Here is a 51,112-nt window from a genome sequence, read left to right as displayed (position 1 = left end):
CCAAAGTGCGCAGCGGTCTGGCGCAGTGAAAACCGATGCTCGAGCATGTAGCTGAGCACTTGCTGCTTGAAATCACTGGTATAACGCCGCCCAGGCGAGCCTGAGCAGATATCCCTACCGACCTGATAACTGGCAACCCAGCGCCGGAGCAGGCTGAAGTCGATACCGAAATGTCGAGCCACCTTTCGGAAACCGTTGTTGCCATCCAGGTAAGCTGTGATCACTGTGAGCTTGAATTGCTCGGTGTACTTTTCCATAGATCCCCCAAGGGTTGGATTGGTGTCCAACTTTTGGGGGGGCAGTCCATACTTGTGGGAGCGGGTTCACCCGCGAATCAGGCGACGCGGTTTGACGTCAATTTTTTGTTTTGCCGCTTTTGCCGCCCGGCAATTGCCGCTTTCCCTTCCCCAGGCGGAAGCACTTTGCCGCTTTTCTGGCATCGCGCCATCAGCCATCTCCCTTGCAGCCCAGCATTTCCGGGCTTTCGATAACCTGGCACAGCCCTTGCTATAGCTTGCTCAACGACATTCCGGCCAACCTTCGAAGGTTTCCCCGACATGAGCATCAGTTTCGACAAGGCGCTTGGCATCCACGAAAAGGCCCTGGGCTTCCGCGCCCAGCGCGCGGAGGTGCTGGCCAACAACATCGCCAACGCCGACACGCCCAACTACAAGGCGCGCGACATGGACTTCTCGTCGGTGCTCGCCGCCGAGAGCCAGAAGCAGCAGAGCGGCCGCTTCGCCATGGATCGCACCAACAGCCGTCATATCGAGGCCGAAGGCCTGGCGATGAACGACGAGGCCCTGCAGTACCGGGTGCCGACCCAGCCGTCGATCGACCAGAACACCGTGGACGCGCAGATCGAGCAATCGAACTACACCGAAAACGCGATGAACTTCCAGGCCAGCTTCACCCTGCTCAACAGCAAATTCAAAGGGCTGGTTTCGGCCCTGCGCGGAGAGTAATCCATGTCCCTTTCCAGTGTTTTCAACATCGCCGGCAGCGGCATGAGCGCGCAGAACACCCGCCTCAATACCGTCGCCTCGAACATCGCCAACGCCGAGACCGTCTCGTCGAGCATCGACCAGACCTACCGTGCCCGTCACCCGGTGTTCGCCACCACCTTCCAGAACGCGCAGAACGGCGTCAGCCAGTCGCTGTTCGAGGACCAGGGCGAGGCGGGGCAGGGCGTGCAGGTCAAGGGCATCGTCGAGGACCAGAGCAACCTCGAGGCGCGCTACGAGCCCAACCACCCGGCGGCGAACAAGGACGGCTACGTCTACTACCCGAACGTCAACGTGGTCGAGGAGATGGCTGACATGATCTCCGCCAGCCGGTCGTTCCAGACCAACGCCGAGCTGATGAACACCGCCAAGAACATGATGCAGAAAGTCCTGACCCTGGGTCAGTGATAAGGAATCCCGACTATGGCCATCGATACTTCGTCTACCGGCGTCAACCTCAATGACGTACTGGCGGCATCCGGTGTCAGCAGCACCACCAAGAAAAGCACCGTCGACACCGCTTCGCAGACCGGCAACAGCACCCTGGGCAAGGACGCGTTCCTGCAGTTGCTGGTGACCCAGATGCAGCACCAGAACCCGCTCGATCCGCAGGATAACGGCGAGTTCGTGGCCCAGCTGGCGCAGTTCAGCAGCCTCGAGGGCATCACCTCGCTGAACGAGTCGGTCACCAACATCACCAGTGCCATGGCTTCGTCCCAGGCCCTGCAGGCCTCGTCGCTGGTCGGCCGTTCGGTGATCGTGCAGAACGACAAGGCCGTGGTCGACACCGCCGAGAGCTTCAATGCCCAGATCGTCGTGCCGCAGGCCATCGACGGCGCGACCGTCACGGTCAAGGACAAGGACGGCAACACCGTCAAGACCATCGAAGTGGGCGAGCAGAAAGCCGGTTATGTCGACTTCATCTGGGACGGCACCAACTCGAGCGGCACCAAGGTCGACCCGGGCACCTATACCTTCACCGCCACCACCACCGTGGATGGCCAGTCGGTGCAGATGAACACCCTGCTGCCGGCCAAGGTCACCAGCGTCAGCTTCAACACCACGGGCGAAATGGTGCTCAACCTCGCCGGGGTAGGGAAGGTTTCCCTGTCCGACGTACAAACCATCGGTATCTAAGGCCGGAACGGCACAAGGAGCTACAACATGTCTTTCAATATCGGCCTTAGCGGTCTGTACGCAGCCAACAAGCAGCTGGACGTCACCGGCAACAACATCGCCAACGTCAACACCACCGGCTTCAAGTCGTCGCGCGCCGAGTTCGCCGACGTCTACGCCGGCGCCAACCGCCTGGGCGTGGGCAAGAACCAGGTCGGCAACGGTGTGCGCCTGGCTGCAGTCTCCCAGCAGTTCAGCCAAGGTGACATCAACAACACCGGCAACGTGCTGGACATGGGTATCCAGGGTCAGGGCTACTTCGTTCTGTCCGACAACGGCTCCCACGTGTACACCCGTGCCGGTGCCTTCCAGACCAGCAAGGACAACTACGTCGTCACCTCCGATGGCCTGCGCCTGCAGGGCTATGCCGCCGATGCCAATGGCGTCATCAAGAAGGGCGTGCTGACCGACCTGCAGATCGACACGTCGGCGCTGCAGCCCAAGGCCACCACCCTGATCGACCAGGGCATCAACCTGAACTCCTCGTCCAAGGACATCCCGCTGCCGTCGACCCCGCCAGTGGCCGGCGACATCGTCTTCGACCCGAGCGACGAGAACTCGTACAACAAGTCGTTCTCGACCAAGGTGTACGACAGCCAGGGCAACGAACACACCATGGAGCAGTTCTATCGCAAGACCGATACGAACGAGTGGACCATGTACACCCTGATCGACGGTCGCAACCCGATGGACCCGAGCAGCACCGACCCGCTGAGCGGCACCATCAGCTTCAACAGCGACGGCAGCGTGGCCTCCATGACCACCGACACCACCGGCCTGCCGGCCGATACCGAGTGGAGCGTGGTCAACAACACCTTCACCCTCAAGGGCTGGATCCCGGCGTCGCAGGACGCTGCGGGCAACTGGGCGGCCAACGGTTCCGTCGAAAGCGCCAGCGGCATGCGCCTGGCGATGACCAGCACCACCTCGTACAACACCGACACCGCGCGCTCGTCGCAATCCCAGGATGGCTACGCCACCGGTGTCCTGTCGAGCCTGAGCATCGACTCCACCGGCGTGCTGTTCGCCAGCTTCAGCAACCAGCAGTCGCGTGCCATCGGCCAGGTGGCCCTGGCCAGCTTCGCCAACGACCAAGGCCTGCAGCAGATCGGCGGCACCCGCTGGACCGAGACCTACTCCTCGGGCATCCCGGGCATCGATGCGCCGAAGACCGGCACCCTGGGCAGCGTCGAGTCCAACTCGCTGGAAGGCTCCAACGTCAACCTGACCCAGGAGCTGGTCGAGCTGATCAAGGCGCAGAGCAACTACCAGGCCAACGCCAAGACCATCTCCACCGAAAGCACCATCATGCAGACCATCATCCAGATGACCTGATGGTCGCTGGCTGAGTGTGTGTGGGCGAACCCCTTTCCCGTGAAGGGGTTCGTCGTCTTTGCAGGAGGGGTCATGAAAAGGCTGGTTGTCGTATTGATTGGCGCTTTTTGCCTGTACCAGGCCCAGGCCGGCACCGCGCCCTGGTGGCGCTGGGAAAGCCAGGTGGACGGGCGGCTGGTGTGCTCGCAGTGGCCACCGGGGGAGGGCTGGAAGAAGTTCGCCGGGCCCTTCACCAATGGTGGCTGTCGCGAGCCTTGACTGGCATCTATGTCAGCCACTTCGCGGGCAAGCCCGCTCCCACAGGGATCGCACCATCCTGAGGGTCTGTGCAAATCCTGTGGGAGCGGGTTCACCCGCGATAGGGCCGGTACAGGTTTGCCGCTTACGGCAACCCGGCGCCGGATAACCGGCGGCCCGCCAATCGCAAAGCCCCGAAAAAGCCCGTATTCACGGGCTTTTTCATGTTTTTGAAAAGTTGGTTCGGAACTTGCTTTAGAGCCTGCACAGCAACGGCGAGCGGCAAACGATCGCCAGTGCAGCGGAGGATGACTGTGGACAAGATGCTTTACGTGGCCATGACCGGCGCCAGCCAGAACGCGCTGGCGCAGAAGGCCCATGCCAACAACCTGGCGAACGTTTCCACCAATGGCTTCCAGCGTGACCTGGAACAGGCGCGCTCGATGCCGGTGTTCGGCGACAGCTTTCCGTCGCGCGCCTTTGCCATGACCGAGCGTCCGGCCACCGACTTCAGCGAAGGGCCGATGGTCGAGACCGGGCGCGACCTGGACGTGGCGGTGAGCGGCAAGGGTTTCATCGCCGTGCAGGCCCCGGACGGCAGCGAAGCCTACGTGCGCACCGGCAGCCTGAACATCGATGCCCTCGGCGTGTTGCGCGCCGGCAACGGCATGCCGGTGATGGGCAATGGTGGCCCGATCGCCATCCCGCCGCAGCAGAAGGTTGAGGTGGGTGCCGATGGCACCATCAGCATTCGTTCCATGGGTGAAGACCCGCGGGTGATGGCCGAGGTCGACCGCATCAAGCTGGTCAACCCGGACATCAAGGGCATGACCAAGGGCCTGGACGGGCTGATCCACACCCAGGACGGCCAGCCGGCCGCCGCCGACGTCAATGTGCGGGTGGTGTCGGGCTTCCTGGAAGGCAGCAACGTCAACGCGGTCGAGGAAATGACCTCGGTGCTGGCGCTGTCCCGCCAGTTCGAGCTGCACGTGAAAATGATGAACGCGGCCAAGGAAGGCGATGAAGCCATGGCGCGTGTCTTGCAAATCGGCTAACCAACTTTGAACGGGTGCCGTAAAACAGGCGCACGAGGAGAACACTGATGCTTCCAGCTCTTTGGGTCGCGAAAACCGGCCTGTCCGCCCAGGACACCAACCTGACCGTCATTTCCAACAACCTGGCCAACGTCTCGACCACCGGCTTCAAGCGTGATCGTGCCGAGTTCCAGGACTTGCTCTACCAGATCAAGCGCCAGCCAGGCGCGCAGTCCACCCAGGACAGCGAGCTGCCGTCGGGCCTGCAGGTCGGTACCGGTGTGCGCATCGTCGGCACCCAGAAGAACTTCCAGACCGGCAGCCTGCAGACCACCGAAAACCCGCTGGACATCGCGGTCAACGGTCGTGGCTTCTTCCAGGTGCTGCAGCCGGATGGCACCGTCTCGTACACCCGTGACGGCACCTTCCACCTGAACTCCGACGGCCAGGTCGTCACCTCCCAGGGCTTTGCCCTGGAGCCGGCCATCGTGGTGCCGAACAACGCCCAGACCTTCACCGTCGGCCAGGACGGCACCGTGTCGATCACCACCGCCGGCACCGCCGCCGCCCAGGTCATCGGCAACCTGCAGACCGCCGACTTCATCAATCCGGCCGGCCTGCAGGCCATCGGCGACAACCTGTTCCTGGAAACCGCCGCCAGCGGCGCGCCACAGGTCGGCACCCCGGGCCTGAACGGTTTCGGCACCACCCTGCAGCAGACCCTGGAGAACTCCAACGTCAGCACCGTGGAAGAGCTGGTCAACATGATCACCACCCAGCGTGCCTACGAGATGAACTCCAAGGTCATCTCCACCGCCGACTCGATGCTGTCGTTCGTCACCCAGCAGCTCTAAGCCCTGGTACAGGTTCCACTCCCGTTACACCGTGAGGTAAGTGTCATGAAGCGTCTGTTGTCCGTGTTCGCCCTGGGGGGGGCGGTTGTATTGGCAGGTTGCGTCGCGCCGACGCCAAAGCCGAACGACCCGTACTACGCGCCGGTTCTGCCGCGCACCCCGCTGCCGGCGGCGGCCAACAACGGTTCGATCTACCAGGCCGGTTTCGACCAGAACCTGTACACCGACCGCAAGGCGTTCCGCGTGGGTGACATCATCACCATCACCCTCAACGAGCGCACTTCGGCAAGCAAGAACGCAGGGTCGCAGATCGCCAAGACCAGCAAGGCCGACATCGGCCTGACCTCGCTGTTCGGTGCGTCGCCCAACACCAACAACCCGTTCGGCGGCGGTGACCTGTCGCTGGAAGCCGGCTACAGCGGCGACCGTGCCACCAAGGGCGACAGCAAGGCCACCCAGGGCAACACCCTGACCGGCTCGATCACCGTCACCGTGGCCGAGGTGCTGCCCAACGGCATCATCGCCGTGCGCGGCGAGAAGTGGATGACCCTGAACACCGGTGAAGAGCTGGTACGCATCGCCGGCCTGGTGCGTGCCGACGACATCGCCACCGACAACACCGTGCCGTCGACCCGTGTAGCCGATGCGCGCATCACCTATTCGGGCACCGGCTCGTTCGCCGATGCCAGCCAGCCCGGTTGGCTGGACCGCTTCTTCATGAGCCCGCTTTGGCCCTTCTGAGTACGGATGAACATGTTCAACGTAAGGCAGCTGATTGCCACGACCCTGCTCCTGTCCTGCGCCTTCGGCGCCCATGCCGAGCGGCTGAAGGACATCGCCAGTATTTCTGGCGTGCGTTCCAACCAGTTGATCGGCTATGGCCTGGTGGTGGGGTTGAACGGCACGGGTGACCAGACCACCCAGACCCCGTTCACCCTGCAGACCTTCAACAACATGCTGTCGCAGTTCGGCATCAAGGTGCCGGCCGGGTCTGGCAACGTGCAGCTGAAGAACGTCGCCGCGGTGTCGGTGCATGCCGACCTGCCGGCGTTCGCCAAGCCGGGCCAGGTGGTGGACATCACCGTCTCGTCGATCGGCAACTCCAAGAGCCTGCGCGGCGGCAGCCTGCTGATGACCCCGCTCAAGGGTATCGACGGCAACGTCTACGCCATCGCCCAGGGCAACCTGGTGGTCGGCGGCTTCGACGCCGAAGGCCGCGACGGCTCGAAGATCACCGTCAACGTTCCGTCGGCCGGTCGCATCCCTGGCGGTGCTTCGGTCGAGCGGGCGGTGCCGAGCGGCTTCAACCAGGGCAACACCCTGACCCTGAACCTCAATCGCCCGGACTTCACCACCGCCAAGCGCATCGTCGACAAGGTCAACGAGCTGCTCGGCCCGGGCGTGGCCCAGGCCGTGGACGGTGGTTCGGTGCGGGTCAGTGCGCCGATGGATCCGAGCCAGCGCGTGGACTACCTGTCGATCCTGGAAAACCTCGAGGTCGACCCAGGCCAGGCCGTGGCCAAGGTCATCATCAACTCGCGTACCGGTACCATCGTCATCGGCCAGAACGTCAAGGTCTCGCCGGCGGCGGTGACCCACGGCAGCCTGACCGTGACCATCACCGAAGACCCGATCGTCAGCCAGCCGGGGCCGTTCTCCAATGGCCAGACCGCCGTGGTCCCGCGTTCGAAGATCAACGCGCAACAGGAAGCCAAGCCGATGTTCAAGTTCGGCCCGGGCACCACGCTGGACGAGATCGTCCGCGCGGTGAACCAGGTCGGCGCGGCACCGGGCGACCTGATGGCGATTCTCGAAGCGCTCAAGCAGGCCGGCGCCTTGCAAGCCGACCTGATCGTGATCTGAGGAGGCCACGGATGAATTCGAAAAGCCTCGTCTCCGGCCACGCCGACAGCGGCGCCTATACCGACCTCAACCGCCTGAGCTCGCTCAAGGTCGGCGACCGCGACAGCGATGCCAACGTGCGCAAGGTGGCCCAGGAGTTCGAGTCGCTGTTCATCAGCGAAATGCTCAAGGCCTCGCGCAAGGCCAGCGACGTGCTGGCCGACGACAATCCGATGAACAGCGAGACGGTCAAGCAGTACCGCGACATGTACGACCAGCAGCTGGCCGTGAGCATGTCCCGCGAGGGCGGCGGCATCGGCTTGCAGGACGTGCTGGTGCGCCAGCTGTCGAAGAACAAGAGCGTGCCGGCCAACACCAGCCCGTTCCCGCGCATCGAAGGCAACGCGCCGGCGCTGTGGGGCAACAAGGTGGCCGAACCGGTGCGGGCCCAGGCCAGCGCCACGCGCAACGACGTCGCGGCGCTGAACTCGCGGCGCCTGGCTCTGCCGAGCCGGCTCACCGACCGCCTGCTGGCGGGTATCGTGCCATCGGCCACCGAGGCCGCCACCAATACCGCTGCCGTGCCGGCCCGTGACGGGCAGCAGGTGGCCAAGGCGGTCGCCATTCCCGACAACGGCCTGCGCATCACCGGCCGCGCCGTGGCGCAGCCGCCGCTGGCACCTAAAAAGGCCTTCGAAGGCAGTGACGAATTCGTCGCCACCATGCTGCCGATGGCCGAGCAGGCCGCCAAGCGCATCGGCATCGACCCGCGCTACCTGGTGGCCCAGGCCGCCCTGGAAACCGGTTGGGGCAAGTCGGTCATGCGCAACAGCGATGGCAGCAGCAGCCACAACCTGTTCGGCATCAAGGCCAGCGGCAACTGGCAAGGCGATTCGGCGCGGGCGATCACCAGCGAGTTCCGCGACGGCCAGTTCGTCAAGGAAACGGCGGCGTTCCGTTCCTACGATTCGTACCAGGACAGCTTCCACGACCTGGTCAGCCTGCTGCAGAACAATTCGCGCTATCAAGATGCGGTGAAGTCGGCCGATAACCCAGAACAATTCGTGCGAGAACTGCAAAAGGCCGGGTACGCCACCGACCCGAGCTACGCCAGCAAGATCTCGCAGATCGCAAGACAGATGAAGTCGTACGAGAGCTACGCAACGCTCGGTACCACAACGAAACTTTAAGGGTATGGAACCATGGCGAGTCTGATCAATATTGGCATGTCGGGGCTGGGCGCCGCGCAATCGGGGATGTACACCCTCGGTAACAACATCGCCAACGCCGATGTCGAGAGCTACTCGCGCCAGCAGAACGTGCAGAAGACCAAGGGCGGCCAGCAGACCGGCCAGGTCTTCATCGGCAGCGGTACCACCCTGGCCGACGTGCGCCGGGTGTACAACGCGTTCCTCGAGAACCAGCTGCGCACCACCACTTCGCTGAGCAGCGACGCCACTTCGTACCTGAACCAGATCACCCCGCTGGACACCGCCCTGTCGAGTTCCGATACCGGTATCACGGCAGCGCTGCAGAGCTTTTTCACTGCCCTGCAGGACGCCTCGGCCAAGCCGACCGAAGACGCCTCGCGCCAGTTGCTGCTGACCAGTGCCCAGTCCCTGGCCAAGCGCTTCAACACCTTGTCGTCGCAGCTGAACACGCAGAACAGCAACATCAACGCGAACATGGCGTCGATCGCCGACCAGGTCAACAACCTGACCAAGACCATCGCCGACCTCAACGAGCAGATTTCCCGCGTCAGCGCGATTTCCGGCCAGCCCAACGACCTGCTCGACCAGCGCGACGGCGCCGTGCGCGAGCTGTCGGCGCTGGTGGGCACCGACGTGGTCGAGCGTGACGGCAACTACGACGTCTACCTCAAGAGTGGCCAGGCGCTGGTGCTGGGCAAGACCACCCAGACCCTCGGCGTGCAGCCAAGCGCGACCGACCCGACCCGCATGAGCCTGATCCTCAACCGCGGCTCGACCAAGATGGACATCACCAACAGCACCACCGGCGGCGAGCTCGGTGGCCTGATCCGCTACCGCAAGGAAACCCTCGACCCGGCGCTCAACGAGCTCGGTCGCGTGGCCCTGGTGGTCGCCGATGCCATCAACAGCCAGCTGGCCCAGGGCATCGACAAGAACGGTGAGTTCGGCAGCAGCCTGTTCGCCGATATCAACAGCGCCGCCGTCATCAGCCAGCGCAGCATCGCCAAGAGCGGCAACAGCGCAGGTTCCGGCAACCTCGACGTGACCATCAAGGACACCGGCAAGCTGACCACCAGCGACTACCAGGTGACCTTCACCAGCGACAAGCAGTACACCGTGCGCAAGCTGCCCGACGGCACCGACATGGGCTCCTACAGCCTCGACGATGACCCGGCCCCGGTGATCGATGGCTTCACCCTGTCGCTCAACGGTGGTGCCCTGAGCGCCGGTGACAGCTTCAAGATCACCCCGACCCGCAACGCGGCGGCCAACATCGAAGCGACCCTGACCGATCCCAAGCGCCTGGCCATGGCCGCGCCGCTGACCGGCACCAGTGGTTCGGGCAACAAGGGCACCGGCAGCATCACCCAGCCGAGCCTGACCAGCGAGCTGGACATCTACGACGCTGCCCAGCGCGCCGACCTGCAGACCGGCATCAAGTATTCGACGCCGGTCAAGCTGGTGTTCGGTGACGACACCACCTCGCCCCAGGCGTACACCCTGTACGACTCCCAGGGCAACAACATCGGCAGCGGTACCATCATCCCCGGCCAGGACAACAAGCTGCAGCTGTCGGTGCCGATGGTCGATGCCAGCGGCAACCCGATCATGGACGGCGCCACGCAGAAGACCTTCAGCTTCGAGATGACCGTCTCCGGCGCGCCGAAGAGCGGTGACAGCTTCACCGTGGCGATGACGGCCTCCGGCTCCGCCGACAACCGCAATGCCCAGTCGGTGCTGGACCTGCAGACCAAGGGCACCGTCGAAGTCGGCGCCGACGGCAAGGGCATCAGCTTCACCGATGCCTACGCCAAGCTGGTGTCCAACGTTGGCGGCCAGGCCGGCCAGGCACAGATGGACAGCGACGCCACCAGCGCGCTGCACACCTCGGCCCTGGAAGGGCGTAATGCCCTGTCGGGCGTGTCGATCGACGAAGAGACCGGCAACCTGATCAAGTTCCAGCAGTACTACACCGCGTCGTCGCAGATCATCAAGGCGGCCCAGGAAACTTTCGCCACCCTGATCAACAGTCTTTAAGGAGCCGTAGATCGTGAGCGTACGCATCTCTACTTCGCAGTTCTACAACACCACCCAGGCCAACTATCAGAAGAACTTCGCCAACGCGGCGAAGAGCCAGCAGGACGCCAGCGACAACATTCGCGTGCGTTCGGCCAAGGACGACCCGGTGGGTGCCGCGCGCCTGTTGCAGCTCGAGCAGCAGCAGAACCTGCTCGACCAGTACAACGGCAACACCACCAGCGTGCGCAACGCCCTGGGCACCGCCGAAAGCACCCTGAACTCGATCGGCAGCATCTTGCAGCGGGTCAATGAACTGGCGGTGAGCTCCGGCAACGGCGCTTTTACCGACGCTGATCGCAAGGCCAATGCTGCAGAGCTCGACTCGCTTGAGCAGCAATTGTTCACGCTGATGAACAGCAAGGACGAGAATGGCAAGTACATCTTCTCTGGCTCCAAGGGCGATACCCAGCCGTACGTGCGCAACTCCGACGGTACCTACACTTATCAAGGCGACCAGTCGCAGCTCAAGCTGCAAGTTGGCGACATGCTCAGCCTGGCGGCCAACGAGACCGGCTACGATGCCTTCGAGCAGGCCCTGAACACCAGCCGCAGTGAGACCCGTCTGACAGTACCGGCCACCGATGATGGTCGCGTCAGCTTGTCCAATGGTCAGGTTTCTGGCAGCGCGACTTACAACGATCGTTTTCGCAGCGGTGAGCCCTACAGTATTGAATTCACCAGCAGCACCGAATTCAAGATCACCGATGCCAGCGGCAACGACGTGACTCTGGAGGCGACCCAGGGTGGCAAGTTCAACCCGAGCAATGAGAATAACCAGATCAGCTTCCGGGGCGTCGACCTGCGCTTGGATATCAGTTTCAAGTCTGGTGACGAAGCCGACCCGGATGCCGCAATCGCTGGTCACACCTTCAGCCTGACCTCCAAGTCCGATCAGATCAGCGGTACTCGCAGCCCGGGCAACGCTTCGTCGGCCCAGGTCACCGGCGCGACGGTGGTCGATCAAGCCGCCTACAAGGCCGCCTTCCCGGAAGGCGCGGTGCTCAAGTTCACCAGCGCCACCGATTATGAGTTGTACACCGCGCCAGTCAGCGCCGACAGCCGGCCAATCTCCACTGGTACCCTGAGCGGTACCACTGGCACGGCGATGGGCGTGCAGTTCGATCTGTCGGGCGCGCCAAGTGCCGGTGACTCGTTCGCGATCAAGGTTGATACCCATCAGACCCAGAACGTTCTCGACACGATCAGCCAACTGCGCGCTGCACTGAACACCCCTATCGACGGTGATCCGGCAGCGGCGCAGACTTTCAAAGCGGCGCTGGACTCGGCCATCGGCAACATCAGCAGCGCCACCAATCAGGTGAGCTCGTCGATCGCTTCTATTGGTGGCCGTGGACAGGCGCTGGACGTGCAGGCCGAAACCAACTCGGCACTGAGTGCCGAAAACACCAAGACCCAGAGTTCGATCCGCGAAAGCGACCCGGCCGAGGTGATGATCCGCCTGACCATGCAGACCAATATGCTGCAGGCCTCGCTACAGGCCTATGCCAAGGTCGCCGGTCTGTCGCTGGTCAACTACATCTGATAGTGCGCAATTCTGCTTCAGAGCATGTGCGCCCCTCCCATCAGGTCGGGCGCACAGTTTTTACCTCAGGTTTGCACTCGTGAACGAACAGCCCCTAGTCACCATTGCCATTCCGGCATTCAACCCTGATTTCTTTCGCGAAGCGTTGCACAGCGCCCTGATTCAGGATTATCCACAACTTGAAATCCTGGTATGCGATGACAGTCATGACGACCGCATCAGGCTCATTGTCGATGAGCTTGTTGCTGAGACTGAGCGGCCTGTAAGTTACCTGCGCAATACGCACAGGTTAGGTTTTTCCTGCAACCTGCAAGTCTGTGTCGAGCGTTCGACAGGCAGTCTGATCAAACTGCTTTGCGATGACGACTACCTGACTGCGCAGTGTATTTCGCTGCAAGTCGATGCAATGAATGGGCGACCCTCCATCGGGTTTTGCACCTACCAGCGCTTTCTCTGTGACGCTGATGGCAACTTGCTGCCTTCGCGAATGGCCAACGCTGCGGTGTCGCAGGACAATGTCGAGCTTAAAGGCAGTGACTTGCTGGAGGTGATCGAGCCTGGTGTCTACAACCTGGTCGGCGGAATCAGTCACTGCCTTTTCCGTCGTGACCTTGTGCTCGAGTTCTTGCCCTTGCTGGTCCAGGGCGGAAAGGGTTTTCAGGCAAGGCTTGATCTTGCCTTGTATGTCTGCCTTCTGCGTCGCAGCAACCTTGCCAGTCTCAAACGTGTGCTGGGCGTTGAGAGGTTGCATGCCGGGCAATGGAGCCATCAGTCAGTAACCGTCATCGCCTATGAAAAGGAAACCGAGTGGCTGCGGGAAATGCTCCAGGCGCGTCCCGACGAACCGGCCCCCGCCACAGGGTGGGCGAGGTATCGGGCTCTCGGAGGGGAGGCTGGTGAGTGGCGGGAATATGACCTCAACCACCTTAACGGGCGACAGTTGGCCAGGACTCGGCACCGGCTTGGTACTGACTGCATTACATTTGAAGACGTCTATCAGCAGTGGTTGGATTACCGTCAGTTGTCCAGTGCGCAACTCGATCAGTTATCCAGGCGTGTGTCGCGTTGGCCACGGCGCCCACGAATCGTTCCCGTTGTGTGGGTTCAGCAGGGTGAGGAACGAGCGTTACAAATCACGCTCGACAGTCTCAAGGCCCAAGCGTACGGCAGCGGTCCAGTCCTGATCCTTGCGCCTTGGGGGATTAGTCTGTCCCAGAAGGTGGATGCTGAAGTGCTGCCGGTGCACGGCCAGGGTCTGGAGCAGCTGAACCAACGTCTGGATGCGGCACGCGAAGGCGAATGGGTGTTCCTGTTGCGCGCCGGTGATCGATTGCAGCCCCATGCACTGGCGGTCATGGCCGAACGCATGGCCCTGCGAGCGGAGTGCGTTTGCCTGTACATGGATGAGGGGCGCCACGACGGGCTGCGGTCGTCAGCGCCCGTGTTCAAGCCTGACTTCAACCTTGACCTGATGCGCAGTATCCCGTTTGTCGGGCGGGCGCTGGCTTTCGATTGCGCTGCGCTCAGGCAGTCAGGTGGTTTTGATGTCAGCTTCGATGTGCTGGCCCCGCATGACGCACTGTGGCGGATGGTAGAGACCCGCGGCGTTCAGGTGATCGAGCATGTCGATGAGCTGCTGCTGGAGTGCGAGTATCACCTCGAGCAATGGCTGACCGATTCCCGCTGCGTGTCGCAAGCCCCGCGAGTTGTCGCCGCGCATCTCCAGCGTCTGGGGATCGAGGCCGAGATCATCGGGCGTGAGGACCGTGCCCAATGCAGAGTACGCTATTGCTCGGATTTAACGGCGGGCGTATCCATTCTGTTGTCTGCGGGTGATGATCTGGTCAGTCTGGTGCGCTGTGTCGAAGCTCTGTTCGAGTCTACTGCTCATGCCCGCTTCGAGCTGCTGCTGCTGGCTGATGTTTCGACACCTGTGCCAGTAAGGCAGTGGATGCAGGCAATGTCAGAGGTAGGTGGCGAGCAGTTGCGTGTCATCGAGGTGGACGCTTGCGCCGATAGGTACAACCAGGGTGCCCAGCACGCTCGTATGTCATATGTAATGCTCTTCGACATCGCTTGCCTGGTCTTCGATCAGCAGTGGCTGGCTGAGTTGCTCAGCCAGGCGCAGCGCCCCGAAGTCGGAATTGTCGGTCCGAAGCTCAGTGCGGCGAATGGCAAGATCGTTGCGGCAGGTAAAGTACTTGGCCTGGATGGAGTGGTTGGTACCCCCTTCAAGGGAAGTCCCGGATATACCAGTGGATATCAGAATCGGCTCGAAGTCGTGCAGAACTGGAGCGTGCTCCCGTCTGCCGGAATGCTGATCCGTCGTGAGCTTTTCTCTGCGCTCGAAGGGCTGGACGCCGATATGGTATTGGCGGGGCTGGACAGCGCGGATCTCTGCCTCAAGGTGCGAGAGCAGGGCTACCTCGTGGTGTGGACACCCTACTCTCAGCTTGGGTATCTGGGTGAAAGTGAGCCAGTTAGGGGGGGCACACAAGCCATCAAGCATGCCAGGCTGGAATTTTATCAGCGCTGGCTGTCAGTCGCAGCGCGGGATCCCGCATACAACCGCAATCTTGCACTCGCGTCGCCAGCCTTCCGGCTCGAGCCGGGAAGTAAAGGCGGATGGGATCCTTTCATCAGCCGTATCGTACCTGCGGTGCTGGCGATGCCGGCCAATGCGACAGCGGTGGGAACCTATCGGGTGATTCAGCCCTTGAGCGCACTCGAAGAGGCCGGCTGGATCCAGGGGCAGTTGCACCATGGCGCAATCGATCCCATGGAGTTGGAGCGGATCAACCCCGACATCATCATTTTCCAATGCCGCTATTCTCAGGCTGCACTGGATGAAATGGTCTGGACACGTTCGCTTTCGCAGGCGCGGCACATTTACGAGATTGACGATTACGTACTCGAGGTTCCTGACAAAAACGATCACGGACGGGGCATGCCAGGCAACATGCGCGAGCTGGTCCGTGACTGCATTGCGCAGTGCGATCGAGTAATCGTCAGTACGGCACCGCTGGCTGAAGCGCTGTCGAACCTGCATCACGATATTCGCGTCGTGCCCAACATGCTCGCCCCGGAGCGTTGGGTGGGGCTTTCCAGTAGGCGTCAGACCAGTGCCAAGCCTCGCGTGGGTTGGGCGGGCGGCACAAGTCACCGTGGTGACCTGGAGATGCTGGAGCAAGTAGTCAAGCTGCTTGCTGATCGTGTCGACTGGGTGTTCATGGGGATGTGTCCGCCGTCTCTGCGCCCTTACGTCAAAGAATTTCACAGAAGCGTGCCGCTTGCGCAGTATCCGCGCAAACTGGCCGCGCTGAATCTGGACCTGGCATTGGCGCCGCTGGAGCAGCACCTGTTCAACGACTGCAAGAGCAATCTGCGTCTACTGGAGTACGGCGCTTGTGGATTCCCGGTGATCTGCTCCGACAGTAAAGCTTACGCCGGCTATCTGCCTTGCACTCGGGTCCGGGAAAACACTACTGAGCAATGGCTAGAGGCGATTCTCATGCACCTGGCCGATCCTCAAGCCAGCTATCGCCAAGGGGATGCCCTGCGCGAAGCAGTAATGCGTGATTACGTGCTCATGCCTCACAACCTGCAGCAATGGGCAAACGCCTGGCTGGCCAACTAATTCATCACCGGCCGTGTGCCGGGCGGGCAGGAGAACAGGTGCCTTATGGCTATGAATGCAACGCGAGCATTGAATGATGTCACTGTATTGCTCCTAGGGGATGTCGAGGCTGGGCATCGTCAGCGGGCTATCGAGCACTACGGGCGACTTGGGCTACGTTGCCAGGTGCTGGAGCCTTCCGATGGTTTGGTCGCGAAGCTGACCGAGCGCGTGAGCCAGGTGCTGCGGCACGTCGAAACGCCGTATGTAGTGATGACGCTGGATGCTGACTTTGTCCTGGCACCAGCGGTGGCACAGGCAGTCGTTGCGCTTGACCAGCAAAGTGATTGCATCGCAGCACAAGGCTTCTCCTTGGGCTACAGTGCAGCTGACAGTGTCGTGAAATACTACAAGATGGGGTCGGGGTCGCCTGCGGTCATGGGGCGGGATGCTGCAGCACGAATCGAGCATCATGCCGCGGCAGAGCGACAGGCCTGGCGGGCAGTCGTGCGTCGCTCGGAGCTGGAAACCTCGCTCAAGGGGCTGCCAGTCGATCTGGACTTCACCGGTTGGCAGTTGGCACTTTCTTACCAATTGCTTGCGCAAGGGCGGTTCGTCGACCTGATGCAAGTCGATGTCGTCTGCGAGTACCTTGACCACTCCGGTTCGACTGCGCTATCGGATAGGTCGCGTAGTCTGGCCATGCAGACACTGCGGGCGCATGACGAGTGCCAGTTGCGGTTGGGTGGCTCTGATGCGGGCTATGAGTTGCTCAACCGCTTTGTTGTCGGTACTGCAGGCGCGATTTGCGCGCCTTTATTGTTCACATCGCGCTGGACTAGCGTAATCGATGATCCAGTCCGCGAATTTGAGCCTCGTCAGTATGTCGAGTTACCCTATTACAATGCAGAGCTGTTTGCTCAACTCAGCGCTCTGGAGCTGATGCTGCATGTCTGGCCGACCGGCAAACCTCACCGTTTTGCTCTGGAGGGCACTTGGGTACGTCAGAGAGACCTGCTCATTGAGCATCCGAATGACACTCCTGAAAGCCTGAAGGAACGTTATTGGCAGGCGCAAGCGCTCAATTTGTTCAACGTGGAAGTTAATAGACGGCTGCTGTCGACCCTGACGGCGGAAGACGAGCGTGTGCATGCCCGTGAGCTTGGGGGTTGGCTATCCCGTCTTGAACAGTACCAAGGTGCCGGCCAGGCGGCTTCGCTGCATGACAGCGAGTCGGGGAGATTGCTTGAGGCGCTTGCGCGGGCTGTCCCTGCGGCGCCTGAACGCGAACGCCTGTTGGTCGAACTGAAGTCGCGCGCGCTGCCGCAGCTGGGCTTTATCATTCTGGACCTGGATGATGATTCTACTGCCTTGCAGGCTACCTTTGACAGTTTCGTTGCCAGTGGCCTGCGCAATATCAAACTGGTGGTGTTGAAGGCCGGGAAAAGCCCGGCGATAACGACCTCCAGTGACACCTTGCACTTCGTCGAGGTGAGCGAAGCCAACTGGATTTCCTACCTTAATCACACCGTACGTCAGCTCCCGAGCGAGTGGATGATGCTGCTGCGGGCTGGAGACGTTTTGACACTTGGCGGCGCCTTGCGTTTGTTCCAGGAGTTGGCCGATGGGCCGGATTGTGTGGCTATCTGCGCCAATGAGATTCAGCGCGACCAGGAAGGGCGTCTAGTGGAGGTGGCGCGTCCCGGCTGCGATCTGGACGCGTTGCGCAATCGTCCAGATCTCATGGCTGCCCATTGGCTTATCCGTCGCAATGTGGTGGTCGGGCTGGGAGGTTACAGTGAAACGCACCGCCATGCGTTTGAACTGGATCTGTTGCTGCGTCTGGCTGAGCAGCAGGGCCTTTGCGGGCTGGCGCACATGGACGAGTTCCTCGTCATTGGTCAAGCGCCTTCGCCGCTGATGCTCGGTGATGCCGTTGGCACACTTGAGCGACATCTGGCGGTACTGGGTTATCAGGGGCGGGTTAGCGTTCAGCCGGAAGGGCATCTGCTGATTGATTTTCGCCATGGTGCCTCGCCGATGGTCAGTATCGTGCTCGTGGCGGGTTCAGATGCGCAGCAACTGCGCGATTGCTTGATCAGCATTATTCAGCGAACGCGCTACAACCGATACGAAATTGTCTTGGCCTGTTCTCAGGATAACCAACAGGTAGTAGCCGCCGCGGTACCCGGATTGGGCGCGCGCGTGCGGTTCGTCATTGGGCAGGCCGGCTCGGCGGCTGATGATCTTCTGAACTTGGCTGTTGGTCAGGCTCAGGGTGAGCATCTGGTGGTGTTGTCTCAGCGTTGCAAGGTTGAAGCGCCGGGGTGGATCGAGGCACTGCTAAATCAGGCACTGCGACCAGAAGTCGGCGTAGTGGGTGCATGCTTGCTAGATGCTGCCGGGCTGCTGTTGCATGCTGGGTACGACATGTCCATCAGTGGTCAGCTGGGCAATCACTGGCTGGGGATGACCGCTGATGAAAGGGCCAAGACCCTGTGGCCTGGCATTGTTCGGGGTGTAAGGGCGGTTTCCGCGGATTGCCTGATGATCCGCAAGGCCCTGTTCGAGCAACTGGATGGGTTGGCCCCGGATCAAGGTGGGGACATTGGCCTGGGATCGCGTGTGGCGGCAAGCGGTCTTTTGGTGGTTTGGACGCCAGAGGCACAGTTGACGGCGAGCGTCTGACGAGCAGCGGCGCGCCGGATCATTCGGCGCGACCTATTGCAGCTTGGTTTGGCAGGGCTGTCATCCAGCAAGCCAGGCTGCACTCCAGGACTGAAGGTGAGCGCCTTCAAGTAGCCAGTCCCGGCGCACGCTTGCTTGCAATTCACGGCCTGATAATTGGCTGGCGGCAGGATCGGCAAGATGCATGCCGATGGCGTCCAGCCATCCGGCAAGGTGATGACCGACTCGTGTTGCCGGCAGCAAGCCCTCGCTTAGGCCTCGTATGTCAGTACATATCACTGGATAGCCGCAGGCGCCTATCTCGAGCAATGACAAGTTACCGCCGTGGTTGTTCGGCTCGGTAGCGGCCAAAGGCAAGAGGGCGAGGTCCAGTTGCAGGCGGGCTAACGTTATCGGATAAGCTTCAATGGCTCCAGTAGGCTGAATGTCACGTGCGTAGTGTCTCAATTCTCTCGGGCAATCACCGACGAATACCCAGTCGACTTTGTTGGCCAGTGCCGGAATTAGCTCACTCAGCAGTAACTGGTCGTGGTTGCAGTGTTTGTTGAAGATGATTCCCACGCGTGGGGTGCCGCCGTCACGTTGCTCGCATTGCAAGTCTTTCCAGGTGTCTGCGCATAGTCTGTTTTGCACGATGCGGATATCCCTGTGCGCCCCATCGAACAGTTCGGCGAGCGACTCAGTGGCAACAACAAGCCGATCAACCTGATCCAAGGTGGGGCGGAGTAGTTTCAGGAGCGCCTCGCGCGCCAGCTCCCCCGGGACCTGTTGTGCCAGGGCCGGGAGGTGGCGATCCAGGTCGAGCACCTTGAAGGCGCGGGAATATCGCTTCAGTTGCGTGACATCTGCCAGCCACTGCGTGTCCGGGCGCTGCTGGAGAACGATACTGTCTGGGGCCAGGCGCTGAAGATCTGGCAGGTTGGGCAGCGCATTGCAGCAGACGCCATCGATCAGTCCCACCTGATGCAATTCGGAAATTGGCTGCGCAATACGGTGATAGGCGCTGTTTCGGGCGGGCGATGGGTGTGCCAGCACCACAGGTAATGGTCGCCACGAGGCGAGGGGTCTCCATGAGAGGTCTTTCGGTGCGAGGACAAAACCCGTCTGGCTGCGGGTAAAGCCTGGGTTGAGAGTTTGGTCGTGAGCCAGCGCTGTCAGCCAGCGTTGATACAGTCGGTCGCGCTCCTCGGTCGTCGGTTCGCTGATCTCGGTGCTGCTCAGCATGAGTTTGGCATTGGCTGCCCATACAGTGAGAAATCCGGCTTGGCCCGCACGCAGACAAAGATCGATATCGAGGAAATGCTCTGCAAGGTCCGGAGCAAGGCCGGCCAGAGACTGCCAGAGGTCTCGGGCGATCATCAGGCAATCTTTGCTGACGGCATGGTAGTTCTGATCGACTCGCAGCCTTTGCATGTAGCCCGCTGCATCCATAGGCTCATCCGCAAAGGCCGATGCGGCAACTCCGTGAAGGCCCAATACCAGACCGGAATGAGCCAGGGTGCCATCTGGTCGTGCCAGGCATGCGCCTACAATCCCTACTTCCGGGCGTTGGGCATGGTTGAGCAGTTGCTCCAGCCAGTCAGCCGAGATTATTGCGCTCTGCGCTGAGAGCAGCAGCAGGTAGCTGCCCGTGGCTTGAAGGGCGGCAAGATTTAGTGCTTGCGCTTGTGAGGCTGGGCCTGCCTGGATGATGCGTAGCTGATTCAGTCCGAGTTCGGCCAGCGAAAATAGCCATGCGCGGATATCCGGTGGGCAGATGTCCTGCGCCACGAGCAGTAGTTCAAAATCGCCGTGGCGGGTATTTTCCAGCAGGCTTTCGATGCAGCGTTGCAGGTGAGCGAGTCGGGTGCCCGCGCAAATCAAGATGGATACTCGCGGCCGTTGGGTATGGTGGTACTGCAAGTGATAGTGGCCCGGCGGGCTGGAGAGTACCTCGGCCTGCTCGTATCCCCTGGCCCTGAGGTGATCGAGAATGGCACGCTTCTCATCTTCGATATCACAAAGCAGGGGGGGCTGGCAGATCAGTAGGGGTTCGGCAACATGTCCCAGCCCATCCAGGCCGCCATCAATGATCAGGCGTAATACCAGCTCCAGCTCGGCGGCACCCTGGAACTCGGAATTGAAACTGCCTGCCTGTTGGAGTGCCGCGCGACTGAACAACCAGTGGCGACCCAGTCCGGCAGGCATGCTGAGCATGTAGTCGAGGTTGAAGTCCGGGCGCAGGGCAGGGGCGAGAGTGCCGTCTTCCAGGCGATACAGTTCGTCGCAATAAAGGGCGCGGCATTCGGGAGCATCGAGCAGTTGCAAAGCGACCATCAGTAGTCCATTGGGTGTCAGCAGGTCGCCTGCACGTATCAGGCAAAGCCAGTCAGCCTCCATGTGCAAGGCCCACTGGTTGGCGTCAGCAAGCCAGTCGCCCGGCGAGACCTCAAGCCGTGTGCAGGACAGATGGACGGTATCATTTACGGTCAATACCACTGGCTGTATGTTGGGATATTGGTCGCGTGCTCTTTCCAGGCTGTTCAGGGTTGATGCCAGTGCTGCCGGTTCGTCATCCAGATCCAGAACCAGTATTGCGAATGACGGCTTGTGTCGGCACGCTTCGAGTCGCGCGTCGACCAGCTTGCGTTGTGCGGGCTGCAGCGTGCGAGCCTGTAGCCAATTAACGACATCACCGGCGTGAATTGCTTCGATACGGTCGAGAATCTTCTGTTGCTCATTGCGCACCACTTCCGAGTTTAGGTCGCCATGGCGTGCATAGAGTTCTTTGTAGAGCACCGGGAGCAATGAGGATGCCTGCTCGGAGCGACGGTGCGGATCTACGCGCGCTGGGCGTACCCGGACCTCGACAGTTTCCTTGTGTATATGGTGCAGGTCGGCGCGTGCCGCCAGGCTCAGCAGCAGGTCCCAGTCTTCCAGTCCCTTCAGTTGCTCGTCAAAGCCGCCTGCTTCATGGATGAGTGCGGCTGGGCAGGCGAAGGTGTTGACCGGGATGTAGTTGGCAATGTGCATGCGTTCGCGGCAAAAGTCACCGTGGACATAGGGGTGCTTCCGAGCTAGTTCGATGCGCTGATCGTTATCAAGCTTCTCGATGATCAGCACCGAGTCGGTATAGACGATAGCTTCTGGTGCCGTCCCAATGGCATCGGCGAGGGTATGAAGGTGGTCCGGCAAATAGCGGTCGTCGTCATCGAGATAGGTGATGTAGTGGCCTTTGGCAATTCGGATGGCAGCATTGCGCGCCGCTGCCGGCCCCTGGTTGCGGCCTTGGCGCAGGTAGGTGATTGGCAAAGGGAAATCGACGAGCAGGCTCTCGACAGGGGCGCCGTGGTCGTTGACAAGAATGACTTCGAATGCCTGGAATGTCTGGGACGTCAGGCTGGCAAGGGCATCTCGTAGAAGCGCGGGTCGATTGAATGTGGTTACGATCACTGAAAAGAGCGGTCGTTCTTGTGAGGTTTCATTACCCGCCCGGTTCTGCTGGCGCTGCTGCCAATCCGCTTCGGTCATGTCTTTTTTTCCAATCTGGCCTGCACAGCCTTTACGGTACGGAGTCTGATTGAGGCCATAAGAGTGCTCATCGGACTTCCGTCGTTTGATGATGATGGTCAGTTGCACAGCAAAAACCATGCCGTTTCAATTTCCCTCTGTGCTCGCGGGGCTTATACGGATACGCAGCGGTGGAGGTGGAGCTATTTGATGTATCTTTGACGAGGCCGTGACTTGGCAGTCGAAACGCGCATCTCTAATCTATTGAGTCAGCGGGCTACTACGTCCAGGCAGCTGTGAGGCCTGCCCGCTCGTGAACATTCGCCCTATCTATCGGGAAGCCACAATGATTGGCATTAAAAGCATCGCCAGTTACGTACCTGTCGAAGGCGTCGACAATTACGCCCAGGGTGCGAAATTCGGCAAAGACCAAGATTTCATTTTCGGCAAAATCGGCTCGACTTTTTTGCCGCGCAAGGGTGAAGGTCAGGAAACCTCCGATTTGTGTGTCGAGGCCGCGAGGAACCTGTTTGCCAGCAATCCTTCGCTTGATCCGGCATCCATCGATGCCCTTATCGTCGTTACCCAAAACGGAGACGCGGAGGGGCTGCCGCACACTGCGGCTATCGTGCAGCACAAACTCGGCCTGGCGACTGCGATCGCCGCATTCGATATTTCCCTTGGCTGTTCGGGATATGTCTACGGGTTGTACGCAATGAAAGGCTTCATGGAAGCCGCAGGCCTGAAGAACGGCCTGCTGATCACTGCCGACCCGTATTCGAAGATCGTCGACCCGGAAGACCGCAACACCACCATGCTGTTCGGCGATGCCGCCACCGCCACCTGGATGGGTGAGGGTGCCACCTGGCAACTGGGCAAATCGCTGTTCGGCAGCGACGGTGCCGGTGCCGAGCACCTGCGCACCACCGATGGCAAGTTCTTCATGAACGGCCGCCAGGTCTACAACTTCGCCCTGGTCAAGGTGCCGGCGCACCTGCAGCAACTGCTCGAAGCCAGCGAGCTGCAAGCCAGCGACATCGACCTGTACTGCCTGCACCAGGGTAGCGCGGCGATCGTCGATGCGGTGTCGGCGCGCTTCAATGAAGGCGAGCACAAGCAGCGGTTCGTCAAGGACATGGTCGAGACCGGCAACACCGTGTCGTCGAGCATTCCGCTGCTGCTGGAAAAGCACGTGCTCGGCTCCCAGCACCAGCGCGTGGCCCTGAGCGGCTTCGGCGTCGGCCTGTCCTGGGGTTCGGCGATTATCGAACGCCGCGATTGACCGTTGTGGGGGCGGACTTGCCCGCGAAGCAGGTGGCGCGGTGCCAGGGTCCACGCGCCTTTGCAGACCGTTCATCGCCATAGCAGACGCCGCCGCTTCCAGGCGGCGTTTTCTTTTCTATTCTGCTGGTAGCTGGCGCCTGTAATCTGGCGTCAACTCCTTGATTTAATTGGGCTGGCAGGATGCCAGCAAATTTTTTCGAAAATCCGCTAAAGAAACCCGCCGTGACGAAGATAACTATTACGAAGGTTCTCTGTGCCACACCCGGCGAATTGCCAAGGCCGGAAGCCGTAGTACCCAACTTACGAGGAATTCGTCATGGCTTTGACCGTTAACACCAACACCACCTCTCTGGGCGTTCAGAAAAACCTGAACCGTGCTTCCGATGCACTGAGCACCTCGATGACCCGTCTGTCCTCCGGCCTGAAAATCAACAGCGCCAAAGACGACGCCGCCGGCCTGCAGATCGCTACCCGCATGACCTCGCAGATCCGTGGTCAGACCATGGCTATCAAAAACGCCAACGACGGTATCTCCATCGCCCAGACCGCTGAAGGCGCGATGCAAGAGCAGACCAACATTCTGCAGCGCATGCGTGAACTGGCTGTTCAGGCTCGAAACGACTCGAACAGTGCCGATGACCGTATCGCGCTGAACAAAGAGTTCGCCCAGATGTCGGACGAACTTACCCGTATCGCTTCCAGCACCCAGCTCAACGGCAAGAACTTGCTGGATGGTACTGCTGGTGCGATGACCTTCCAGGTCGGTTCCAACGGCGGCACCGAAAACCAAATCGTCGTTACCCTCAGCGACAACATGGATGCTACCACCTTGGGCGTGGACTCCGGCACCATCAACATTCTGGGTACCGACAGTGCCGATGCCGAGACCAACTTCGCTGCAGCCATTTCGGCCATCGACGGCGCCCTGCAAAACATCAACACCACTCGTGCTGACCTGGGTGCTTCGCAGAACCGTCTGACTAGCACCATCAACAACCTGCAAAACATCAACGAGAACGCCGAAGCTGCTCGTGGCCGTGTACAGGACACCGACTTCGCTGCTGAAACTGCCCAGCTGACCAAGCAGCAGACCCTGCAGCAAGCGTCGACTTCGGTTCTGGCCCAGGCCAACCAGCTGCCATCCGCCGTACTGAAGCTGCTTCAGTAATCGCTGATGGTGACCGACGGGGGAGTGCACATTGAGGCGCTTCCCCGTCTTTTCATTGCGAGGTGGTAAGTCATGGACATGAGCGTCAATAATAACCTGTCCTACCCGGCTGCTCGACCGACCGCCCCGGTCGCCGACAAGCCGGTGGCTGCCCATTCGGCCGAACAGCCGAGCAGCAGCACGACAGTGGAACCGAAGAAAGTTACCGCTGCCGAACAGTCTAAAGAAGCCGAAAAGGTGAAGAACGCTGTTTCGCAGATCGAGAAGTTTCTCAGTGACAGCAAGCGCAACCTGGAGTTTTCCACGGATGAACAGTCCGGCCAGGTCGTGGTCAAGGTCATTGCCAGCGCGACGGGAGAGCTGATTCGCCAATTGCCCTCGGAAGAGGCGTTGCGGATTGCCAATAGCCTGAGTGATGCAAGCAGTCTTTTGTTCGACGCCAAGGTCTGATCGGCGGCGAATGCCATAACGGCAGGATTCATGTCAGTCTTGCGCAGCAGGGCTGACGTTTCAGAAAGAGGGATAACGGTATGGCGAGCACACTGGTCTCCAGTATCGGTCAAGGTACTGGTCTTAACATCACCGACATGGTTTCCGCGTTGGTCTCCGCCGATACTGCCGCCAAAAAGGCGCAGATCACCCGGCAGACCAGCAACAACTCCGCCATGATTTCGGGTGTGGGCTCGCTGCGCAGTGCCCTCACGGCGTTCCAGGACGCCATGAAGAAGCTCAACGACTCCACCAAGCCGTCGTTCAACGCCTATGCGGCGAAGTCGGCCAACGAGTCGGTGGTCAAGGTGACCGCGAACAACACGGCGGTAGCCGGCAGCTATGACATCATGGTCAACAAGCTGGCCACCGGTTCCAAGGTTGCCAGCCAGTCGTTTGCCGGTGGCTCGACCTCGGCCATCACTGCCGGCGAGCTGACCGTCAGCCAGGGCGGCAACTCCTGGAAGGTCGACATCGCCAGCGGTGCGACCCTGGAAAGCGTGCGTGACCAGATCAACAAGGAGCTGGGTGTTCAGGGCGTCTCGGCGAACATCGTCAACGGTGAGGGCGGCGCGCGCCTGGTGCTGAGCTCCACCACCACTGGCGCCGGCAGCGATCTCTCGCTCTCGGGTATTCCCGAGCTGGAAATCGATGGCACCACCAAGATGAGCGGTACCGGCGCGGGTTACATCTCGGCCCTGGCCCAGGACGCTGAGCTGACCGTCGACGGCCTGAAGATCACCAGTGCCAAGAACACCATCGACAATGCCATCAGCGGCATGACCCTGGAGCTCACTGGCACCACGCCAAGCGGCAGCACCACCGGTACCAGCGTCACCGTGGCGGCCGACAGCGATGGCCTGCAGAAGTCGATCCAGTCGTTCGTCGATGCCTACAACACTCTGCAGACCGCCATCACCTCATTGACCTCGACCTCGCGCGACAGTGATGACAACCTGGTGCTCGGCCCGCTGACCAACGACCCGACCACGCGCTCGTTGCTCAACGATATCCGCAAGGTGCTCTCGGAAGTGGGGTCGGGCGATCAGCTGACCACCCTGAGCCAGCTGGGTATCAACACCACCAAGGATGGCACCCTGGAGTTCAACTCCACCAAGTTCAATACCGCGATGAGCGACAAGAAGCTGGGTTCCGAGGTGCAGGAGCTGTTCACCGGCACTAACGGTATCTTCGAGCGCATGAACAAGGCGATCGACCCGTACAACGCCACCGACGGCAGCCTGGCCACGCGCAAGGCCAGCCTGGACAAGGTTGCCAAGAACCTCGCCGACCAGCAGCTGGCGCTGGACCGTCGTACCGAGTCGCTGACCGAGTCGCTGACCAAGAAGTTCGTGGCGATGGATACCGCGGTAGCCAAGCTCAACGCCCAGGCCAACCAGATCAAGTCGGTGTTCGATGCCCTGAACGCCCAGGCGAAGAACTCCTGATCGGCATCCCAGAGCAGTAGAAACGACAAAAGCCCGGCAGCGTCAGCAGACGCGCCGGGCTTTTTCGTTTTGCCGCTAAAGTTTTTTGACGTCTCGGCGATACACAGGGTACAAGCAACCTTTTCCGCTGCAACGAGGTAGATTCATGAACCCGATGTTGGCCCTTCGGCAGTACCAGAAAGTCAACGGCGTGGCGCAGACATCCGAAGCCAGCCCGCACCGTCTGGTGCAGATGCTCATGCAGGGCGGCCTCGATCGCATGGCCCAGGCCAAGGGCGCGATTGCCCGCAAGGACGTGGCCCAGAAGGGCATCCTGATCGGCAAGGCCATCGATATCATCGGTGGCCTGCGCGAAGGCCTGGACCTGGAAAACCATGCAGAAAGCCTGGCCGAGCTGGACAGCCTGTACACCTACATGAGCCGTCGCCTGATCGAGGCCAACGTCACCAGTGACCCGGCCATCATCGATGAAGTGGCACGCCTGCTGATTACCGTGAAGGAAGGTTGGGACGCCATCGGCGACCAGTCGTCGGCTTCCTGAGCAAGGAGGAAGACATGAGCGATGTGATCACCCGTATCGAGCAGACCCGTCAGCTGCTGCTGACGGCGCTGGAGAAGCGCGACTGGGACGCCGTGGGCGAACTGGACCTGGAATGCCGGTTGCGCATCAACGATGTGCTGGGTGAAGCCCAGGGCCAGGAGGCGGATGTGCGCGACAGCCTTGAGCAATTGCTCGAGGTCTACCGGCAATTAATCGACGTTGCAAGTGGCGAACGTCAATCGATAGTCGACGAGATGACGCAAATCCGTCAGGCGAAAAACGCCGCCAAGGTATACCATCTGTTCAGCTGACAGCAGATGTCCGGAAAGTAGTGCGCCATTAATTTGACTGTATGCTTTTTTTTGACTTTACTAGTGGCTGTTTGCGAATTAAAGACGTCCGACCACTGACCATTCAGTCAGAATGATGTCGAGCACGCCTTCGGGCGCCGATATGACTAGGGAAGTTGCTATTGCATGTGGCGTGAAACCAAGATTCTCCTGATCGATGACGACAGCGCCCGCCGCCGCGATCTGGCGGTGGTCCTGAACTTTCTCGGCGAAGACAACCTCCCGTGCTCCAGCCAGGACTGGCAGCAGGCGGTCGAGGCATTGTCTTCCAGTCGTGAAGTGCTCTGTGTGCTCATCGGTACAGTCAATGCGCCGGGCGGTGTGCTCGGGTTGCTTAAGACAGTGGCCGCCTGGGATGAGTTCCTTCCGGTGTTGCTGATTGGCGAAATCTCTTCTGCGGAGTACCCGGAAGAGCTGCGTCGTCGGGTGTTGTCCAACCTCGAGATGCCGCCCAGCTACAGCCAGTTGCTCGATTCGCTGCACCGGGCCCAGGTCTACCGCGAAATGTACGACCAGGCCCGTGAGCGCGGGCGCCAGCGCGAGCCCAACCTGTTCCGCAGCCTGGTCGGCACCAGCCGTGCCATCCAGCATGTGCGGCAGATGATGCAGCAGGTGGCCGACACCGATGCCAGCGTGCTGATCCTCGGCGAGTCCGGCACCGGCAAGGAAGTGGTGGCGCGCAACCTGCACTACCACTCCAAGCGCCGCGAAGCGCCGTTCGTGCCGGTCAACTGCGGGGCGATCCCGGCCGAGTTGCTGGAAAGCGAACTGTTCGGCCACGAGAAAGGTGCATTCACCGGGGCCATCACCAGCCGCGCCGGGCGTTTCGAGCTGGCCAACGGCGGTACGCTGTTCCTCGACGAAATCGGCGACATGCCGCTGCCGATGCAGGTCAAGCTGCTGCGCGTGTTGCAGGAGCGCACCTTCGAGCGCGTGGGCAGCAACAAGACCCAGAGCATCGACGTGCGCATCATCGCCGCGACCCACAAGAACCTCGAGACCATGATCGAGGACGGGACCTTCCGCGAGGACCTGTACTACCGCCTCAACGTGTTCCCGATCGAGATGGCGCCGTTGCGCGAGCGGGTGGAAGACATCCCGCTGCTGATGAACGAGCTGATCTCGCGGATGGAGCACGAGAAGCGCGGTTCGATCCGCTTCAATTCCGCCGCGATCATGTCGCTGTGCCGTCATGGCTGGCCCGGCAACGTCCGCGAGCTGGCCAACCTGGTGGAGCGCATGGCGATCATGCACCCGTACGGGGTGATCGGGGTGTCGGAGCTGCCGAAGAAATTCCGCTACATCGACGACGAGGACGAGCAGCTGGTCGACAGCCTGCGCAGCGACCTCGAGGAGCGCGTGGCGATCAACGGCCACACGCCGAACTTCGCCAACCACGCCATGCTGCCGCCTGAAGGGCTGGACCTCAAGGACTACCTCGGCAGCCTGGAGCAGGGCCTGATCCAGCAGGCGCTGGACGATGCCAACGGTATCGTGGCGCGGGCGGCTGAGCGTCTGCGCATCCGCCGCACCACCCTGGTCGAGAAGATGCGCAAGTACGGCATGAGCCGCCAGGGCGGCGAGGACCAGGCGGAGGACTGATTCCGCCTGTGCCGGCCTCTTCGCGGGTAAACCCGCTCCCACAGGGATCTCACAAGACTCAAATCCTGTGCAGTCCCTGTGGGAGCGGGTTCACCCGCGAAGAGGCCAGGCCTGAAAACCGCAAACCCCCATCCCCGGCACGGCTATTGCTACACCGCTGGCACCACACCGTTTTTATGACGGTCAGCCACGCGAGAGAGCACGATGCCCCAGGCCGCCCACTTTTCCAAGGTCCCCGATCCGCAGGGGCGTACCCCGGTCGAACAGGAAAGTCGACAAGGGCTGGAGCAGGCGTTCGCCCTGTTCAACCAGGTGTCTTCCCAGCTCAACCAGTCCTACAGCATGCTCGAGGCCCGCGTCAGCGAGCTGAAGGGCGAGCTGGCGGTGGTCGGCGCCCAGCGCATGGCCGAGCTCAACGAGAAGGAGCGCCTCGCCAACCGCCTGCAGAACCTGCTCGACCTGTTGCCCGGCGGGGTAATCGTGATCGACGACCAGGGCCTGGTGCGCGAAGCCAACCCGGCGGCGTGCGAGTTGCTCGGCGAGCCGCTGGTCGGCCAGCTGTGGCGCCAGGTGATCGCCCGCAGCTTTTCGCCGCGCAAGGACGACGGTCACGAGGTGTCGCTGCGCGACGGTCGCCGCCTGTCCATCGCCACCCGTTCGCTGGATGCCGAGCCCGGCCAGTTGGTGCTGCTCAACGACCTGACTGAAACCCGTCGCCTGCAGGACCAGCTGGCGCGACACGAGCGCCTGTCGTCGCTGGGGCGCATGGTCGCCTCGCTGGCCCATCAGATCCGCACGCCACTGTCGGCGGCCATGCTCTACGCCAGCCATCTGGCCGACAGCGGGCATGAGCTCGCGCCAGAAACCCGCCAGCGCTTCGCCGGTAGCCTCAAGGAGCGCCTGCACGAGCTGGAGCACCAGGTGCGCGACATGCTGGTGTTTGCCCGTGGCGAGTTGCCGCTGAGTGACCGGTTGACGCCCAGGGGCTTGTTCCAGGCCCTGCAGCAAGCGGCCCAGCCCCATGTGCAAGGGCATGCGGTGCGCTGGCAGTGCGACAGTCAGCTCGGCGAACTGCTGTGCAATCGCGACACCCTGGTCGGCGCCTTGCTCAACCTCATCGAAAATGCCCTGCAGGCCAGCGAAGGCCAGGCGCGGCTCAAGGTGCACCTGTTCCGCCGCGCGAATACCTTGTACCTGAACATCAGCGACGCTGGCAGTGGCATCGACGCGGAGCTGCTAGGGCGGCTCGGTGAGCCGTTCCTGACCACCAAGGCCACCGGCACCGGGCTCGGCCTGGCGGTGGTCAAGGCCGTGGTGCGCGCGCACCAGGGCGTGTTCGCGTTGCGTTCGAAGCTTGGGCGCGGCACCTGTGTAACCGTTGAACTGCCGTTGATCGACGGGCAGCCAGCGGAGGTCGTGTAATGGCAATCAAGGTGCTGCTGGTCGAGGATGACCGCGTATTGCGCCAGGCGCTGGGCGATACCCTGGAGATCGGCGGTTTCGCCTACCACGCGGTCGGCAGTGCCGAGGATGCGCTGGAGGCGGTCGGGCAGCAGGCCTACAGCCTGGTGGTCAGTGACGTGAACATGCCGGGTATGGATGGCCACCAGTTGCTGGCGCAGCTGCGCCGGCTCCAGCCGCAGCTGCCGGTGCTGTTGATGACCGCGCATGCCGCGGTGGAGCGCGCCGTCGAAGCCATGCGCCAGGGCGCTGTCGATTACCTGGTGAAGCCATTCGAGCCCAGGGCGCTGCTCAGCCTTGTCGAGCGCCATGCTGCGGGCCGCCTGGGGGCGGGCGAGGATGAGGGGCCGGTGGCCTGCGAGGTGGCCAGCCGGCAGTTGCTGGAGCTGGCCGCGCGGGTCGCGCGCAGCGACTCCACGGTGCTGATCTCCGGTGAGTCCGGCACCGGCAAGGAGGTGCTGGCGCGCTACATCCACCAGCAGTCGCTGCGGGCGGCCCAGCCCTTCGTCGCGATCAATTGCGCGGCGATTCCCGACAACATGCTCGAAGCCACCCTGTTCGGTCACGAAAAGGGCGCCTTCACCGGCGCCATCGCCGCCCAGGCGGGCAAGTTCGAGCAGGCCGAAGGCGGCACCCTGCTGCTCGACGAGATTTCCGAGATGCCCCTCGGCCTGCAGGCCAAGCTGCTGCGCGTATTGCAGGAGCGCGAAGTGGAGCGGGTCGGCGGGCGCAAGCCGATCGCCCTCGATATCCGCGTGCTGGCCACCAGCAACCGTGACATGGCGGGGGAGGTCGCGGCAGGGCGCTTCCGCGAAGACCTCTATTACCGCCTGTCGGTATTCCCCTTGGCCTGGCAGCCGCTGCGCGAGCGTAGCGGCGACATCCTGCCGCTGGCCGAGCGCCTGCTGGCGCGCCATGTGGCGAAGATGAAGCACGCGCCGGTGCGGTTGTCCGCCGAGGCGCGCAGCTGCCTGCAGGCGCACGCCTGGCCGGGCAACGTGCGCGAGCTGGACAACGCCTTGCAGCGAGCGCTGATCCTGCAGCAGGGTGGGGTGATCGAGGCGGCGGATTTCTGTCTGGCAGGCGCCATTCCCTTGTCGGCCACGACTCCGGCTATGGCATCGCCCGTCGCTGTCGAGGCGGCAGGTGATGCCGGCGGGTTGGGCGACGACATGCGTCGCCACGAATTCCAGATGATCATCGACACCCTGCGCGCCGAGCGTGGGCGCCGCAAGGAAGCGGCCGAAAAGCTGGGTATCAGCCCGCGAACCTTGCGCTACAAGCTGGCGCAGATGCGTGACGCGGGGCTGGATGTCGAGGCCAGCCTGTACGGCTGAAGCATTCATTTATATGTTTACGGGCGGGCTGGCACACGTGTTGCTAGCTCAGGGTTATCCGCTGCATGAGTGTCAAAAAAATGCGGCCGCCGGAGAGAGAAGTTCATGAGCCAAGGTGTTGAATTCAATCGTCTGATGTTGGACATGCGGGCCATGCAGGCCGATGCCATGTCGCTGCCCAAAGCCACTGCTGCGCCTGAACTGGCGCCGGGCCAGAGCAGCTTCGCCGACATGCTGGGCCAGGCCATCGGCAAGGTCAGCGAGACCCAGCAGGCGTCGAACCAGCTTGCCAATGCCTTCGAGATCGGCAAGAGCGGCGTCGACATCACCGACGTGATGATCGCTTCGCAAAAAGCCAGCGTGTCCATGCAGGCGCTGACCCAGGTACGCAACAAGCTGGTCCAGGCGTACCAGGACATCATGCAGATGCCGGTTTGAGGACGGAAGTAAGTCATGGCTGAAGCAGTCGTCGATAACGCCCCCGCCAAGACCGGTGGTGCGCCAGGGTCCAAGCCGCCGCTGTTCGGCATGGCGTTCCTGGAAAACATCTCGCAGATGCCCATGCTGCGTCAGGTCGGCCTGCTGGTCGGCCTGGCCGCCAGCGTGGCGATCGGCTTCGCCGTGGTGCTGTGGTCGCAGCAGCCGGACTACCGGCCGCTTTACGGCAGCCTGGCCGGCATGGATACCAAGCAGGTCATGGACACCTTGGCCGCTGCCGATATCCCTTATAACGTGGAGCCCAACTCCGGCGCTCTGCTGGTCAAGGCCGACGACCTCTCCCGTGCGCGCCTGAAACTGGCAGCCGCCGGCGTGGCGCCGAGCGATGGCAACGTCGGCTTCGAACTGCTCGACAAGGACCAGGGCCTGGGCACCAGCCAGTTCATGGAAGCCACCCGCTACCGCCGCGGCCTGGAAGGCGAACTGGCGCGTACCGTGTCCAGCCTGAACAACGTCAAGGCTGCCCGCGTGCACCTGGCCATCCCGAAGAGCTCGGTGTTCGTGCGTGACGAACGCAAGCCAAGCGCCTCGGTGCTGGTCGAGCTGTACCCGGGCCGTTCTCTCGATGCGGGCCAGGTCATGGCCATCGTCAACCTGGTCGCCACCAGCGTGCCGGAACTGGACAAGTCCCAGGTCACCGTGGTCGACCAGAAGGGTAACCTGCTCTCCGACCAGTTGCAGGACAATGCCCTGACCATGGCCGGCAAGCAGTTCGACTACAGCCGCCGCATGGAAAGCCTGCTCACCCAGCGCGTGCACAACATCCTGCAGCCGGTGCTGGGCAACGACCGCTACAAGGCCGAAGTGTCCGCCGACCTGGACTTCAGCGCGGTCGAGTCGACCTCCGAACAGTTCAACCCGGACCAGCCGGCCCTGCGCAGCGAGCAGTCGGTCAACGAACAACGCTCCAGCAGCTCCGGCCCGCAAGGTGTCCCGGGTGCGCTGAGCAACCAGCCACCAGGCCCTGCCTCGGCACCGCAGACCACCGGTGGCGCCGCTGCCCCGGCCTCGGCCATCCAGCCTGGCCAGCCGCTGGTGGATGCCAACGGCCAGCAGATCATGGACCCGGCCACCGGCCAGCCGATGCTGGCGCCGTACCCGGCCGACAAGCGTCAGCAAACCACCAAGAACTTCGAGCTGGACCGTTCGATCAGCCACACCCGCCAGCAGCAGGGTCGCCTGACCCGCCTGTCGGTGGCAGTGGTGGTCGACGACCAGGTCAAGGTCGGCGCCGATGGCGAAAGCACCCGTGCCCCGTGGGGCGCCGAAGACCTGGCGCGCTTCACCCGCCTGGTGCAGGACGCAGTCGGCTTCGACGCCAGCCGCGGCGACAGCGTGACGGTGATCAACGTGCCGTTCTCCGCCGAGCGTGGCGAGGAGATCGGCGATATCGCCTTCTACCAGCAGCCGTGGTTCTGGGACATCGTCAAGCAGGTGCTGGGCGTGGTGTTCATCCTGGTGCTGGTGTTCGGTGTGCTGCGCCCTGTGCTCAACAACATCACCAGCGGCGGCAAGCAGGCTGCCACGGACAGCGACATGGAGCTGGGCGGGATGATCGGTCTGGATGGCGAACTGGCCAACGACCGTGTCAGCCTGGGTGGCCCGTCAAGCATTCTGTTGCCTAGCCCGACCGAGGGTTACGAAGCACAGCTCAACGCAATCAAAGGTCTTGTGGCCGAAGACCCGGGCCGCGTGGCCCAGGTCGTGAAAGAGTGGATCAACGCCGATGAGTGACAATCGAGCCATCACCGCCAAACTGAGCCGCGTCGACAAGGCAGCGATCCTGCTGCTGTCGCTCGGTGAAACCGATGCTGCGCAAGTGCTGCGCCACATGGGCCCGAAAGAAGTGCAGCGGGTCGGCGTGGCCATGGCGCAGATGGGCACCGTGCACCGCGAGCAGGTCGAGCAGGTGATGAGCGAGTTCGTCGAGGTGGTCGGCGACCAGACCAGCCTGGGCATCGGCTCCGACGCCTACATCCGCAAGATGCTCAACCAGGCCCTCGGCGAGGACAAGGCCAACGGCCTGGTCGACCGCATCCTGCTCGGTGGCAACACCAGCGGCCTGGACAGCCTCAAGTGGATGGAGCCGCGTGCCGTGGCAGACGTGATCCGCTACGAGCACCCGCAGATCCAGGCCATCGTGGTCGCCTACCTCGACCCCGACCAGGCCGGTGAAGTGCTGAGCAACTTCGACCACAAGGTGCGCCTGGACATCATCCTGCGCGTCTCGTCGTTGAACACCGTGCAGCCGGCGGCACTGAAGGAGTTGAACCAGATCCTCGAGAAGCAGTTCTCGGGCAACTCCAACGCCGCGCGCACCACCCTGGGCGGCATCAAGCGCGCCGCCGACATCATGAACTTCCTCGACAGCTCGGTGGAAGGTGCACTGATGGACTCGATCCGCGAGATCGACACCGACCTGTCGGAGCAGATCGAAGACCTGATGTTCGTCTTCAACAACCTGGCCGACGTCGACGACCGGGGTATCCAGGCGCTGCTGCGCGAGGTGTCCTCGGACGTGCTGGTGGTGTCGCTCAAGGGCGCCGACGAGCGGGTCAAGGACAAGATCTTCAAGAACATGTCCAAGCGTGCCTCCGAACTGCTGCGCGACGACCTCGAGGCCAAGGGCCCGGTGCGCGTCAGCGACGTGGAAACCGCGCAGAAGGAAATCCTCACCATCGCCCGCCGCATGGCCGAGGCCGGCGAGATCGTGCTTGGCGGCAAGGGCGCCGAGGAAATGATTTAAGGTCAATGTGTTCTTCCGGCTGACGTGCCCTTTGTGGGAGCGGGTTTACCCGCGAAGGCGTCAGCCTGGGAGGGCGCGGTTGCCGCTGCCGACGCATTCGCGGGTAAACCCGCTCCCACAGGGGTCGGCGTTGGCTGAACAGGCTTTAGAGAACAGCACAGCATGCCCACAAAAGAACTCCATCCCAGCGACCTGATCCGTGCCCGCGACCTCGAGGGCGTCGACATCTGGACGCTGCCCAGCTTCGACCCCGAGCCTGAGCCCGAGCCGGAACCCGAGCCGGAAATCATCGAGGAAGAAGTCGAGGAAGTGCCGCTGGAGGAAGTCCAGCCGCTGACCCTCGAAGAGCTCGAAGCGATCCGCCAGGAGGCCTACAACGAAGGCTTCGCCACCGGCGAGCGCGAAGGTTTCCACAGCACCCAGCTGAAAGTGCGCCAGGAGGCCGAAGAGGCCCTCGGCGCCAAGCTGGCCAGCCTGGAGCAGCTGATGGGCCACCTGCTGGAGCCGATTGCCGAGCAGGACACGCAGATCGAACGCAGCATGGTGCACCTGGTGGCGCACATGGCCCGCCAGGTCATCGGCCGCGAGCTGCATACCGATTCCAGCCAGATCACCCAGGTGCTGCGCGAGGCGCTGAAACTGCTGCCTATGGGCGCCGACAACATTCGCATCCACCTCAATCCGCAGGATTTCGAGCAGGCCAAGGCCCTGCGCGAACGCCACGAGGAGAGCTGGAAGCTGCTCGAGGACGAAGCCATGCTGCCGGGCGGCTGCCGCATCGAGACCCTGCACAGCCGTATCGACGCGACCATGGAAACGCGCATCGAGAAGGCCGTGGCGCAGCTGTTCGACCAGCTCCACGACCAGGCCTTGCACCCGGCGGCGGCGGACCTGTCGGTCGAACTGGAAAGCCAAGATGCGCCTTGAACGCACCAGCTTCGGCAAGCGCCTGGGCGGTTATGCCGAGGCGATCGAGCTGCCCGTGCAGCCGGTGGTCGAAGGCCGCCTGCTGCGCATGGTCGGCCTCACCCTCGAGGCCGAAGGCTTGCGCGCCGCAGTGGGCGGGCGTTGCCTGGTAATCAACGACGACAGCTATCACCCGGTGCAGGTCGAAGCCGAGGTCATGGGCTTTGCCGGCAACAAGGTGTTCCTCATGCCGGTCGGCAGCATCGCCGGTATCGCCCCGGGTGCGCGCGTGGTGCCGCTGGACGACAGCGGCCGCCTGCCGATGGGCATGAGCATGCTGGGCCGGGTGCTCGACGGTGCCGGCCGGGCTTTGGATGGCAAGGGCGGCATGCGTGCCGAGGACTGGGTGCCGATGGACGGCCCGATCATCAACCCGCTCAATCGCGACCCGATCAGCAAGCCGCTGGACGTCGGTATCCGCAGCATCAATGGCCTGCTCACCGTCGGCCGCGGCCAGCGCCTGGGCCTGTTCGCCGGTACCGGTGTGGGTAAGTCGGTGCTGCTGGGCATGATGACCCGCTTCACCGAAGCCGAGATCATCGTGGTCGGCCTGATCGGCGAGCGCGGCCGCGAGGTGAAGGAGTTCATCGAGCACATCCTTGGCGAGGAGGGCCTCAAGCGTTCGGTGGTGGTGGCGTCGCCGGCGGACGATGCGCCGTTGATGCGCCTGCGTGCGGCCATGTACTGCACGCGCATCGCCGAGTATTTCCGCGACAAGGGCAAGAACGTCCTGTTGCTGATGGACTCGCTGACCCGTTTCGCCCAGGCCCAGCGCGAGATCGCCCTGGCCATCGGCGAGCCACCGGCCACCCGGGGTTACCCGCCGTCGGTGTTCGCCAAGCTGCCCAAGCTGGTGGAGCGCGCTGGCAATGGCGAGCCGGGCGGGGGCTCGATCACGGCTTTCTATACCGTGCTGTCCGAAGGCGACGACCAGCAGGACCCGATCGCCGACTCGGCGCGCGGCGTGCTCGACGGCCACTTCGTGCTGTCGCGCCGGCTGGCCGAGGAAGGCCACTATCCGGCCATCGACATCGAAGCCTCGATCAGCCGGGTCATGCCCCAGGTGGTCGATGCCGACCACCTGCGCCAGGCGCAGAAATTCAAGCAGCTGTGGTCGCGCCTGTCGCAGAGTCGCGACCTGATCAGCGTCGGCGCCTACGTGGCGGGTGGCGACCCGGAAACCGACCTGGCCATCGCCCTGCAGCCCAAGCTGGTGGACTTCCTGCGCCAGGGCCTGGACGAGAACGTCGGCATGGCCCAGAGCCGCAGCGAGCTGGGGGCGATCTTCACGCCGCCGGGCAGCGGCGGATAAGCCATGAGCATGCCCAGCCGCGCCGCGCGCCTGGTTCCGGTGGTCGACATGGCCGAGGAAGCCGAGCGCAAGGCTGCCCAGCGCGTGGGCCACTTCCAGCAGCAGGTCAACCAGGCCCAGGCCAAGCTGGCCGAGCTGGAAAGCTTTCGCGAGGGCTACCAGCAGCAATGGATCAACCGCGGCGGGCAGGGCGTCAATGGCAGCTGGCTGCTCAATTACCAGCGCTTCCTGGCCCAGTTGGAAACCGCCATGACCCAGCAGCGGCAGAGCCTGATGTGGCACCAGAACAACCTGAACAACGCCCGTGGCACCTGGCAGCAGGCCTATGCGCGGGTCGAGGGGCTGCGCAAGCTGGTGCGGCGCTATATCGAAGAAGCTCGGCGGCTCGAGGACAAGCGCGAGCAGCGCTTGCTCGATGAACTGTCGCAGCGCTTGCCCAGGCAAGGTCAGCTTTAGCTGCACCGGCCCCTTCGCGGGTAAACCCGCTCCCACAAGCCTGTGATGGCCCCTGTAGGAGCGGGTTCACCCGCGAAAGGGCCGGTGCATGTCTGCCTTGCCACCCCGGCAACCACCTGCTAAACCTTGAAGAGTTGCATTCGCCATCATCGAAGGAATCGCTAGCATGGCAGTCGAGACAAATTTTTCGCAGGACGACAAGAAGCTCACGATCAAGATCAAGGGGCGCTTCGATTTCGGCAAGCATCAGGAATTTCGCGACGCCTACGAGCGCCAGGCGAAAAAGCCGGAGTCTGTAGTCGTCGACCTGAAGGACACCACCTACCTGGACAGCTCGGCGCTGGGCATGCTGCTGTTGCTGCGTGACCACGCTGGCGGCGACGACTCGAGAGTGAGCGTGGTGAATGCCGGCTCCGACGTGCGCAAGATCCTCGCCATCTCCAACTTCGACAAGCTCTTCGCCATCAGTTGACCGCCAACATGCCTGCCGAACAGGCCTTGACCGTGCTGGTGGCCGAGGATGGCGTGGTCGACCGCCTGCTCCTGGCGCAGATCGTGCGCCGCCAGGGCCACCAGGTGTTCACTGCGGAAAACGGCGAGCAGGCGGTGGCGCTGTTTGCCGAAAAGCGCCCGCAACTGGTCCTGCTCGATGCGCTGATGCCGGTGATGGACGGCTTCGAGGCGGCGCGGCGGATCAAGGCGCTGGCCGGCGAAGCGCTGGTGCCGATCATCTTCCTGACCTCGCTGAATGAAGAGGATGCCCTGGTCCGCTGCCTGGAGGCCGGGGGCGACGACTTCATGGCCAAGCCCTACAGCGCGGTGATCCTCGCCGCCAAGATCCGCGCCATGGACCGCCTGCGCCGGCTGCAGGCAACCGTGCTGCAGCAGCGTGACGAGATCGCCCGCCACCATCATCACCTGCTCACCGAGCAGCGTGTGGCCAAGGCGGTGTTCGACAAGGTCGCCCACTCCGGCTGCATCACTGCGCCGAATATCCGCTACCTGCAATCGCCCTATGCGCTGTTCAACGGCGACCTGCTGCTGGCCGCGTTCACCCCGGCGGGCGACATGCACGTGCTGCTCGGCGATTTTACCGGGCACGGGCTGCCTGCCGCGGTCGGCGCCATGCCGCTGGCCGAGGTGTTCTATGGCATGACCGCCAAGGGCTATGGCCTGGCGCAGATGCTGCGGGAGATGAATGCCAAGCTCAAGCGCATCCTGCCGGTGGACATGTTCTGCTGCGCGCTGCTGCTGAGCATCAGCGTGCAGCGCGGCTCGGTGGAGGTGTGGAACGGCGGCATGCCCGATGGCTATCGGTTGTCGGCGACCGGCGAGGTGCTCGGTTGCCTGGCGTCGCGCCACCTGCCATTGGGCATCCTGGCGGCGGAGCGTTTCGACGACAGCACCGAGGTGCTGCCGATGGCGGCCGGCGAGCGGCTGCTGTTGCTGTCCGATGGCGTGGTCGATACCGCAGACGAGCAGGATCGTTTGTTCGGCGTGGAACGCCTGCGCGACGTGATGGCGGCCAATCGTCAGCCGCAGTGCCTGTTCGACGAGCTGATGCAGGCCCTGGAGCGCTTTGGCGGGCGTCCCCGGGACGATTTCAGCCTGTGCGACATCCGCATGTTCACCGCCGAAGAGCGGATCCCTACGCCCACCTTGTATTCCGACAGCGGGCGTTCCAGCCCGCTGGACTGGTCGCTGGGCTTCGAATTGCGCGGCGAAAGCCTCAAGCGTTTCAACCCGGTGCCCTACCTGGTGCAGCTGTTGCAGGAAATCCATGGGCTGCGGCCACGTACTGGGGCCCTGCACGGTGTGCTCAGCGAGCTGTATTCCAACGCCGTGGAGCACGGCGTGCTGGGCCTGGATTCGCAGCTCAAGCGTGATGTGCAGGGTTTTGCCGACTATTATGAGGAGCGCGCCCGGCGTCTCGATGCCCTGGCCGATGGCTTCGTGCGCATCGACCTGCAGGTGGAACCGCAAGGCAGTGGCGGGCGTCTGACGATCGATGTTCGCGACAGTGGCGCAGGGTTCGACGTGCACAGGGTGATGGCGCAGCCTTCGCGGGAACGGCGCCTGAGCGGGCGCGGTCTGAACCTGGTGCAGCGCCTGGCCAGCAGTGCCGAATGGCGCGAGGGAGGCCGTTGCGCGCGGGTGCGGTTTGTCTGGTGAAACGCCTGGCGAGCCGCCTGGAGTGCCGCGGGGCGGCTGAGGCATAATCCGGCTTGATCAAGGAGTGAACAAGTGACTGACATGCATATTGACCACAAGGTCCTCAGTGATTTGCAGGAGGTCATGGAAGATGGCTACCTGCAACTGCTGGAAACCTTCCTGGAAGATTCCGAGCGGCGCCTGAGCCAGCTGCATGGGGCCAGGAGCGCTGACGAGCTCGGCATGGCCGCCCACAGCTTCAAGGGCAGCAGCAGCAACATGGGCGCGGCCCGCCTGGCCAAGCTCTGCGAGCAGCTGGAGCAGCGGGTCAGAGAGCGCCCGTTGCATGGCATCGAGGACCTGATCCAGCGCATCGACCAGGAATACCTGGAGGTGGAGCGCTTCTACCGTGGCGAGCGCGAACGGGTTTCTGCCGGCTGAGCGGAAAGTTGGCGCGACTTTTGCCTCTCTGTGGCCAGATGATATTCCAGTTTCTGGCGCGGAGACCCGTTCAATGCCTGTCGCATCCAACCCCTTGTTGCAATCCACCACCCTGAGCAAGCCGTCCCGTGCGGGCGCCTCGGTGCTGGACAAGTCGCCGCAGGCGGCGGGCGGGCAGGGCGGCGGCTTTGATCAGGTGATGGCCGGGCAGGGGCGCGACAAGGTCCCGGCGCGTGATGACAAGGTTGCCCAGGCCAAGCCCAAGGACAAGCCCGAAGTCGCCCAGGGCGGCAAGAAAGACCCCGCCGACAAACCGGCGGTTGCCGATGACGGCAACAAGTTGCCAGCCGATGACCCGGCCGTCGCCACCGATGCGGCCAGCGCCGACGTGGTCAGTGGCGACGGCACTTCGCTGGATGCTTCGCTGGTTGCCGGCCAAGTCACCGATGCCCAACCCGGTGCCCAGCTCCTTCAGGCCCAGGCCGAGGCCGTAGCGCCGGTGCTGCAGGCCGCCGCCCAAGCGCCGGTGCCGGTAGCGCCCGCGCCGGCAGCCGCGACGGAGCCCGAAGCCGAGGCCTTCGACCCGGATGCCGACCCGCTGGCCAACCTGCCGACCCTGCGCCTGGCGCTGGAGCAGAACGCTCAGGCCAAGGGCACCACCTCGGCCCATGCCGCCGATACTTCGAAATCCCAGCCCGATGACGGCCAGGCAGTGGCCGTCAATCCGTTGGCGACCCTGCTCGACAAGGTCGAGGCCGAGAAGGGGCAATCCCAATCCGGTGACAAGGCCTTCGGGGCGTTGATCGAAGATGGCCTGAAGGACACCAAGAGTGCCAGCAGCGATACCCGCGTCGATGACTTCGCCAATCGCCTGGCCAGCCTGACCCAGGCGGTTACCGCCAAGACCGCCAATGCCGTGCCGGTAACCCCGAGCCCCTTGAACCAGCCGCTGCAGATGAACCAGAGCGCCTGGGCCGAAGGCCTGGTCAACCGGGTCATGTACCTGTCCAGCCAGAACCTGAAATCGGCGGACATCCAGCTGGAACCGGCCGAGCTCGGGCGCCTGGACATCCGTGTCAATGTCGCGACGGATCAGTCCACCCAGGTCACCTTCATCAGTGGCCATGCTGGTGTGCGGGATGCCCTGGACAGCCAGGTACACCGCTTGCGCGAGCTGTTCGCCCAGCAGGGCCTGGCGCAGCCGGACGTCAACGTCGCCGATCAGTCGCGCCAGCAGCAACAGCAGGCGCAGCAACAGCAGGACGGCTCGCCGTTGTCCGGCGTGGCGGCGCGACGGGCGCAGAACGGCGGCGAGCAGGGTGAGCTGGCTGGTGCGTCCTCCCCGGTCGTCGAACAGCAGGTGGTCGTGGGCGACAGTGCGGTCGATTTCTATGCCTGAGTTTTCTGTCGTCTGATCTGGCCTCTTCGCGGGTAAACCCGCTCCCACAGGGATTGCGCCGGTCTCAAGGCCTGTGCTGAACCCTGTGGGAGCGGGTTTACCCGCGAAAGGGCCGGCATTGGAAAACACATTCTGAAAAACCTGGCATAACACTTGCTCAAGCCTCGTCATCCTCCCTTGAAACCCCGATGGACGACGGATTATTGGCATGGCGAAGAGCGACGCAGTGAAAGACCCCGCCACTAAAGGCAAACTCAAGCTGATCCTGCTGCTGGTGCTGGCCCTGTTGCTGGCGGTCGGCCTGTCGGTGGGCGCCACCTGGTTCTTCATGCACAAGAGCGAATCGGCGCCCGCCCCGCAAGCGGCGGCAACCAACGTCAAGGCACCCGCGATCTACGTGCCCCTGGCCCCGGCCTTCGTGGTCAACTTCAACCAGAACGGCCGCCAGCGCTACATGCAGCTGAGCATCACCATGCAAGGCCGCAGCCAGGCCGACCTGGACGCCCTGAGCGTGCACATGCCGGTGATCCGCAACAACCTGGTGATGATGTTCTCCGGGCAGGGCTTCGACACCCTGGCCGCCAGTTCGGTGGGCCAGGAGATGCTGCGCCAGAAAGCCACCGCGGTGGTCCAGGAAGTGGCGCAGAAGGAAGTCGGCAAGCCGGTGGTCGACCAGCTGCTGTTCACCAATTTCGTATTGCAGTAGGAGCCCGCAATGGCCGTTCAGGACCTGCTGTCCCAGGATGAGATCGATGCCCTGTTGCATGGCGTCGACGACGGTCTGGTACAGACCGAGAGCGCTGCCGAGCCCGGCAGCATCAAGAGCTACGACCTGACCAGCCAGGATCGGATCGTACGGGGTCGCATGCCGACCCTGGAAATGATCAACGAGCGCTTCGCCCGCTACACCCGCATCAGCATGTTCAACCTGCTGCGCCGCTCCGCGGACGTGGCGGTGGGTGGCGTGCAGGTGATGAAGTTCGGCGAATACGTGCACTCGCTGTACGTGCCGACCAGCCTCAACCTGGTCAAGATCAAGCCGCTGCGCGGCACGTCGCTGTTCATTCTCGACGCCAAGCTGGTGTTCAAGCTGGTGGACAACTTCTTCGGCGGTGACGGTCGTCACGCCAAGATCGAGGGGCGTGAGTTCACCCCCACCGAGCTGCGCGTGGTGCGCATGGTCCTGGACCAGTGCTTCATCGACCTCAAGGAAGCCTGGCAGGCGATCATGCCGGTCAACTTCGAGTACATGAACTCCGAGGTCAACCCGGCCATGGCCAACATCGTCGGCCCGAGCGAGGCGGTGGTGGTGTCGACCTTCCACATCGAACTGGACGGCGGCGGCGGCGACCTGCACGTGACCATGCCGTACTCGATGATCGAGCCGGTGCGGGAAATGCTCGACGCCGGCTTCCAGTCCGACCTCGACGACCAGGACGAACGCTGGGTCAAGGCCCTGCGCGAGGACGTGCTGGATGTGTCGGTGCCGCTGACCGCCACGGTCGCCCGCCGCCAGCTGAAGCTGCGCGACATCCTGCACATGCAGGCTGGCGACGTGATCCCGGTGGAGCTGCCCGAACACCTGGTGCTGCGCGCCAATGGCGTGCCGTCGTTCAAGGCGCGGCTGGGCTCGCACAAGGGCAACCTGGCCCTGCAGATCATCGACCCGATCGAACGCCGCTGACGGCGTGCCGGTCGCTCATAACGAATTGAATGCCTGTCGAGGACATCATGGCTAACGAAAACGAGATCACTTCCGCGGAAGACCAGGCCCTGGCCGACGAGTGGGCCGCGGCCCTGGAAGAAACCGGCGATGCCGGCCAGTCCGATATCGACGCGCTGCTCGGTGGCGACAGCGGCAATGGCGGCACCGGCCGCCTGCCGATGGAAGAATTCGCCAGCTCGCCGAAGCCGAACGAGAGCGTCAGCCTCGAAGGCCCGAACCTGGACGTGATCCTGGACATCCCGGTGAGCATTTCCATGGAAGTGGGCAGCACCGAGATCAACATCCGCAACCTGCTGCAGCTCAACCAGGGTTCGGTGATCGAACTCGATCGCCTGGCTGGCGAGCCGCTCGACGTGCTGGTCAACGGCACCTTGATCGCCCATGGCGAAGTGGTCGTGGTCAACGAGAAGTTCGGCATCCGCCTGACCGACGTGATCAGCCCCAGCGAACGTATCAAGAAGCTGCGCTGAGTGAAGGGCACGATGCGGGCCGTGACGGCCCTGGCCGCGCTGCTGGTCAGCGAACTGGCCATCGCCGCCGCCACGCCTGCCGCGGCGCCGGCAACCGCGCCCGGCAGCCTGGGCGGGCAGTTGGCGCAGATGGTGTTCGGCCTGTTGCTGGTGGTCGGCCTGATCTTCTTTTTGGCCTGGCTGTTGCGGCGCATGCAAGGTGCCGCGCCCAAGGGCGGGCAGGTGATCGAGATCGTTGGCAGCCGTGCCATCGGCCCGCGTGATCGCTTGTTGCTGGTGCAGGTCGGCAAGGAGCAGATCCTCATCGGTCACACCCCCGGCAGCATCGAGGCACTGCATGTGCTGGCCGAACCCGTCGAGGTGCCGGCCAGTGCCCGCCAGGCGACCCCGGAATTCGCCCAGCGCCTGATGGAGCTGATGGGCAAGGACCACAAGGACAAGAAGTGATGAGCAGTGCGCTGCGCATTGTAGTGACCCTGGCGCTGCTGCTGGCCGCGCCGCTGGCCCTGGCGGCCGACCCGCTGTCGATCCCGGCCATCACCCTGTCCAACGGCCCGGACGGCCAGCAGGAGTACTCGGTCAGCCTGCAGATCCTGCTGATCATGACGGCGCTGAGCTTCATTCCGGCGTTCGTCATCCTGATGACCAGCTTCACCCGCATCATCATCGTCTTCTCGATCCTGCGCCAGGCCCTGGGCCTGCAGCAGACGCCGTCGAACCAGGTGCTGACCGGCATGGCGCTGTTCCTGACGATGTTCATCATGGCGCCGGTGTTCGACCGGGTGAACCAGGATGCGCTGCAGCCGTACCTGAGCGAGCAGATGACCGCCCAGCAGGCCATCGAGAAAGCCCAGGGCCCGCTCAAGGACTTCATGCTGGCGCAGACCCGGCAGAGCGACCTGGACCTGTTCATGCGCCTGTCCAAGCGCACCGACATCGCCGGCCCCGACCAGGTGCCGCTGACCATCCTGGTGCCGGCGTTCGTCACCTCGGAGCTGAAGACCGCGTTCCAGATCGGCTTCATGATCTTCATCCCGTTCCTGATCATCGACATGGTGGTCGCCAGCGTGCTGATGGCCATGGGCATGATGATGCTGTCGCCGCTGATCATCTCGCTGCCGTTCAAGATCATGCTGTTCGTCCTGGTCGATGGCTGGGCGCTGATCATGGGCACCCTGGCCGGCAGTTTCGGCGGCGTCTGACGCCGTCAAGGAGAGCCCTCGCATGACCCCAGAAGTCGCTGTCGATCTGTTCCGAGATGCCTTGTGGCTGACCACCCTGATGGTCGCCATCCTGGTGGTGCCGAGCCTGCTGGTGGGCCTGGTGGTGGCGATGTTCCAGGCCGCCACGCAGATCAACGAGCAGACCCTGAGCTTCCTGCCGCGCCTGCTGGTGATGCTGGTCACGCTGATCGTCGCCGGGCCCTGGCTGGTGCAGAAGTTCATGGAGTACATCACCAACCTGTACACCAGCATCCCGCAGTTGATCGGTTGACGCCGCCATGCTGGAGCTGACCGACGCGCAGATCGGCACCTGGGTCGCCACCTTCATCCTGCCGCTGTTCCGGGTGACGGCGGTGCTGATGACCATGCCGATCTTCGGCACCCGCATGCTGCCGGCACGCATCCGCCTGTACGCGGCGGTGGCGATCACCGTGGTGATCGTGCCGGGCTTGCCGCCGCTGCCGGAATTCGACCCGATCAGCCTGCGCGGCATGCTGCTGTGCGGCGAGCAGATCATCGTCGGCGCGTTGTTCGGCTTCTCCTTGCAGCTGCTGTTCCAGACCTTTGTCATCGCCGGGCAGATCGTCGCCGTGCAGATGGGCATGGCCTTCGCCTCGATGGTCGACCCGGCCAACGGCGTCAACGTGGCGGTGGTCAGCCAGTTCATGACCATGCTGGTGAGCGTGCTGTTCCTGGTGATGAACGGGCACCTGGTGGTGTTCGAAGTGCTCACGGAGAGCTTCACCACCTTGCCGGTGGGGCATGCCCTGGTGGTCAGCCACTTCTGGGAGATGGCCGGGCGCCTGAGCTGGGTGTTCGGTGCCGGCTTGCTGCTGATCCTGCCGGCGATCACCGCGCTGCTGGTGGTCAACATCGCCTTCGGCGTGATGACCCGCGCCGCGCCGCAGTTGAACATCTTTTCCATCGGCTTCCCGCTGACCCTGGTGCTGGGCATCGGCATCTTCTGGGTCGGCCTTGCCGATATCCTCTCCCACTACCAGGCATTGGCCAGTGAAGCGCTGCAGTGGCTGCGTGAACTGGCAAGGGCGCCCTGAGCATGGCGGAAAGCGAGAGCGGTCAGGACAAGACGGAAGACCCCACCGACAAGCGCAAGCGCGACGCGCGCGAGAAAGGTGAGATCGCCCGCTCCAAGGAGCTCAACACGGTTGGCGTGACCTTGGCCGGTGCTGGCGGTTTGCTGGCGTTCGGCGGGCACCTGGCGGAAACGCTGATGGCGCTGATGCGCATGAATTTCAGCCTGCCCCGTGAAGTGATCGTCGACGAGCGGGCCATGGGTGCGTTCCTGTTGACCTCGGGCAAGATGGCGATCTGGGCGGTGCAGCCGATCCTGATCCTGTTGTTCGTCATCGCCTTCCTGGCGCCGATCGCCTTGGGCGGCTTCCTGTTTTCCGGCAGCCTGCTGCAGCCCAAGTTCAGCCGCATGAACCCCCTGGCGGGGATCAAGCGGATGTTCTCGATGCATGCCCTGACCGAGCTGCTCAAGGCCATCGCCAAGTTCTTCGTGATCCTGCTGGTGGCGCTGGTGGTGCTGAGCAACGACCGCCAGGCGTTGCTGGCGATCGCCAACGAGCCGCTGGAGCAGGCGATCATCCACAGCGTCCAGGTCGTGGGTTGGAGTGCCTTGTGGATGTCTGCCGGCCTGCTGCTGATCGCCGCGGCGGATGTGCCGTTCCAGCTGTGGCAGACCCACAAGAAGCTGAAGATGACCAAGCAGGAGGTCAAGGACGAGTACAAGGACAGCGAGGGCAAGCCCGAGGTCAAGCAGCGCATCCGCCAGCTGCAGCGCGAGGTGTCGCAGCGGCGCATGATGGCCGCGGTGCCCGAGGCCGACGTGATCATCACCAACCCGACCCACTATGCCGTGGCGCTGCAGTACGACCCGGAGAAGGGTGGGGTGGCGCCGTTGCTGGTGGCCAAGGGGACCGACTTCATCGCCCTGAAGATCCGCGAGATCGGTGTCGAGCACAAGGTCCAGATTCTCGAGTCGCCGGCCCTGGCGCGGGCGATCTACTACTCCACCGAGGTCGAGGGCGAGATCCCGGCGGGGCTGTACCTGGCGGTGGCGCAGGTGCTGGCCTATGTGTTCCAGATCCGCCAGTACCGCTCGGGCAAGGGCAAGCGGCCCGAGCCTCTGAAGGAAGACCTGCCGATTCCGCCGGATCTACGCCGCGACAACTGATTCAGCCTGTACCGGCCTCTTCGCGCACTCAAGCCTTGTGATATCCCTGTGGGAGCGGGTTCACCCGCGAAGAGGCCGGTACAGGCAACATAAATCCCCTGCCGAGCAAAGTTGGAAGGCTTCTTGCAATGCCTCGCCCAAGCGCCCCTTGGGCGTCAAAGTTTTGCATCAAGAGGACTCGCGGTGGATCGCACTCAGTTAATCAGCAACGCCCGCAACAACCTGGCCGGCCTCGGCCGGGGCAACCTGGGCGTGCCGCTGCTGCTGCTGGTGATGTTGGCAATGATGATGTTGCCGATACCGCCGTTCCTGCTGGATGTGTTCTTCACCTTCAACATCGCCCTGTCGATCGTGGTCCTGCTGGTCTGCGTGTATGCCCTGCGCCCGCTGGACTTCGCCGCGTTCCCCACCATCCTGCTGGTGGCGACCCTGCTGCGCCTGGCGCTGAACGTCGCCTCCACCCGTGTGGTCATGCTCCACGGCCAGGAGGGCCACGGCGCTGCCGGCAAGGTGATCCAGGCCTTCGGCGAGGTGGTGATCGGCGGTAACTATGTGGTCGGTGCGGTGGTGTTCGCCATCCTCATGATCATCAACTTCGTGGTGGTGACCAAAGGCGCCGGGCGGATCTCCGAGGTGAGCGCGCGCTTCACCCTCGACGCCATGCCCGGCAAGCAGATGGCCATCGACGCCGACCTCAACGCCGGCCTGATCGACCAGGCCCAGGCCAAGTCGCGCCGCGCCGAGGTGGCCCAGGAGGCCGAGTTCTACGGCTCGATGGACGGTGCCAGCAAGTTCGTCCGCGGCGACGCCATCGCCGGCCTGCTGATCCTGTTCATCAACCTGATCGGCGGCATGCTGATCGGCATGCTGCAGCACAACATGTCGTTCAGCGACGCCGGCAAGGTCTATGCCCTGCTGACCATCGGTGACGGTTTGGTGGCGCAATTGCCATCACTGCTGCTGTCCACTGCGGCCGCGATCATGGTCACCCGCGCCTCGGGCTCCGAGGACATGGGCAAGCTGATCAACCGGCAGATGTTCGATTCGCCCAAGGCGCTGGCGGTGTCCGCGGCGCTGATGATCGTCATGGGCCTGGTGCCGGGCATGCCCCACATCGCCTTCATCAGCCTCGGCCTGCTGGCCGCTGGCGGCGCCTACCTGGTGTGGAAGAAGCAGCAGAAGGCCAAGGTCGAGGCGCAGCAGGAAGTGCAGCGCCAGCAGGACCTGCTGCCGTCGCCGCAGCGTGCGCTGGAAACCAAGGAGCTGGGCTGGGACGATGTGACGCCGATCGACATGATCGGCCTGGAAGTCGGCTACCGCCTGATTCCGCTGGTCGACCGCAACCAGGGTGGCCAGTTGCTGGCGCGGATCAAGGGGGTGCGCAAGAAGCTGTCCCAGGACCTGGGCTTCCTCATGCCCACCGTGCACATCCGCGACAACCTCGACCTGCAGCCAAGCGCCTATCGCCTGACGCTGATGGGGGTGATCCTGGCCGAGGCCGAGATCTACCCCGACCGCGAGCTGGCGATCAACCCCGGCCAGGTGTTCGGCACCCTCAACGGCATCGCCGCACGCGACCCGGCCTTCGGCCTGGAAGCGGTGTGGATCGACATCGGTCAGCGCGCCCAGGCGCAGTCGCTGGGCTACACCGTGGTCGACGCCAGCACCGTGGTCGCCACGCACCTCAACCAGATCCTGCAGAAGCACTGCCACGAGCTGATCGGCCACGAAGAGGTCCAGCAGCTGCTGCAGGTGCTGGCCAAGGCGTCGCCGAAGCTTGCCGAAGAGCTGGTGCCGGGCGTCATTTCCTTGTCGGGGCTGCTCAAGGTCCTGCAGGCGCTGTTGTCCGAGCAGGTGCCGGTGCGTGATATCCGCAGTATCGCCGAGGCCATCGCCAACAACGGCGGCAAGAGTCAAGATACCGCCGCGATGGTGGCCTCGGTGCGCGTCGGATTGTGTCGCGCCATCGTGCAAAGCATTGTCGGCGTTGAGTCCGAGCTGCCTGTGATCACTCTGGAGCCAAGGTTGGAACAGATCTTGCTCAATAGTTTGCAAAGGGCCGGGCAAGGTCAGGAAGACGGAGTGCTTCTTGAACCGAGCATGGCCGAAAAGCTGCAGCGCTCGTTGATCGATGCCTGCCAGCGCCAGGAGATGCAAGGCCAGCCGGCCATTCTCCTGGTTGCCGGCCCGATCCGTGCCATGCTGTCGCGCTTCGGCCGCCTGGCTGTACCGAATTTGCATGTTCTGGCGTATCAGGAAATACCGGATAACAAGCAAGTCACCATCGTTGCCACCGTGGGCCCCAACGGCTGAGGTAGTGGGTTATGCAAGTTAAGCGTTTTTTCGCCGCCGATATGCGTCAGGCCATGAAGCTGGTCCGTGATGAGCTGGGCTCCGATGCCGCCATCATCGGCAACCGGCGCATCGCCGGCGGGGTCGAACTCACCGCTGCGCTGGACTACAAGCTGTCCGCGCTGGCCCCGCGCGTGCCCAATGCCGAGCTCGAAGAAGAGCTGCGCAAGACCCAGTCGCGCATCGCCACCGCCCAGGCCGAGCTGGACAACCGCGCCGAGGCCAGCGAAGGCAACCGCCAATTGTTCGCCGGCCAGTCGCTGACCGCCGCCGAGCCGTTGATCGAACCGCATGTGGATGCGCCGGCCCCGGCGCCCGCGCCGGCGCAGCCGGCGGTCGATCCGCGGATGTTCGACGCCATGCGTTCCGAGCTGTCGGGCCTGCGCGAGCTGCTCGAAGTGCAGCTTGGCTCGCTGGCCTGGAACCAGCTGCAAGGCAGCAAGCCGGCGCAGGCCACCCTCTGGCGCCGCCTGCAGCGCATCGGCCTGTCCGGCCCGATCGCCCGCGAGCTGCTTGACCTCACCAGCGAGATCGAAGAGCCACGCCAGGCCTGGCGCATGCTGCTGGCGCACCTGGCGCGGATGATCGAAGTGCCGCAGATCGAGCCGATCGAGGAGGGCGGGGTGATCGCCATGGTCGGCCCGGCCGGCATGGGCAAGACCACCACCCTGGCCAAGCTGGCCGCGCGCTACGTGCTCAAGTACGGCCCGCAGAACCTGGCCCTGGTGAGCATGGACAGCTTCCGCATCGGTGCCCAGGAGCAGCTCAAGACCCTGGGCCGCATCCTCAACGTGCCGGTGACCTATGTCGACCCAGGGCAGTCCCTGGCGGCGGCGCTGGAGCCGCTGCTGCGCAAGCGCGTGGTGCTGATCGATACCGCCGGCCTGCAGGCCAGCGACCCGGCCCTGCGTATGCAGCTGGAAACCCTGGCCGGGCGCGGCATTGCCTCGAAGAACTACCTGGTGCTGGCCACCACCAGCCAGAAGCAGGTGCTGACCGCTGCCTACCACAGCTACAAGCGCTGCGGCCTGGCCGGCTGCATCCTGACCAAACTCGATGAAACGGCGAGCCTCGGCGATGTGCTGAGCCTGGCCATCAGTCATGAACTGCCCGTCGCCTATCTCACCGATGGCCCGCGCATTCCTGACGACCTGCACCTGCCGCGCCCGCACCAGCTGGTGACCCGCGCGGTCAACGTGCAGTTGCAGGACGAGCCCAGCGAAGAGGCGATGGCCGACATGTTCGCTGATCTCTACCACAACCCGCGGCGCGCGGGTTGAGGAGCGACGTATGCAAAATACCTACATTCCGGAGCCGGCTGTCGCGCATTGCGCGTGGTGCGGGTCCAAGCGAGACAAGGTAAATAACGAACATGGGTAGCATG

The 51,112-nt window shown here is 63.0% G+C and carries 46 protein-coding genes (1 of these 46 running past the window's edge); 44 read left to right on the top strand and 2 right to left on the bottom strand.

Annotation, left to right across the window (positions count from 1 at the left end):
• On the bottom strand, positions 1 to 257 hold a 257-nt coding region (locus ACIP21_RS23320), incomplete at its 3' end, for a transposase (protein ID WP_400692679.1).
• A 300-nt stretch (positions 258 to 557) separates the two neighbouring features.
• Here ACIP21_RS23320 and flgB point away from each other — a divergent pair.
• From flgB to ACIP21_RS23250, 14 genes are all read left to right on the top strand, one after another.
• Entirely contained in the window at positions 558 to 965 is a 408-nt protein-coding gene (gene flgB, locus ACIP21_RS23315) for a flagellar basal body rod protein FlgB (protein WP_400692677.1), read from the top strand.
• A gap of 3 nt (positions 966 to 968) precedes the next feature.
• Positions 969 to 1,412, top strand: coding sequence for a flagellar basal body rod protein FlgC (gene flgC, locus ACIP21_RS23310; RefSeq protein ID WP_400692674.1), 444 nt, complete (start codon positions 969 to 971; stop codon positions 1,410 to 1,412).
• A 15-nt stretch (positions 1,413 to 1,427) separates the two neighbouring features.
• Positions 1,428 to 2,141, top strand: a complete 714-nt coding sequence (gene flgD / locus ACIP21_RS23305; protein ID WP_400692671.1) for a flagellar hook assembly protein FlgD — start codon at positions 1,428 to 1,430, stop codon at positions 2,139 to 2,141.
• Between the two features lie 27 nt (positions 2,142 to 2,168).
• On the top strand, positions 2,169 to 3,515 hold the full coding sequence (gene flgE / locus ACIP21_RS23300) for a flagellar hook protein FlgE (protein WP_400692668.1): 1,347 nt from the start codon (positions 2,169 to 2,171) through the stop codon (positions 3,513 to 3,515).
• A 72-nt stretch (positions 3,516 to 3,587) separates the two neighbouring features.
• Complete coding sequence (locus tag ACIP21_RS23295) at positions 3,588 to 3,773, top strand: hypothetical protein (protein WP_400692666.1); 186 nt, start codon at positions 3,588 to 3,590, stop codon at positions 3,771 to 3,773.
• A gap of 293 nt (positions 3,774 to 4,066) precedes the next feature.
• On the top strand, positions 4,067 to 4,807 hold the full coding sequence (flgF, locus tag ACIP21_RS23290) for a flagellar basal-body rod protein FlgF (RefSeq protein WP_400692664.1): 741 nt from the start codon (positions 4,067 to 4,069) through the stop codon (positions 4,805 to 4,807).
• A gap of 47 nt (positions 4,808 to 4,854) precedes the next feature.
• A complete protein-coding gene (gene flgG / locus ACIP21_RS23285; RefSeq protein ID WP_400692661.1) occupies positions 4,855 to 5,640 on the top strand; it encodes a flagellar basal-body rod protein FlgG in 786 nt (261 codons plus the stop codon).
• Positions 5,641 to 5,685: 45 nt separating this feature from the next.
• A complete protein-coding gene (flgH, locus tag ACIP21_RS23280; RefSeq protein WP_400692658.1) occupies positions 5,686 to 6,381 on the top strand; it encodes a flagellar basal body L-ring protein FlgH in 696 nt (231 codons plus the stop codon).
• 12 nt (positions 6,382 to 6,393) lie between these two features.
• Entirely contained in the window at positions 6,394 to 7,503 is a 1,110-nt protein-coding gene (locus ACIP21_RS23275; protein WP_400692656.1) for a flagellar basal body P-ring protein FlgI, read from the top strand.
• Positions 7,504 to 7,514: 11 nt separating this feature from the next.
• On the top strand, positions 7,515 to 8,672 hold the full coding sequence (flgJ, locus tag ACIP21_RS23270) for a flagellar assembly peptidoglycan hydrolase FlgJ (RefSeq protein WP_400692654.1): 1,158 nt from the start codon (positions 7,515 to 7,517) through the stop codon (positions 8,670 to 8,672).
• Between the two features lie 12 nt (positions 8,673 to 8,684).
• On the top strand, positions 8,685 to 10,730 hold the full coding sequence (gene flgK / locus ACIP21_RS23265; protein WP_400692652.1) for a flagellar hook-associated protein FlgK: 2,046 nt from the start codon (positions 8,685 to 8,687) through the stop codon (positions 10,728 to 10,730).
• A gap of 13 nt (positions 10,731 to 10,743) precedes the next feature.
• Positions 10,744 to 12,315 (top strand): flagellar hook-associated protein 3, encoded by a 1,572-nt coding sequence (locus ACIP21_RS23260; protein WP_400692649.1) that lies wholly within the window; start codon positions 10,744 to 10,746, stop codon positions 12,313 to 12,315.
• 79 nt (positions 12,316 to 12,394) lie between these two features.
• A complete protein-coding gene (locus tag ACIP21_RS23255; RefSeq protein ID WP_400692646.1) occupies positions 12,395 to 15,952 on the top strand; it encodes a glycosyltransferase in 3,558 nt (1,185 codons plus the stop codon).
• Between the two features lie 45 nt (positions 15,953 to 15,997).
• Positions 15,998 to 18,619: a glycosyl transferase gene (locus ACIP21_RS23250; protein ID WP_400692645.1), complete on the top strand. Its 2,622-nt coding sequence runs from the start codon at positions 15,998 to 16,000 to the stop codon at positions 18,617 to 18,619.
• Positions 18,620 to 18,679: 60 nt separating this feature from the next.
• On the opposite strand, the gene ACIP21_RS23245 is transcribed toward ACIP21_RS23250, so the two are convergent.
• Entirely contained in the window at positions 18,680 to 22,237 is a 3,558-nt protein-coding gene (locus tag ACIP21_RS23245; protein ID WP_400692642.1) for a glycosyltransferase, read from the bottom strand.
• 217 nt (positions 22,238 to 22,454) lie between these two features.
• Here ACIP21_RS23245 and ACIP21_RS23240 point away from each other — a divergent pair, with 217 nt between their 5' ends.
• The 30 genes from ACIP21_RS23240 to fleN form a co-directional block, all read left to right on the top strand.
• Positions 22,455 to 23,390, top strand: coding sequence for a ketoacyl-ACP synthase III (locus tag ACIP21_RS23240; protein ID WP_400692640.1), 936 nt, complete (start codon positions 22,455 to 22,457; stop codon positions 23,388 to 23,390).
• 318 nt (positions 23,391 to 23,708) lie between these two features.
• Entirely contained in the window at positions 23,709 to 24,560 is an 852-nt protein-coding gene (locus tag ACIP21_RS23235; protein WP_400692638.1) for a flagellin domain-containing protein, read from the top strand.
• A 72-nt stretch (positions 24,561 to 24,632) separates the two neighbouring features.
• Positions 24,633 to 25,010 carry a flagellar protein FlaG gene (locus ACIP21_RS23230; RefSeq protein ID WP_400692635.1) on the top strand — a complete coding sequence of 126 codons (378 nt, stop codon included), beginning with the start codon at positions 24,633 to 24,635 and terminating at the stop codon, positions 25,008 to 25,010.
• Positions 25,011 to 25,090: 80 nt separating this feature from the next.
• Positions 25,091 to 26,497 carry a flagellar filament capping protein FliD gene (fliD, locus tag ACIP21_RS23225; protein WP_400692633.1) on the top strand — a complete coding sequence of 469 codons (1,407 nt, stop codon included), beginning with the start codon at positions 25,091 to 25,093 and terminating at the stop codon, positions 26,495 to 26,497.
• Positions 26,498 to 26,642: 145 nt separating this feature from the next.
• Entirely contained in the window at positions 26,643 to 27,038 is a 396-nt protein-coding gene (fliS, locus tag ACIP21_RS23220; RefSeq protein WP_400692630.1) for a flagellar export chaperone FliS, read from the top strand.
• Positions 27,039 to 27,052: 14 nt separating this feature from the next.
• Complete coding sequence (locus ACIP21_RS23215; RefSeq protein ID WP_400692628.1) at positions 27,053 to 27,349, top strand: flagellar protein FliT; 297 nt, start codon at positions 27,053 to 27,055, stop codon at positions 27,347 to 27,349.
• A gap of 165 nt (positions 27,350 to 27,514) precedes the next feature.
• Positions 27,515 to 28,990 carry a transcriptional regulator FleQ gene (fleQ, locus tag ACIP21_RS23210; RefSeq protein WP_400692625.1) on the top strand — a complete coding sequence of 492 codons (1,476 nt, stop codon included), beginning with the start codon at positions 27,515 to 27,517 and terminating at the stop codon, positions 28,988 to 28,990.
• Positions 28,991 to 29,194: 204 nt separating this feature from the next.
• Positions 29,195 to 30,412: a sensor histidine kinase gene (locus tag ACIP21_RS23205; protein ID WP_400692622.1), complete on the top strand. Its 1,218-nt coding sequence runs from the start codon at positions 29,195 to 29,197 to the stop codon at positions 30,410 to 30,412.
• Positions 30,412 to 31,788, top strand: a complete 1,377-nt coding sequence (locus ACIP21_RS23200; RefSeq protein WP_400692620.1) for a sigma-54-dependent transcriptional regulator — start codon at positions 30,412 to 30,414, stop codon at positions 31,786 to 31,788. The genes ACIP21_RS23205 and ACIP21_RS23200 overlap by 1 nt, the downstream gene beginning before the upstream one ends.
• A 105-nt stretch (positions 31,789 to 31,893) precedes the next feature.
• Complete coding sequence (gene fliE / locus ACIP21_RS23195) at positions 31,894 to 32,226, top strand: flagellar hook-basal body complex protein FliE (RefSeq protein WP_400692617.1); 333 nt, start codon at positions 31,894 to 31,896, stop codon at positions 32,224 to 32,226.
• Positions 32,227 to 32,241: 15 nt separating this feature from the next.
• Positions 32,242 to 34,020 (top strand): flagellar basal-body MS-ring/collar protein FliF, encoded by a 1,779-nt coding sequence (gene fliF / locus ACIP21_RS23190; protein ID WP_400692614.1) that lies wholly within the window; start codon positions 32,242 to 32,244, stop codon positions 34,018 to 34,020.
• Positions 34,013 to 35,032 (top strand): flagellar motor switch protein FliG, encoded by a 1,020-nt coding sequence (gene fliG / locus ACIP21_RS23185; protein ID WP_400692611.1) that lies wholly within the window; start codon positions 34,013 to 34,015, stop codon positions 35,030 to 35,032. The genes fliF and fliG overlap by 8 nt, the downstream gene beginning before the upstream one ends.
• 162 nt (positions 35,033 to 35,194) lie before the next feature.
• The gene (gene fliH, locus ACIP21_RS23180; RefSeq protein WP_400692609.1) at positions 35,195 to 35,959 is read left to right on the top strand and encodes a flagellar assembly protein FliH; all 765 of its coding nucleotides are present in this window, start codon (positions 35,195 to 35,197) and stop codon (positions 35,957 to 35,959) included.
• Positions 35,949 to 37,310, top strand: coding sequence for a flagellar protein export ATPase FliI (gene fliI / locus ACIP21_RS23175; RefSeq protein WP_400692606.1), 1,362 nt, complete (start codon positions 35,949 to 35,951; stop codon positions 37,308 to 37,310). Before fliH ends, fliI begins: the two co-directional genes overlap by 11 nt.
• A 3-nt stretch (positions 37,311 to 37,313) precedes the next feature.
• Positions 37,314 to 37,766, top strand: coding sequence for a flagellar export protein FliJ (fliJ, locus tag ACIP21_RS23170; RefSeq protein ID WP_400692604.1), 453 nt, complete (start codon positions 37,314 to 37,316; stop codon positions 37,764 to 37,766).
• Positions 37,767 to 37,932: 166 nt separating this feature from the next.
• Entirely contained in the window at positions 37,933 to 38,238 is a 306-nt protein-coding gene (locus ACIP21_RS23165) for an STAS domain-containing protein (RefSeq protein ID WP_400692601.1), read from the top strand.
• Between the two features lie 8 nt (positions 38,239 to 38,246).
• A complete protein-coding gene (locus tag ACIP21_RS23160) occupies positions 38,247 to 39,938 on the top strand; it encodes a SpoIIE family protein phosphatase (RefSeq protein ID WP_400692598.1) in 1,692 nt (563 codons plus the stop codon).
• 72 nt (positions 39,939 to 40,010) lie between these two features.
• Positions 40,011 to 40,358 carry an Hpt domain-containing protein gene (locus ACIP21_RS23155; protein ID WP_400692595.1) on the top strand — a complete coding sequence of 116 codons (348 nt, stop codon included), beginning with the start codon at positions 40,011 to 40,013 and terminating at the stop codon, positions 40,356 to 40,358.
• 73 nt (positions 40,359 to 40,431) lie between these two features.
• A complete protein-coding gene (locus tag ACIP21_RS23150) occupies positions 40,432 to 41,757 on the top strand; it encodes a flagellar hook-length control protein FliK (protein WP_400692592.1) in 1,326 nt (441 codons plus the stop codon).
• Positions 41,758 to 41,965: 208 nt separating this feature from the next.
• Positions 41,966 to 42,463 (top strand): flagellar basal body-associated protein FliL, encoded by a 498-nt coding sequence (gene fliL, locus ACIP21_RS23145; RefSeq protein ID WP_400692590.1) that lies wholly within the window; start codon positions 41,966 to 41,968, stop codon positions 42,461 to 42,463.
• A 9-nt stretch (positions 42,464 to 42,472) separates the two neighbouring features.
• On the top strand, positions 42,473 to 43,441 hold the full coding sequence (fliM, locus tag ACIP21_RS23140) for a flagellar motor switch protein FliM (protein WP_400692588.1): 969 nt from the start codon (positions 42,473 to 42,475) through the stop codon (positions 43,439 to 43,441).
• Positions 43,442 to 43,488: 47 nt separating this feature from the next.
• A complete protein-coding gene (gene fliN / locus ACIP21_RS23135) occupies positions 43,489 to 43,953 on the top strand; it encodes a flagellar motor switch protein FliN (protein WP_400692585.1) in 465 nt (154 codons plus the stop codon).
• A 12-nt stretch (positions 43,954 to 43,965) separates the two neighbouring features.
• Entirely contained in the window at positions 43,966 to 44,400 is a 435-nt protein-coding gene (gene fliO, locus ACIP21_RS23130; RefSeq protein WP_400692582.1) for a flagellar biosynthetic protein FliO, read from the top strand.
• Entirely contained in the window at positions 44,400 to 45,155 is a 756-nt protein-coding gene (gene fliP / locus ACIP21_RS23125) for a flagellar type III secretion system pore protein FliP (RefSeq protein ID WP_400692579.1), read from the top strand. The genes fliO and fliP overlap by 1 nt, the downstream gene beginning before the upstream one ends.
• A gap of 22 nt (positions 45,156 to 45,177) precedes the next feature.
• A complete protein-coding gene (fliQ, locus tag ACIP21_RS23120; protein WP_400692576.1) occupies positions 45,178 to 45,447 on the top strand; it encodes a flagellar biosynthesis protein FliQ in 270 nt (89 codons plus the stop codon).
• 7 nt (positions 45,448 to 45,454) lie between these two features.
• The gene (fliR, locus tag ACIP21_RS23115; RefSeq protein ID WP_400692574.1) at positions 45,455 to 46,231 is read left to right on the top strand and encodes a flagellar biosynthetic protein FliR; all 777 of its coding nucleotides are present in this window, start codon (positions 45,455 to 45,457) and stop codon (positions 46,229 to 46,231) included.
• A gap of 2 nt (positions 46,232 to 46,233) precedes the next feature.
• Positions 46,234 to 47,376 (top strand): flagellar biosynthesis protein FlhB, encoded by a 1,143-nt coding sequence (flhB, locus tag ACIP21_RS23110; protein WP_400692571.1) that lies wholly within the window; start codon positions 46,234 to 46,236, stop codon positions 47,374 to 47,376.
• A 183-nt stretch (positions 47,377 to 47,559) separates the two neighbouring features.
• Entirely contained in the window at positions 47,560 to 49,689 is a 2,130-nt protein-coding gene (gene flhA / locus ACIP21_RS23105) for a flagellar biosynthesis protein FlhA (protein ID WP_400692568.1), read from the top strand.
• An 11-nt stretch (positions 49,690 to 49,700) separates the two neighbouring features.
• Positions 49,701 to 51,008, top strand: coding sequence for a flagellar biosynthesis protein FlhF (gene flhF / locus ACIP21_RS23100; RefSeq protein ID WP_400692566.1), 1,308 nt, complete (start codon positions 49,701 to 49,703; stop codon positions 51,006 to 51,008).
• A gap of 83 nt (positions 51,009 to 51,091) precedes the next feature.
• A protein-coding gene (gene fleN / locus ACIP21_RS23095) for a flagellar synthesis regulator FleN (protein ID WP_400692687.1) crosses the window boundary here: on the top strand, positions 51,092 to 51,112 show its 5' portion. Its footprint extends 822 nt past the window's final position; 21 of the gene's 843 nt are visible here — the first part of the coding sequence; it begins with the start codon at positions 51,092 to 51,094; the stop codon falls past the right edge of the window.

The sequence above is a fragment of the Pseudomonas sp. NPDC089401 genome (assembly GCF_044749485.1).
GTDB lineage: Bacteria > Pseudomonadota > Gammaproteobacteria > Pseudomonadales > Pseudomonadaceae > Aquipseudomonas.
Note: the sequence above shows the minus strand (reverse complement) of the source record. Positions and strands in the feature narration are given on the sequence as shown.

Coding starts and splice junctions, on each gene's coding strand:
- flgK (WP_400692652.1), top strand. CDS start 8,685: ATGGCGAGTCTGATCAATATTGGCATGTCGGGGCTGGGCGCCGCGCAA.
- flgG (WP_400692661.1), top strand. CDS start 4,855: ATGCTTCCAGCTCTTTGGGTCGCGAAAACCGGCCTGTCCGCCCAGGAC.
- ACIP21_RS23250 (WP_400692645.1), top strand. CDS start 15,998: ATGGCTATGAATGCAACGCGAGCATTGAATGATGTCACTGTATTGCTC.
- fliO (WP_400692582.1), top strand. CDS start 43,966: ATGCGGGCCGTGACGGCCCTGGCCGCGCTGCTGGTCAGCGAACTGGCC.
- fliG (WP_400692611.1), top strand. CDS start 34,013: ATGAGTGACAATCGAGCCATCACCGCCAAACTGAGCCGCGTCGACAAG.
- fliP (WP_400692579.1), top strand. CDS start 44,400: ATGAGCAGTGCGCTGCGCATTGTAGTGACCCTGGCGCTGCTGCTGGCC.
- flgJ (WP_400692654.1), top strand. CDS start 7,515: ATGAATTCGAAAAGCCTCGTCTCCGGCCACGCCGACAGCGGCGCCTAT.
- flgH (WP_400692658.1), top strand. CDS start 5,686: ATGAAGCGTCTGTTGTCCGTGTTCGCCCTGGGGGGGGCGGTTGTATTG.
- ACIP21_RS23150 (WP_400692592.1), top strand. CDS start 40,432: ATGCCTGTCGCATCCAACCCCTTGTTGCAATCCACCACCCTGAGCAAG.
- ACIP21_RS23205 (WP_400692622.1), top strand. CDS start 29,195: ATGCCCCAGGCCGCCCACTTTTCCAAGGTCCCCGATCCGCAGGGGCGT.
- fliH (WP_400692609.1), top strand. CDS start 35,195: ATGCCCACAAAAGAACTCCATCCCAGCGACCTGATCCGTGCCCGCGAC.
- fliR (WP_400692574.1), top strand. CDS start 45,455: ATGCTGGAGCTGACCGACGCGCAGATCGGCACCTGGGTCGCCACCTTC.
- fliJ (WP_400692604.1), top strand. CDS start 37,314: ATGAGCATGCCCAGCCGCGCCGCGCGCCTGGTTCCGGTGGTCGACATG.
- fliI (WP_400692606.1), top strand. CDS start 35,949: ATGCGCCTTGAACGCACCAGCTTCGGCAAGCGCCTGGGCGGTTATGCC.
- fliE (WP_400692617.1), top strand. CDS start 31,894: ATGAGCCAAGGTGTTGAATTCAATCGTCTGATGTTGGACATGCGGGCC.
- fliF (WP_400692614.1), top strand. CDS start 32,242: ATGGCTGAAGCAGTCGTCGATAACGCCCCCGCCAAGACCGGTGGTGCG.
- flgD (WP_400692671.1), top strand. CDS start 1,428: ATGGCCATCGATACTTCGTCTACCGGCGTCAACCTCAATGACGTACTG.
- fliD (WP_400692633.1), top strand. CDS start 25,091: ATGGCGAGCACACTGGTCTCCAGTATCGGTCAAGGTACTGGTCTTAAC.
- flhB (WP_400692571.1), top strand. CDS start 46,234: ATGGCGGAAAGCGAGAGCGGTCAGGACAAGACGGAAGACCCCACCGAC.
- flgC (WP_400692674.1), top strand. CDS start 969: ATGTCCCTTTCCAGTGTTTTCAACATCGCCGGCAGCGGCATGAGCGCG.
- flhF (WP_400692566.1), top strand. CDS start 49,701: ATGCAAGTTAAGCGTTTTTTCGCCGCCGATATGCGTCAGGCCATGAAG.
- flgE (WP_400692668.1), top strand. CDS start 2,169: ATGTCTTTCAATATCGGCCTTAGCGGTCTGTACGCAGCCAACAAGCAG.
- ACIP21_RS23215 (WP_400692628.1), top strand. CDS start 27,053: ATGAGCGATGTGATCACCCGTATCGAGCAGACCCGTCAGCTGCTGCTG.
- ACIP21_RS23200 (WP_400692620.1), top strand. CDS start 30,412: ATGGCAATCAAGGTGCTGCTGGTCGAGGATGACCGCGTATTGCGCCAG.
- ACIP21_RS23230 (WP_400692635.1), top strand. CDS start 24,633: ATGGACATGAGCGTCAATAATAACCTGTCCTACCCGGCTGCTCGACCG.
- ACIP21_RS23165 (WP_400692601.1), top strand. CDS start 37,933: ATGGCAGTCGAGACAAATTTTTCGCAGGACGACAAGAAGCTCACGATC.
- fliL (WP_400692590.1), top strand. CDS start 41,966: ATGGCGAAGAGCGACGCAGTGAAAGACCCCGCCACTAAAGGCAAACTC.
- fliS (WP_400692630.1), top strand. CDS start 26,643: ATGAACCCGATGTTGGCCCTTCGGCAGTACCAGAAAGTCAACGGCGTG.
- ACIP21_RS23160 (WP_400692598.1), top strand. CDS start 38,247: ATGCCTGCCGAACAGGCCTTGACCGTGCTGGTGGCCGAGGATGGCGTG.
- ACIP21_RS23240 (WP_400692640.1), top strand. CDS start 22,455: ATGATTGGCATTAAAAGCATCGCCAGTTACGTACCTGTCGAAGGCGTC.
- ACIP21_RS23275 (WP_400692656.1), top strand. CDS start 6,394: ATGTTCAACGTAAGGCAGCTGATTGCCACGACCCTGCTCCTGTCCTGC.
- fleQ (WP_400692625.1), top strand. CDS start 27,515: ATGTGGCGTGAAACCAAGATTCTCCTGATCGATGACGACAGCGCCCGC.
- flgB (WP_400692677.1), top strand. CDS start 558: ATGAGCATCAGTTTCGACAAGGCGCTTGGCATCCACGAAAAGGCCCTG.
- fliQ (WP_400692576.1), top strand. CDS start 45,178: ATGACCCCAGAAGTCGCTGTCGATCTGTTCCGAGATGCCTTGTGGCTG.
- fliN (WP_400692585.1), top strand. CDS start 43,489: ATGGCTAACGAAAACGAGATCACTTCCGCGGAAGACCAGGCCCTGGCC.
- ACIP21_RS23235 (WP_400692638.1), top strand. CDS start 23,709: ATGGCTTTGACCGTTAACACCAACACCACCTCTCTGGGCGTTCAGAAA.
- ACIP21_RS23295 (WP_400692666.1), top strand. CDS start 3,588: ATGAAAAGGCTGGTTGTCGTATTGATTGGCGCTTTTTGCCTGTACCAG.
- fliM (WP_400692588.1), top strand. CDS start 42,473: ATGGCCGTTCAGGACCTGCTGTCCCAGGATGAGATCGATGCCCTGTTG.